The sequence below is a fragment of the Streptomyces sp. Edi2 genome (genome assembly GCF_040253635.1).
Taxonomy (GTDB): Bacteria; Actinomycetota; Actinomycetes; order Streptomycetales; family Streptomycetaceae; genus Streptomyces.
In genome coordinates, this window is the sequence record NZ_JBEJGX010000003.1 from 2,232,687 (window position 1) to 2,290,357 (window position 57,671).

General features: G+C 71.5%; 46 protein-coding genes and 1 pseudogene (2 of these 47 cut by a window edge). 18 read left to right on the plus strand and 29 right to left on the minus strand.

Annotated features, from left to right (window positions below; genetic code table 11):
• The 3 genes from ABR737_RS13275 to ybaK form a co-directional block, all read left to right on the plus strand.
• On the plus strand, nucleotides 1-1,325 hold the 3' portion of the coding sequence (locus tag ABR737_RS13275) for an oxidoreductase (protein WP_350250383.1). 277 nt of this gene lie to the left of the window's left edge; the window shows 1,325 of its 1,602 coding nt (coding positions 278-1,602); its start codon lies off the left edge, out of view; its stop codon occupies nucleotides 1,323-1,325.
• 821 nt (nucleotides 1,326-2,146) lie between these two features.
• Entirely contained in the window at nucleotides 2,147-2,896 is a 750-nt protein-coding gene (locus tag ABR737_RS13280; protein ID WP_350250384.1) for an LON peptidase substrate-binding domain-containing protein, read from the plus strand.
• 53 nt (nucleotides 2,897-2,949) lie between these two features.
• Nucleotides 2,950-3,444, plus strand: coding sequence for a Cys-tRNA(Pro) deacylase (gene ybaK / locus ABR737_RS13285; RefSeq protein ID WP_350250385.1), 495 nt, complete (start codon nucleotides 2,950-2,952; stop codon nucleotides 3,442-3,444).
• A gap of 102 nt (nucleotides 3,445-3,546) precedes the next feature.
• On the opposite strand, the gene ABR737_RS13290 is transcribed toward ybaK, so the two are convergent.
• From ABR737_RS13290 to ABR737_RS13305, 4 genes are all read right to left on the minus strand, one after another.
• Nucleotides 3,547-4,332 (minus strand): ABC transporter permease, encoded by a 786-nt coding sequence (locus ABR737_RS13290; RefSeq protein ID WP_350250386.1) that lies wholly within the window; start codon nucleotides 4,330-4,332, stop codon nucleotides 3,547-3,549.
• Between the two features lie 68 nt (nucleotides 4,333-4,400).
• The gene (locus ABR737_RS13295; RefSeq protein ID WP_502964313.1) at nucleotides 4,401-5,225 is read right to left on the minus strand and encodes an ABC transporter permease; all 825 of its coding nucleotides are present in this window, start codon (nucleotides 5,223-5,225) and stop codon (nucleotides 4,401-4,403) included.
• A 73-nt stretch (nucleotides 5,226-5,298) separates the two neighbouring features.
• On the minus strand, nucleotides 5,299-6,231 hold the full coding sequence (locus ABR737_RS13300) for an ABC transporter ATP-binding protein (protein ID WP_350256772.1): 933 nt from the start codon (nucleotides 6,229-6,231) through the stop codon (nucleotides 5,299-5,301).
• A gap of 160 nt (nucleotides 6,232-6,391) precedes the next feature.
• Nucleotides 6,392-7,693 carry an NYN domain-containing protein gene (locus tag ABR737_RS13305; protein WP_350250387.1) on the minus strand — a complete coding sequence of 434 codons (1,302 nt, stop codon included), beginning with the start codon at nucleotides 7,691-7,693 and terminating at the stop codon, nucleotides 6,392-6,394.
• A gap of 273 nt (nucleotides 7,694-7,966) precedes the next feature.
• Between ABR737_RS13305 and ABR737_RS13310 the strand changes: the two genes are divergently transcribed.
• Nucleotides 7,967-8,146 (plus strand): hypothetical protein, encoded by a 180-nt coding sequence (locus ABR737_RS13310; protein ID WP_350250388.1) that lies wholly within the window; start codon nucleotides 7,967-7,969, stop codon nucleotides 8,144-8,146.
• 136 nt (nucleotides 8,147-8,282) lie between these two features.
• On the opposite strand, the gene dnaE is transcribed toward ABR737_RS13310, so the two are convergent.
• The gene (gene dnaE, locus ABR737_RS13315; RefSeq protein ID WP_350250389.1) at nucleotides 8,283-11,840 is read right to left on the minus strand and encodes a DNA polymerase III subunit alpha; all 3,558 of its coding nucleotides are present in this window, start codon (nucleotides 11,838-11,840) and stop codon (nucleotides 8,283-8,285) included.
• 234 nt (nucleotides 11,841-12,074) lie between these two features.
• Here dnaE and ABR737_RS13320 point away from each other — a divergent pair, with 234 nt between their 5' ends.
• From ABR737_RS13320 to ABR737_RS13345, 6 genes are all read left to right on the plus strand, one after another.
• Nucleotides 12,075-13,433, plus strand: a complete 1,359-nt coding sequence (locus ABR737_RS13320) for a DUF2252 domain-containing protein (RefSeq protein WP_350250390.1) — start codon at nucleotides 12,075-12,077, stop codon at nucleotides 13,431-13,433.
• A gap of 120 nt (nucleotides 13,434-13,553) precedes the next feature.
• Entirely contained in the window at nucleotides 13,554-14,207 is a 654-nt protein-coding gene (locus tag ABR737_RS13325; RefSeq protein WP_350250391.1) for a hypothetical protein, read from the plus strand.
• A gap of 100 nt (nucleotides 14,208-14,307) precedes the next feature.
• Nucleotides 14,308-15,159 carry a thioredoxin domain-containing protein gene (locus tag ABR737_RS13330; protein ID WP_350250392.1) on the plus strand — a complete coding sequence of 284 codons (852 nt, stop codon included), beginning with the start codon at nucleotides 14,308-14,310 and terminating at the stop codon, nucleotides 15,157-15,159.
• 122 nt (nucleotides 15,160-15,281) lie between these two features.
• On the plus strand, nucleotides 15,282-15,995 hold the full coding sequence (locus tag ABR737_RS13335; protein ID WP_350250393.1) for a hypothetical protein: 714 nt from the start codon (nucleotides 15,282-15,284) through the stop codon (nucleotides 15,993-15,995).
• A gap of 46 nt (nucleotides 15,996-16,041) precedes the next feature.
• Nucleotides 16,042-16,980 carry a thioredoxin domain-containing protein gene (locus tag ABR737_RS13340; protein WP_350250394.1) on the plus strand — a complete coding sequence of 313 codons (939 nt, stop codon included), beginning with the start codon at nucleotides 16,042-16,044 and terminating at the stop codon, nucleotides 16,978-16,980.
• Nucleotides 16,981-17,069: 89 nt separating this feature from the next.
• The gene (locus ABR737_RS13345; RefSeq protein ID WP_350250395.1) at nucleotides 17,070-18,713 is read left to right on the plus strand and encodes an alkaline phosphatase D family protein; all 1,644 of its coding nucleotides are present in this window, start codon (nucleotides 17,070-17,072) and stop codon (nucleotides 18,711-18,713) included.
• Between the two features lie 55 nt (nucleotides 18,714-18,768).
• Here the strand turns inward: ABR737_RS13345 and ABR737_RS13350 are convergent, their stop codons facing one another.
• Nucleotides 18,769-19,380, minus strand: coding sequence for a dienelactone hydrolase family protein (locus tag ABR737_RS13350; protein ID WP_350250396.1), 612 nt, complete (start codon nucleotides 19,378-19,380; stop codon nucleotides 18,769-18,771).
• Between the two features lie 112 nt (nucleotides 19,381-19,492).
• On the opposite strand from ABR737_RS13350, the gene ABR737_RS13355 reads away from it, so the two are divergent.
• Nucleotides 19,493-20,539 (plus strand): mechanosensitive ion channel family protein, encoded by a 1,047-nt coding sequence (locus tag ABR737_RS13355; protein ID WP_350256773.1) that lies wholly within the window; start codon nucleotides 19,493-19,495, stop codon nucleotides 20,537-20,539.
• Nucleotides 20,540-20,552: 13 nt separating this feature from the next.
• On the opposite strand, the gene ABR737_RS13360 is transcribed toward ABR737_RS13355, so the two are convergent.
• The 4 genes and pseudogenes from ABR737_RS13360 to ABR737_RS13375 all read right to left on the minus strand — a co-directional run bounded on the left by ABR737_RS13360 (nucleotide 20,553) and on the right by ABR737_RS13375 (nucleotide 24,762).
• On the minus strand, nucleotides 20,553-22,130 hold the full coding sequence (locus ABR737_RS13360; RefSeq protein WP_502964478.1) for a Na+/H+ antiporter: 1,578 nt from the start codon (nucleotides 22,128-22,130) through the stop codon (nucleotides 20,553-20,555).
• 120 nt (nucleotides 22,131-22,250) lie between these two features.
• Complete coding sequence (locus ABR737_RS13365; protein WP_350250398.1) at nucleotides 22,251-23,192, minus strand: RluA family pseudouridine synthase; 942 nt, start codon at nucleotides 23,190-23,192, stop codon at nucleotides 22,251-22,253.
• Between the two features lie 118 nt (nucleotides 23,193-23,310).
• Nucleotides 23,311-23,912: pseudogene (gene lspA, locus ABR737_RS13370) on the minus strand (signal peptidase II).
• A 121-nt stretch (nucleotides 23,913-24,033) separates the two neighbouring features.
• The gene (locus ABR737_RS13375) at nucleotides 24,034-24,762 is read right to left on the minus strand and encodes a TraR/DksA family transcriptional regulator (protein ID WP_350250400.1); all 729 of its coding nucleotides are present in this window, start codon (nucleotides 24,760-24,762) and stop codon (nucleotides 24,034-24,036) included.
• A gap of 698 nt (nucleotides 24,763-25,460) precedes the next feature.
• On the opposite strand from ABR737_RS13375, the gene ileS reads away from it, so the two are divergent.
• The gene (gene ileS / locus ABR737_RS13380) at nucleotides 25,461-28,598 is read left to right on the plus strand and encodes an isoleucine--tRNA ligase (RefSeq protein ID WP_350250401.1); all 3,138 of its coding nucleotides are present in this window, start codon (nucleotides 25,461-25,463) and stop codon (nucleotides 28,596-28,598) included.
• A gap of 178 nt (nucleotides 28,599-28,776) precedes the next feature.
• Here the strand turns inward: ileS and ABR737_RS13385 are convergent, their stop codons facing one another.
• The 16 genes from ABR737_RS13385 to rsmH all read right to left on the minus strand — a co-directional run bounded on the left by ABR737_RS13385 (nucleotide 28,777) and on the right by rsmH (nucleotide 46,953).
• Nucleotides 28,777-29,898, minus strand: coding sequence for a DivIVA domain-containing protein (locus ABR737_RS13385; protein ID WP_350250402.1), 1,122 nt, complete (start codon nucleotides 29,896-29,898; stop codon nucleotides 28,777-28,779).
• Nucleotides 29,899-29,947: 49 nt separating this feature from the next.
• Complete coding sequence (locus tag ABR737_RS13390; protein ID WP_069568188.1) at nucleotides 29,948-30,241, minus strand: YggT family protein; 294 nt, start codon at nucleotides 30,239-30,241, stop codon at nucleotides 29,948-29,950.
• A gap of 71 nt (nucleotides 30,242-30,312) precedes the next feature.
• On the minus strand, nucleotides 30,313-30,933 hold the full coding sequence (locus tag ABR737_RS13395; protein WP_350250403.1) for a cell division protein SepF: 621 nt from the start codon (nucleotides 30,931-30,933) through the stop codon (nucleotides 30,313-30,315).
• 123 nt (nucleotides 30,934-31,056) lie between these two features.
• Nucleotides 31,057-31,779: a YggS family pyridoxal phosphate-dependent enzyme gene (locus ABR737_RS13400; RefSeq protein ID WP_350250404.1), complete on the minus strand. Its 723-nt coding sequence runs from the start codon at nucleotides 31,777-31,779 to the stop codon at nucleotides 31,057-31,059.
• Nucleotides 31,776-32,540 carry a peptidoglycan editing factor PgeF gene (pgeF, locus tag ABR737_RS13405; RefSeq protein WP_350250405.1) on the minus strand — a complete coding sequence of 255 codons (765 nt, stop codon included), beginning with the start codon at nucleotides 32,538-32,540 and terminating at the stop codon, nucleotides 31,776-31,778. Before pgeF ends, ABR737_RS13400 begins: the two co-directional genes overlap by 4 nt.
• 14 nt (nucleotides 32,541-32,554) lie before the next feature.
• Nucleotides 32,555-33,787 carry a cell division protein FtsZ gene (gene ftsZ, locus ABR737_RS13410; protein WP_350250406.1) on the minus strand — a complete coding sequence of 411 codons (1,233 nt, stop codon included), beginning with the start codon at nucleotides 33,785-33,787 and terminating at the stop codon, nucleotides 32,555-32,557.
• Nucleotides 33,788-34,068: 281 nt separating this feature from the next.
• The gene (locus tag ABR737_RS13415) at nucleotides 34,069-34,884 is read right to left on the minus strand and encodes a cell division protein FtsQ/DivIB (RefSeq protein ID WP_350250407.1); all 816 of its coding nucleotides are present in this window, start codon (nucleotides 34,882-34,884) and stop codon (nucleotides 34,069-34,071) included.
• A 22-nt stretch (nucleotides 34,885-34,906) separates the two neighbouring features.
• The gene (murG, locus tag ABR737_RS13420; protein ID WP_350250408.1) at nucleotides 34,907-35,998 is read right to left on the minus strand and encodes an undecaprenyldiphospho-muramoylpentapeptide beta-N-acetylglucosaminyltransferase; all 1,092 of its coding nucleotides are present in this window, start codon (nucleotides 35,996-35,998) and stop codon (nucleotides 34,907-34,909) included.
• Between the two features lie 6 nt (nucleotides 35,999-36,004).
• Nucleotides 36,005-37,351, minus strand: a complete 1,347-nt coding sequence (gene ftsW / locus ABR737_RS13425; protein ID WP_350250409.1) for a putative lipid II flippase FtsW — start codon at nucleotides 37,349-37,351, stop codon at nucleotides 36,005-36,007.
• 59 nt (nucleotides 37,352-37,410) lie between these two features.
• On the minus strand, nucleotides 37,411-38,847 hold the full coding sequence (gene murD / locus ABR737_RS13430) for a UDP-N-acetylmuramoyl-L-alanine--D-glutamate ligase (RefSeq protein WP_502964479.1): 1,437 nt from the start codon (nucleotides 38,845-38,847) through the stop codon (nucleotides 37,411-37,413).
• 2 nt (nucleotides 38,848-38,849) lie between these two features.
• Entirely contained in the window at nucleotides 38,850-39,914 is a 1,065-nt protein-coding gene (mraY, locus tag ABR737_RS13435; protein WP_030085860.1) for a phospho-N-acetylmuramoyl-pentapeptide-transferase, read from the minus strand.
• A gap of 5 nt (nucleotides 39,915-39,919) precedes the next feature.
• Nucleotides 39,920-41,371 (minus strand): UDP-N-acetylmuramoyl-tripeptide--D-alanyl-D-alanine ligase, encoded by a 1,452-nt coding sequence (locus ABR737_RS13440; protein ID WP_350250411.1) that lies wholly within the window; start codon nucleotides 41,369-41,371, stop codon nucleotides 39,920-39,922.
• 62 nt (nucleotides 41,372-41,433) lie between these two features.
• A complete protein-coding gene (locus ABR737_RS13445; RefSeq protein ID WP_502964314.1) occupies nucleotides 41,434-43,239 on the minus strand; it encodes a UDP-N-acetylmuramoyl-L-alanyl-D-glutamate--2,6-diaminopimelate ligase in 1,806 nt (601 codons plus the stop codon).
• Nucleotides 43,240-43,257: 18 nt separating this feature from the next.
• The gene (locus tag ABR737_RS13450; protein ID WP_350250412.1) at nucleotides 43,258-45,270 is read right to left on the minus strand and encodes a peptidoglycan D,D-transpeptidase FtsI family protein; all 2,013 of its coding nucleotides are present in this window, start codon (nucleotides 45,268-45,270) and stop codon (nucleotides 43,258-43,260) included.
• A gap of 7 nt (nucleotides 45,271-45,277) precedes the next feature.
• On the minus strand, nucleotides 45,278-45,988 hold the full coding sequence (gene ftsL / locus ABR737_RS13455; protein ID WP_350250413.1) for a cell division protein FtsL: 711 nt from the start codon (nucleotides 45,986-45,988) through the stop codon (nucleotides 45,278-45,280).
• Complete coding sequence (gene rsmH / locus ABR737_RS13460; protein ID WP_350250414.1) at nucleotides 45,985-46,953, minus strand: 16S rRNA (cytosine(1402)-N(4))-methyltransferase RsmH; 969 nt, start codon at nucleotides 46,951-46,953, stop codon at nucleotides 45,985-45,987. The genes ftsL and rsmH overlap by 4 nt, the downstream gene beginning before the upstream one ends.
• Nucleotides 46,954-47,459: 506 nt before the next feature.
• Here rsmH and ABR737_RS13465 point away from each other — a divergent pair.
• The 4 genes from ABR737_RS13465 to ABR737_RS13480 all read left to right on the plus strand — a co-directional run bounded on the left by ABR737_RS13465 (nucleotide 47,460) and on the right by ABR737_RS13480 (nucleotide 53,328).
• Entirely contained in the window at nucleotides 47,460-48,020 is a 561-nt protein-coding gene (locus tag ABR737_RS13465; protein ID WP_350250415.1) for a beta-class carbonic anhydrase, read from the plus strand.
• A 310-nt stretch (nucleotides 48,021-48,330) separates the two neighbouring features.
• Nucleotides 48,331-49,344 (plus strand): AAA family ATPase, encoded by a 1,014-nt coding sequence (locus tag ABR737_RS13470; RefSeq protein ID WP_350250416.1) that lies wholly within the window; start codon nucleotides 48,331-48,333, stop codon nucleotides 49,342-49,344.
• Nucleotides 49,344-50,726, plus strand: coding sequence for a DUF58 domain-containing protein (locus tag ABR737_RS13475; protein ID WP_350250417.1), 1,383 nt, complete (start codon nucleotides 49,344-49,346; stop codon nucleotides 50,724-50,726). Before ABR737_RS13470 ends, ABR737_RS13475 begins: the two co-directional genes overlap by 1 nt.
• A 136-nt stretch (nucleotides 50,727-50,862) precedes the next feature.
• Nucleotides 50,863-53,328, plus strand: coding sequence for a transglutaminase TgpA family protein (locus tag ABR737_RS13480; protein WP_350250418.1), 2,466 nt, complete (start codon nucleotides 50,863-50,865; stop codon nucleotides 53,326-53,328).
• 390 nt (nucleotides 53,329-53,718) lie between these two features.
• On the opposite strand, the gene ABR737_RS13485 is transcribed toward ABR737_RS13480, so the two are convergent.
• The 3 genes from ABR737_RS13485 to ABR737_RS13495 all read right to left on the minus strand — a co-directional run bounded on the left by ABR737_RS13485 (nucleotide 53,719) and on the right by ABR737_RS13495 (nucleotide 55,953).
• Complete coding sequence (locus ABR737_RS13485) at nucleotides 53,719-54,126, minus strand: SCO2097 family morphological protein (protein ID WP_350250419.1); 408 nt, start codon at nucleotides 54,124-54,126, stop codon at nucleotides 53,719-53,721.
• A gap of 258 nt (nucleotides 54,127-54,384) precedes the next feature.
• Nucleotides 54,385-55,140 carry a methyltransferase gene (locus ABR737_RS13490; RefSeq protein ID WP_350250420.1) on the minus strand — a complete coding sequence of 252 codons (756 nt, stop codon included), beginning with the start codon at nucleotides 55,138-55,140 and terminating at the stop codon, nucleotides 54,385-54,387.
• 327 nt (nucleotides 55,141-55,467) lie between these two features.
• On the minus strand, nucleotides 55,468-55,953 hold the full coding sequence (locus ABR737_RS13495; RefSeq protein WP_350250421.1) for an SAV_6107 family HEPN domain-containing protein: 486 nt from the start codon (nucleotides 55,951-55,953) through the stop codon (nucleotides 55,468-55,470).
• Between the two features lie 252 nt (nucleotides 55,954-56,205).
• On the opposite strand from ABR737_RS13495, the gene ABR737_RS13500 reads away from it, so the two are divergent.
• A complete protein-coding gene (locus tag ABR737_RS13500; protein WP_350250422.1) occupies nucleotides 56,206-57,156 on the plus strand; it encodes an ATP-binding cassette domain-containing protein in 951 nt (316 codons plus the stop codon).
• A protein-coding gene (locus tag ABR737_RS13505; RefSeq protein ID WP_350250423.1) for a YhgE/Pip family protein crosses the window boundary here: on the plus strand, nucleotides 57,128-57,671 show its 5' portion. It continues 1,664 nt past the right edge of the window; the window shows 544 of its 2,208 coding nt (coding positions 1-544); the start codon lies at nucleotides 57,128-57,130; its stop codon lies off the right edge, out of view. Before ABR737_RS13500 ends, ABR737_RS13505 begins: the two co-directional genes overlap by 29 nt.

A 57,671-nucleotide genomic window follows, 5' to 3' on the forward strand; every position in this document is an offset into this window, starting at 1 on the left:
CGGGCGGCACGATCAAGCCATTCGTGGAGCTGCGGGACTGCCGCTTCGAGGCCGAGGTGGTGCTGCCGGAGAGCCGGTTCACCACACTGCGGCTGGTGAACTGTGCGATACCCCGGCTGGAGGCGGCCCGGCTGCACACCGAGGGCGATCTCCATCTGCCGCGCTGTGTGGTGCACTCCGGCGTCCGGCTCACCGACGCGCACATCGGCACGGACCTGATGCTCAACCAGACCGTGGTGCACAAGGACCGGCAGGGCCGGTCCATCACGGCGGACGGGATGACCGTCGCCCAGGACCTGCAGGCCGAGATGATGGAGTCCTACGGAGAGCTGTCGCTGCGCGGCGCCACCATCGGCGTGTCGCTGAGCCTGCGCGGCAGCCGGCTGAGCAACCCCTTCGGCAGGCGGGCGCTGAACGCCCCCCAGCTGACCGTCGAGCGCACCCTCTACCTCACCGCCGCGGGCCTGGCCAACTCCCCGTTCTCCAGCAGCGCCACTCCCCCGTACGGCACCGCCCACACCCCCTCGCGCGGCACCCGGATGCAGCGCTTCGAGTGCGAGGGCGGGATGCGGCTGGACGACGGGCGGTTCGGCGACGCGGTCGACTTTGAACACGCCCGCTTCATCATGGAGTCCGACCAGGAGCTGTCGCTGCGCCGCATCCAGACGCCCGAGCTGCGCTTCCTGTGCGACCGGCCGCAGCGCGGCCGGGTGATCCTCTCCGGTGCCCGGGTCGTCAACCTCATCGACAAGTCGGCGAGCTGGCCGGGGCTCGGCGGGCTGTGGATGGCCGGCTTCGCCTACGAGACGCTGATCCCGCGCGGCCCCTTCCCGCTGGCGCTGCGGCTGCAATGGGTGGCCGCGGCGACCCCGGAGTACGCGCCCGAGCCGTACGAGATGCTCGCCGCCTCGCTGCGCACCACCGGCGAGGACTCCGAAGCCCGCGAGGTCCTGCTGGCCAAGCAGCGGCGGCGCCGCGAGACGCTGCCGCTGGCGGCCAAGGCCTGGGGGTTCCTGCAGGACTGGACGGTGGCCTACGGCTACCGCCCGGGGCGGGCCGCGGTGTGGATGGCCATCCTGTGGGCCATCGGCACGCTCTACTTCTCGACGTACCCGCCGCCGCCCCTCAAGGCGGGCGAGGCGCCGCCGTGGAATCCGTACCTCTACTCCCTGGACCTGCTGCTGCCGGTGATCGACCTCAATCAGGGCGCCGCCTGGAAGCCGGGCGGCGGCGCGCAGTGGGCGGCCGCCCTGCTGATCCTGGCGGGCTGGGTGCTCGCCACGACGGTCGCGGCGGGTGCGTCGCGGCTCCTGAGGCGGCAATAGCCGTTCCGCTGCGCTTTGCCTTTGGCCCACGTTTTCGGCTTTCTCACCGTGGGGGTTACGCGCCGTTTTCCGCCCGCTTCGCGGTGCGCCCGCCGTTTCGCCTGGCGGCGGGCCCGTCCGCTGCGCTTTGCCTCGGCACGTTTTCGGCTTTCCCGCCGTGGGGGTTTCTCTTGTTGCGCCTAGCGGCGGGCCGGGTCCGCTGCGCGGGGCTGTGGGTGCGGTGACGGACCTCCGGGGCCTGGTGTGTGGACTGCTTCGCTTTACGTCCACACACCAGGCCCCTCCGGCCCGTCCCCTCCCGTGAGTGAGTAAGTGAAGGTGAGTGGGGGCGGCGTCGATCACAGCCGATTCCCCGTGCCACAAGCCCATTCCCCGTGCCACGGCCATTTGCCTGTGCCCACGGCCCTTCCCCTACGTCCACGACGAGCACCGGACCAGCTACGTGCACCCCCACCGGCCTTCTCCCACCCACCCAACGGGAGGGGACGGGCCGGAGCGGGTGGGTGTCCGGACGTAAAGCGAAGCAGTCCGGACACCCACCCGCGCAGGCCCGTCACCGCACCCCAACAGCCCCGCGCAGCGGACCCCGCCCCGCGCAGCGGCACCGCCCGCCGCAAGCGCAACGGCGAGCGCATCGCGCAGCGGGCGACAAACGGCGCGCAACCCCCACGGCGGGAAAGCCAAAAACGTGGGCCAAAGGCAAAGCGCAGCGGACCGCGCGGCCGCAACCTCGGTGCCCACGCCGGTGGGGGAGCCCGGTCGGCACAGAATCCCCGCCCACATGGGAGCACAGCCAAGCGCAGCGTCTAGGCTTACGGGCTGTGACCTCCCTGCGCCTACCGCTCTTCCCGCTGAACTCGGTGCTGTTCCCGGGACTCGTGCTCCCGCTGAACGTCTTCGAGGCGCGGTACCGGGCGATGATGCGTGATCTGAGCGCGGTGTCCGAGGACGACCGCCGCTTCGCCGTGATCGCGATCCGGGACGGCCGCGAGGTCGCCCCCACCGCGCAGGGCATGCCGGACGATGTCACCCTGCCGTCCGCGGACGGCCCCGCGGCGGGCTTCGGCGACGACCCGGTGCAGGCGTTCCACGCCGTGGGGTGTATCGCCGACGCGGCGACCATCCGGGAGAAGTCCTCCGACGACGACACCGGCTACGAGGTCCTTGCCACCGGCACCACCCGCTTCCGGCTGCTGTCGGTGGACGCCTCGGGGCCGTATCTGACCGGCGAGCTGGAGGAGCTGGAGGACGGCGAGGGAGAGGGCGCCGGCGCGCTCGCCTCGGGCGTCGTACGGGCCTTCCGTACCTACCAGAAGCGGCTGGCCTGGGCGAACGAGCGGACCCTGTCGAGCGGGCAGGACCTACCCGCCGATCCCTCGGTGCTGTCGTATCTCGTCGCCGCGGCGGCCGTACTGGACGTCCCCGCCAAGCAGCGGCTGCTGGAGGCGCCGGACACCGCGTCCCGGCTGGGGCAGGAGCTGAAACTCCTTCGCCAGGAGTCGGCGCTGCTCGGTAAGCTCCCGTCGCTGCCGGCCGTGGATCTGACCCGGCAGCCGACCAGCCCCAACTGAACGACCCACCGGCACGGGTTCGGCCGGTCCGACCGACGCGAGGCACGAAGACGGTGGCGAAGAAGTCCAGGAAATCCGTCGGCACCCCGGCCACGGTCGCCCTCACGACGGCGGGCGTCCCGTTCACCACGCATTCCTACGAGCACGATCCGGCCGCGCCGTCGTACGGCGAGGAGGCCGCCCAGGCTCTCGGGGTCGCGCCCGACCAGGTGTTCAAGACGCTGCTGGCGGATGTCGACGGCGCGTTGACGGTGGCCGTGGTCCCGGTGTCGGGGTCGTTGGACCTCAAGGCGCTGGCGGCCGCGGTGGGCGGCAAGCGGGCCACGATGGCCGACCCGGCGGCGGCCGAACGCAGCACCGGCTACGTCCGGGGCGGGATCTCCCCGCTGGGGCAGCGCAAGCGGCTGCCCACGGTCGTGGACGCCTCGGCAGAGGGCCGGCCGACGGTCTGTGTGTCGGCGGGGCGGCGGGGGCTGGAGGTCGAGCTGTCGCCGGAGGACCTGGTGGCGCTCACGGGGGCGCGCCTCGCGCCGATCGCCCGCGACTGACGGCACCGCGGCTGACGACACCGCCACTGAAGGCACGAGCGGGCGGCGGGGCGGCCGGGCGGAGTGGCCGCCCCGGGGATCCGCCCCGGAGATCCGCACAGGTCAGCCCGCGGCGGGCGGCTGCTGTCCGGGGTGCTTCCCGTGAGCATCGCGGTGGTCGCCGCCGTGCCGGTCGCCGCCGTGTTGATCGTCCCCGTGCAGATGATCGTCGCCGTGCCGGTCGTCGTGGTGCCGGTCGCCGCCATGCTGATCGTCGTGGTGGTCCCCGTGCTGCTCCCCGGGCCAGTGCGGTGCCTCCGGCTCCGGGTCGCGCGGTCCGAACAGGCCGGTCAGCGCGAGCTGGGTGAGCATCGCGGCGATCGGCCAGGCCAGCAGCGCGCCCTTGGCCTGCAGCCGCAGCGGGCCGCTGAAGGACACCCCGGGGCCGACCTGCCTGGCGTGTGCGGCCACGTCCGGGGTGGGGCCCAGCCACATGCCGGTCATCCAGCCCAGCACCGCGCCGAGCAGTCCGCCCACGACCAGCGCCACGACCAGCGGAATCCCGCCACGCCGGCGGAAGAGGAAGACCGCGGCGGTGGTGAGCACCCCGAAGCCGAGGGACAGCAGGACGAAGGTGCCGTCCGCGCCGATCGCCTCTTCGCCCTCGGTGTTCTTGAGGTAGACGTTGCGGGTGTCCGCGATCAGCGGGATGTGCGGTGCGAGCCAGTTCCACAGCAGGCCGAGCAGCACACCGGTCACCGCGACCACGAGCGCGATCAGCGCGCCCTCGCGCAGCTCACGGGCCAGCTCGGGGCCGACCGGGCCGCCGTGGTCGGCGACGGGCGCGGCCTCGGGGTGCTGCGGCTCGTCGGGCGGTTGGTTGTCGGGGGGCGTCAGCGGTGCGGTCACCCCGTCATCGTGCCAGGTGGGGCCGGTGGGACCGGAAGCAGGACGGCCGTTCGGTGTGGTGGCCCCCGTCATCGGGCGGCCGCCCGGCGGTACGCCCAGGTGGCGACGGCCAGCGAGAGCACCCCGACGGCCGCGCAGACGCCCAGGTCGGCGCCGACCGCGACCCAGTCGGGATGCGGGTCGAAGCTGCGTGCCAGCGCCTCCACCCCGTAGGTCGAGGGCAGCAGATCACGGGCCCAGCCGATCATCTCGGGCATCCGCTCGGCCGGCAGCACACCCAGCAGCAGCGCCGCCGACATCCCCAACTGGCCGCAGAGCGTGGCGAGTTCGGGGCGGGGCGCGAGCAGGCCGAGGGCCGCGCCGAGACCGGCCAGCGCCGCCCCGGCGAGCGGGAGCACGGCGGCCAGCACCCACAGGTGGGCCATCGGCAGCTGGAAGAGCACACAGCCGGTGACCGCGGTGACCACCGTCCCGGGCACGGTGAACGAGGCGTACGCGCCGGCCGCGCCGAGCACCACGGCGGCCGGCGGCACCGGCAGCGTCGCGTAGTGGTCGAGCCCGCCGCCGGCCCGCAGCTGGCCGAAGTACTGGGCGAGGAGATTGAGCGCCACGAAGGCGACGACCAGCACGCTGGAGCCGGACACCACGGACCGGGCCGGATCGCCGCCGTCGACCACCCCGCGCAGCAGGACCATGATCCCGATGGACTGGAAGGTGGCGACGAACAGCAGCGGGATCCGTGCGACCCGGGCCCGGGAGAGCTGGGCGCGGTAGACGGCCGCCAGCGCGGGCACCAGGCGGGCGCGCGGCGCCAGCGGCGCGGCGGCCTCCTCGGGCCGTGCCCCGGCTTCCGGGGCCGCCCCGGCCGCCGCCTGCACGGGAACCACACTCACGCTGTCACCACGCCTTCCTCGCTGCCCCCGTGGTACTCCATACGTCCGCCGCACCGCTCCCCGTTCACGCCCGTCACGCCTTGACCAGTCCCTCCGCCCGGCCCCCCAGGGCGAGGTACACATCCTCCAGGCTGGGCGTGGCCAGCGTGAAATCGTCCAGGGCCGCGAAGGCGGGGCCCGCGGTGACCGCGGCGACGGCGGAACGGGCCCGGTCGGCGGGCAGGCGCAGGGTCCAGCGACGTCCCGAGGTGTGCGCGGCGGCTTCGAGGGCGGCGACCTCGGGCACCTCCAGCGGCGGGCGGTCGCGCCACACCAGCTCCAGCCGGACCTCGTCGCTCACCATTTCCTTCAGCCCGCCGGGCGTGTCGCAGGCGATGACCCGGCCCCGGTCGATCACCGCGACCCGGTCGAGCACGCTCTCGGCCTCCAGGACGTTGTGGGTCACCAGCACCACCGTGGCGCCGCGCTCGGCCCGGCGCCGGTCCACCGCGGCCCACACGGCGCGCCGGGCGACCGGGTCCATCCCGGTGGTCGGCTCGTCCAGCACCAGCAGCGGCCGCTCGCCGATCAGCGCGGTGGCCAGGCAGGCCAGCCGCCGCTGCCCGCCGGACAGCTTCTTCAGCGCCCGTCCGGTGAGGTCCGCGAGCCCCAGCTCGCCGATCACGTCGTCCCGCTCGGCGCGCGCCTCACGGGCACCGAGGCCGCGCAGCCGGCCGGTGGTCTCCACCGCCAGCGCGACGGTCATCTCGTCCAGGGCGGTGGACTCCTGGCCCAGGTAGCCCAGCAGCCGGGAGGCCCGCTCCGGGTGGCGCACCAGGTCGTGGCCCAGTACGGAGATGCTGCCGGAGTCCGGGCGCAGCAGTCCGGTCAGCTGGCGGACCAGGGTGGACTTGCCGGCTCCGTTGGGGCCGAGCAGCCCGAAGATCTCGCCGCGGTGCACGTCCAGGGTGATGCCGTCGTTGGCGCGTACGGCGGACGGCCGTGCCGCCCCGCGGCGCCCGCGCATCGCGGGGTACGTCTTGACCAGGTCCCGCACGGCGCACACCGGCACCCCGCGCTCCACCTGTTTTGCGCCCGTCCTCACGAGCTATGAGGGTACGCGTCCCCGGCCCGCCTCCGGGCCGCGGGGCTCCGGCGGGCGGGCCGGGCAGGGTCTTTCGGGCCGGTCAGTCCCCGGCCGGGGCGTGCTCGGCGGCCGTCCGCAGGTCGACCTCGCGCCAGAATCCGGCCCGGATCGCATAGCGGTCGTGCTCGTCGATCTGGTCGTCCTTGTGGGCCAGCAGTCCGAACCGGGCGGCGTAGCGCAGCAGTTCACCGTCGATGCGGTGCGGGATGCGCGGGTACTCCGTCGACAGCTGCTGAAGGTGGGTGGTGTCGGAGAGCCGGTCGGTCCAGCGGCGGGCGAAGACCTGGCCGACCTCGAAGGGGTCGCCGCTGACGGCGGTGATGTCCTCCTCGCGGTCGGCCCAGCGCTGCTCGGCGCTGGTGAGCTGGGCGAGGGTGGGCAGGGCCGCGGTCTCGGAGGGTTCGCCGACCGGGCCGCCGCGCTCGACCCAGCCCTTGTCGGACGACCAGCGCAGGGTGGCGCCGGCCGCGGGCGCCTGCGGGGCGGAGCCGCCGGGGCCCGCGGGTCCCTGGCCCCCGGCGTGGGCGCGACCCAGCCCGGCCAGATCCTTGGGGGTGGGGACGCCCCGGGAGCCCGCGGCCCCGGGATCCTCTGCGGCGGCCGGGGCGCCGGCGGCACCGGCCGGCGGCCGGGAGACGCCGTTGGCGCCGCTGTGCTCGTGGGCGTGCTCGGCGGCTTCCGGGCCGGAGGCGGCGGCTGCCGCGGCGGCGACCGCGGACTCGGGCAGCGGGGCGGAGAGGATCGCGGCGATCTCGGGGCGCGGCACCGGCGGCGGGGCGCAGGGGCCGCCGAACTCCTTGGCGCGGACCGCGCGGGTGATCCAGGTCCGGTCCAGCACCCGCCGCTCGTCGGCCTCGGCGACCAGGTCCTCGGACTGGTTGTAGTCGCCGTCCGCGGCCTGGACGGCCCACAGGTGGACCGCGACGCCGTGCTCCTTGGCGGACATCAGGCCGGGCAGGAGGTCGCCGTCGCCGGTGACCAGGACGATGTCGGAGCAGGCGCGGTTACGGGCGAGTTCGGTCAGCTCGGCGTGCATCGCGGCGTCCACGCCCTTCTGCGCCCAGCGGCCGTCACTGCGGGTCAGGGCGCCGAGCCGGACGGTGACCCGGGGCATCACCCGCAGCCTGCGGTGCTCGGGTTGCGGGACGCGGTCGGGGGCGCCGTCGAACCAGTAGATCCGCAGCAGCGGGCGTTCGGTGTCCGCCTCGGCGCGCTGGCGCAGTCCCTGGATGAGGGCGGCGTGATCCACCGTGATCCGGGAACGGGCGGGCTCTCCGGCGAGCAGGCTCGCCGCGGCGCCGAGCAAATACCCGGCGTCCACCAGGACGACACAGCGATCCACGATCCACCCTCTTCCCTGAGGTGCTGATGTCCGGTCGCCCCCCGGCTCGGCCCGTGGCACGAGTTTTCTTCGGTTGTCCTTCGAGTCTGCCCGACCCCGCGGGCGTTAACTGCCCGAACTCGATCTTCGGCGTGGCGGATTCGGCAAGAATCTTGAGTACAGCGTGTGATCAACCCTTTAACGCAGGGTAATTGCCCGAAATGCAGCGCTCTGTCCGGCGTGTAAGTCTGGTTCCGGCCCCGATCCCAGATTCCCCCCTCAGGAGGCACGATCATGGCCAAGGACAAGAAGCAGGACCACAGTCAGCAGCAGAAGACGGCGTCCGCGGCCGAGCGCGGCCAGCAGGAAGCCCAGAAGTCGAGCCTGGAGGCACAGTCCCAGTCGCGGTCGCAGGCGCAGGGCAGCCCGGCAGATGTTGCACGTAAGCACCAGCGGCGCTTCGGTCACAACTGATCTCAACTGATCCACGCCGCACAGAGGTTGAGGGGCGCGTCCACTTCGGGCGCGCCCCTCGGGGTAGGGCCTGTCGTCAAGGTCCCGGCTGCCCCGGGGCTCTGCCTCGCGGCGCCTGACGGTCGGCGGCCGGTGGTCAGCCCGCCAGGCAGGACGGGCCGAGCAGCACCTTGAGATCGCCGAACAGCGACGGGTCGGGCGTGACCCGGTGCCGGTCCAGCCGGAGCACGGTCGTCTTGCGCGCTCCCAGCAGTTTGATCCGCACCTCCGTGGAGCCGCGGTGGCTGGTCAGCACCTCGCCCAGCTTCTCGACCATCGGCGGGGTGACCTTGACCGTCGGAATGGTGATGGTCACGGGGGCGTTGGCGCCGGCCTCCGAGAGGTCGGGGACCATCATCTCCATGGCCACCAGCCGCGGGATGTCCTCCCGCTTGTCGAGGCGGCCCTTGACGAAGACCACGGTGTCCTCGACGAGTTGGGTGGACACCAGCTGGTAGGTCGCCGGGAAGAACATGCAGTCGATGGAGCCTGCCAGGTCCTCGACGGTGGCGATCGCCCAGGCATTGCCCTGCTTGGTCATCTTGCGCTGCAGGCCGGAGATGATGCCGCCGATGGTGACGATCGAACCGTCGGAGTAGTCGCCGCCGGTCAGCTGGGCGATGGCGGCGTCCGCCTTGTCGGACAGCACGTGTTCCAGGCCGAAGAGCGGGTGGTCGGAGACGTAGAGACCGAGCATCTCGCGCTCCTGGGCGAGGAGATAGGTCTTGTCCCACTCGATGTCCGAGAACTCGACGTCCAGGCCGAAGCCGGGGCCCTCGGAAGTGCCGTCGCCGGAGTCGCCCAAGCCGCCGAAGAGGTCGAACTGCCCCTCGGCCTCCTTGCGCTTGACCTGGACGACGTTGTCGATCATCGGTTCGTAGTGCGCCGTCAGGCCCTTGCGGGTGTGGCCCATCTCGTCGAAGGCGCCGGCCTTGATCAGTGATTCGGTGGTGCGCTTGTTGCAGACGACCGCGTCGACCTTGTCGAGGTAGTCGGGGAAGGAGAGGTACTTCCCCTTCGCCTTGCGGCTGCGGATGATCGAGTCGACGACGTTCTGGCCGACGTTGCGGACCGCGGTGAGGCCGAAGAGGATCACATCGTCACCCTGGGCGGCGAAGTTGGCCTCGGACTCGTTGACGTTCGGCGGCAGCACCTTGATGCCCATGCGCCGGCACTCGTTCAGATAGACCGCCGACTTGTCCTTGTCGTCGCGCACCGAGGTCAGCAGCGCGGACATGTACTCGGCCGGGTAGTTGGCCTTGAGGTAGGCGGTCCAGTAGGTGACCAGGCCGTACGCGGAGGAGTGCGCCTTGTTGAAGGCGTAGCCGGCGAAGGGGACCAGGACGTCCCACAGGGCCTGGATGGCCTGGTCGGAGAAGCCGTTCTTCCGCGCGCCCTCCTGGAAGAGGACGAAGTTCTTCGCCAGTTCCTCAGGCTTCTTCTTGCCCATGACGCGGCGGAGGATGTCGGCCTCGCCGAGGGAGTACCCGGCGATGATCTGGGCGGCCTTCTGCACCTGCTCCTGGTAGACGATCAGGCCGTGGGTGAGGCCGAGGACCTCCTTGAGGGGCTCCTCCAGCTCCGGGTGGATCGGGGTGATCTCCTGGAGGCCGTTCTTGCGCAGCGCGTAGTTGGTGTGCGAGTCCATGCCCATCGGGCCCGGGCGGTACAGGGCCGAGACGGCGGAAATGTCCTCGAAGTTGTCGGGCTTCATCAGCCGCAGCAGCGAACGCATCGGGCCGCCGTCGAACTGGAAGACGCCGAGGGTGTCACCGCGGCAGAGCATTTCGTACGTCTTGGGGTCGTCCAGCGGGACGGTGAGCATCTCCAGCTCGACGCCCTTGTTCTTCCGCACCATCTTGACGGCGTCGTCCATGATGGTGAGGTTGCGCAGGCCCAGGAAGTCCATCTTGAGCAGGCCCAGCGACTCGCACTGGGGGTAGTCCCACTGCGTGATGGTGACGTTGTCGGTGTGCCGGACCCAGACCGGGGCGTGGTCGACGATGGGCTCGCTGGACATGATCACGCCGGCCGCGTGCACACCCATCTGCCGGACCAGGCCCTCGACGCCCTTGGCGGTGTCGATGACCTTCTTCACGTCCGGTTCGTTCTCGTACATCCCCCGGATCTCACCCGCCTCGCTGTAGCGCGGGTGCTGGGGGTCGGTGATGCCGCTGAGGTCGATGCCCTTGCCGAGGACGTCGGCGGGCATGGCCTTGGTGAGGCGGTCGCCCATGGCGTACGGATAGCCCAGGACGCGCGCGGAGTCCTTGATGGCGTTCTTGGCCTTGATCTTGCCGTAGGTGCCGATCATGGCGACCTTGTCGGCGCCGTACTTTTCCGTGACATACCGGATGACTTCGACGCGCCTGCGCTCGTCGAAGTCGATGTCGACATCGGGCATGGAGACACGCTCGGGGTTGAGGAACCGCTCGAAGATCAGCCCGTGGGTGATCGGGTCGAGGTCGGTGATGCCCATGGCGTACGCCACGATCGAACCGGCCGCGGAGCCACGTCCCGGGCCGACGGCGATGCCGTTGTTCTTGGCCCACATGATGAAGTCGGCGACCACGAGGAAGTAGCCGGGGAACCCCATCTGGATGATGATGTCCATCTCGTACTCGGCCTGCTTCTGCCGGTCCTCGGGGACACCGCCCGGGAAGCGGCGCTGCATGCCGACCCGGACCTCCTCCTGGAACCAGGTGACCTCCGTGAAGCCCTCCGGGATGTCGAACTTCGGCATCAGGTCGCGCTTCTCGAACATCCCGGAGACGTCGATCTGGTCGGCGATCAGGCGGGTGTTGGCGCAGCCCTCCTGCCAGGCGTCCGAGGAGTCGATGGCGTACATCTCGTCGGTGGACTTGAGGTAGTAGCCGGTGCCGTCGAAGCGGAAGCGGTCCGGGTCGGAGAGGTTCTTGCCGGTCTGGATGCACAGCAGCGCGTCGTGCGCGGTGGACTCGTGGGCGTAGGTGTAGTGCGAGTCGTTGGTGACCAGCGGCGGGATGCCGAGCTCTTTGCCGATCTTCAGCAGGTCGTCGCGGACCCGGCGCTCGATCTCGATGCCGTGGTCCATCAGCTCCAGGAAATACCGGTCCTTGCCGAAGATGTCCTGATACTCGCCCGCGGCCTTGCGCGCCTCGTCGTACTGGCCCAGGCGCAGCCGGGTCTGCAGCTCACCGGAGGGGCAGCCGGTGGAGGCGATCAGGCCCTCGGACCACTGGGCGATGGTCTCCTTGTCCATCCGCGGCCACTTCTGCAGCCAGCCCTCGGCGTACGCGTCCGAGGACAGCCGGAAGAGGTTGTGCAGACCGGTCTTGTTCGCCGCCCAGATCGTCTTGTGGGTGTAACCACCGGAACCGGAGACGTCGTCGCGCTTCTGGTGCGGCTGGCCCCACTGGACCTTGCGCTTGAGCCGCCGCGACTCCGGTGCCACATACGCCTCGATGCCGATGATCGGCGTCACCCCGGCCTTCTGCGCCGAGTGGAAGAAGTCGTACGCGCCGTGGAGGTTGCCGTGGTCGGACATGGCGATATGCGTCATGTCCATCTCGTTGCACGCCTTGAACATGTCCGACAGCCGCGCCGCACCGTCCAGCAGTGAGTACTGGGTGTGGACATGCAGGTGCGTGAAGGGGGGCCTGGACGAGGCTGCCACGGCGGGGGACCTCCAAAAGTACGGAACGGCGCGAAGCGCCTCGGCGGGGGGACGGTGGCCGGACGACCGGTGCACGGTCGGCGGCGGATGGGTGAGACGGTCTCGAAGTCTACGACTCCCCACTGACAATCGGCGGGCACCGACGAGTAGCCTCGCGCGTTGTCAGTGGCAGATCCGCGACGGACTCCGCCACGGCTCTCCGTACCCCTTCCGCACCTCAGGAGGCACCCAGCGATGCCGTCCCAGCACGCCCCGGCGCAGGACGCCGAGCAGCGCGGCGAGGAAATCCTCGCCGTCTTCGACACCGCCTTCGGGGAACTGCTCGCCGCCGACCCCGCAGCCTTCCGTGTGAAATTCCGGAAGATGGCCGCCTCCGCCTTCGCCTTCTACCGGGGCACGGCCTGTCTGTTCTACCGCGACCTGGAGGCCGCGCAGGACGACGGCGGCAAGGACGGCGGCCCGTATCTGGACGAGCAGACCGGCCGGGTGTGGATCCACGGCGATCTGCACGCCGAGAACTTCGGCACGTACATGGACTCCACGGGCCGGCTGATCTTCAACGTCAACGACTTCGACGAGGCGTATGTCGGGCCGTTCACCTGGGACCTCAAGCGGTTCGCCGCCTCGGTCGCGCTGATCGGTTACGCCAAGGCGCTCAGCGACAAGCAGATCACCGACCTGGTGCGCACCTACGCCGCCGCCTACCGGGAGCGCATCCACGCGCTGGCCTCGGGGACGAAGAGCTCCGACCGGGACGAGCTGCCGCCCTTCACCCTGGACACCGCCGAGGGACCGCTGCTGGGCGCGCTGCGCATGGCCCGCTCGCTGACCCGGTTCGGACTGCTGGACTCGATGACGGAGATCCGCGACTTCGAGCGCCGCTTCGCCGCGGGCGGCGGCAGCGTCGAACTGGACGCGGCGACCCGTTACAAGGTCCTCGCCGCCTTCGACGGCTATCTGGAGACGCTGCCGGAGTCGAGCCTGGACCGCCCGGACTCCTACCGCGTCAAGGACGTGGTGGGCCGCCGCGGCATCGGCATCGGCTCGGCCGGCCTGCCGTCGTACAACATCCTGCTCGAGGGCAACAGCGACGCCCTGGAGAACGATGTGGTGATCTACATGAAGCAGGCGCAGACCCCGGCCGTCTCCCGGCACATCACCGACCCCGCGGTCCGCGGCTACTTCCAGCACGAGGGCCACCGCACGGTGATCTCGCAGCGCGCCCTGCAGGATCACGCCGACCCGTGGCTGGGCTGGACCGAACTGGACGGCGCGGGCCAGCTGGTCGCCGAGATCTCGCCGTACGCGGTCGACCTGGACTGGTCGGACATCGACGACCCGGAGGAGATCGCAGCGGTGGTGGCCGACCTGGGCCGGGCCACCGCCACCATGCACGCCGCCGCGGACGACGAGAGCGGGCACTCCCTGGTGCCGTTCTCGACGGAGCGGGCCATCGACGCGGCCATCGCCGCCGATGAGGACGGCTTCGCGTCGCTGCTGGTCGACTTCGCGCACTCCTACGGCGCCCGCGCCCGCCGCGACCACCAGATCTTCGTGGACCTCTTCCGCAACGGGCGGATCCCGGGCCTGTAAGGGGGAGCGTGCCGGGAGGCCGGGGGCCGGCGCATGCCGTACGCACCGTATGCACCGGTGCGTACGGGACCGGTCCCCCTTAGCCGCCGCTTAGCCCGGCCCATGGCACACTCGGCTGCAATGGACATCTCGGTGGCACACCTGCGGGCACTGCGCGCAGCGCTCTTCACGGCGCTGTGCGTGACGCTGTCCGCGGGGTCACACGTCCTGCTGTCCCGTATGCCGCTGCCGCTGAGCCTCGTCGCCGCGCTCAGTGCCGCCGTGTTCGCCCTCGCCTATGCGCTGGCCGGCCGGGAGCGCGGCTTCGGGCGGATCGCTTCGCTGCTGGTCCCCCTGGAGCTGGCCGCCGATCTGGCCTTCAGCCTGGGGCAGCACACCTGTTACGGAGAGGCCGGCGGCCCCGTCACCGGCCCGCTGCACTCGCTGGATCTGCTGTGCGGTGGCGACCCCCTCGGCGCACCGCTGGCGCGGCTGTCCCCTGAAGGCTCCGCGCCCGTGGTCACCTGGCTCGTCCTGCTCGCGGCGCATGTGTGCACCGGGCTGCTGGCGGCGGGTTGGCTGCGCCGCGGCGAGCGAGCGCTGCACCAGCTGCTGGGCGCGGTGGCGGGCTTCGCCTTCCGCCCGCTGCTGATCGCCGTCGCGGTCATCGTCTCCGGTGCCGCACCGCGCCGCCCGGTGCCCGCCCCCGTACGGCCCGGGCACCCCGCCCGCGCCGTTCCCCTGCTCGTGCACTGCGTCGTGCGCCGTGGACCGCCCTGCGCACTGGCCGCGTAGGCCTTCGGCCGCGCGGGCCGACGTGCGCCCGCGCCGGGTGCGTACGCCTTCGACCGCACGTATCTCCCGTCTCACGGATCTTCACAGAGCAGGAACAGTCATGAGCAACCGCAACAACCAGACCAACAAGCAGGCAGCCCGCGAACGGCTGCGCGCCGAGCGTGAGCGGCAGGCGAAGAAGGACAAGATCCGCCGGCAGCTGATCGTCGGCGGTGCGATCGTCGGCGTCCTGGCGATCGCCGGCGGTATCGGGGTGGCGGTCTCCTCCATGGACGGCGGCAGCAGCTCCGCCGCCGCCGGGGACAGCACCGACTGGGCGAAGGCCGCGAAGGCCCCGCTGGTCAAGCCCCAGAACGCCGGCGGCAAGGACGGCACCACGGTCGTCGTCGGCAAGAAGGACGCCAAGAACACCCTGGACCTCTTCGAGGACCCGCGCTGCCCCGGCTGCGCGGGCTTCGAGCAGGCCGCCGGGTCCACCGTCGAGAAGGACATCAAGGACGGCAAGTACAAGGCGTCCTACCACCTGGGCACGTTCCTCGACGCCAACCTCAAGGGCACCGGCTCCAAGAACGCGCTGAGCGCCCTGGGCGCCGCCCTCGACGTCAGCCCGGACGCCTTCCTGAAGTACAAGTACGCGCTGTACTCGAAGGAGTTCCACCCGGACGAGACCGGCCCGGACAAGTTCGCCGACGACAGCTACCTGATCAAGGTTGCCGACACCATCCCGGCGCTCAAGGGCAACGAGGCCTTCCGGAAGGCCGTCAAGTCGGGCACCTACGACCGGTGGGCACTGAAGATGTCCGACGCCTTCAGCGCGGTCAAGGACGTCACCAGCACCCCGACGATCAAGCTCAATGACACCGTGCTGGGCACGGACAGCCCGCAGGGCAAGGTGGCACCGTCCAGCGTGGCCGCCTTCAACTCCATGGTGGACAAGGCACTGAAGAAGTGACGCGGGCGGCCCGGCCGGTGACCGGGCCGCGTGCCGTACCCCGCGGCCGGCGTGCTCCGTGCACGCCGGCCGATGCCAAATCTTGACCCGGGCCCGTGCCGTGCACATGGCAGACTCCCGTCATGCAGGCGACGGGAATACGCCCCGGGGCCCGGCCGGCGGCCGCGCCGGGAGTTCAGCTCAGGGCGCTGCGGGCGGCACTGTTCACCGCGCTGTGCACCGCCCTCTCCACGGCCTCCCATGTGCTGCTCTCGCACCACCCGTTACCGCCCGCTCCAGTCGTCGCGATCTGCGCCGGGATCTTCGCCGCCGCCTATGCGCTGACCGGCCGGGAGCGCGGATTCGGCGCCGTCGCCGCGCTCCTGGTGCCGCTGGAACTGGCCGCCGACACCGTCTTCACCGCCGGGCAGCACACCTGTTACGGACCGGCCGGCGGCCCGGTCACCGGCCCGCTGCACTCGGTCGGCGTCGAACTGCTGTGCCGGGGCGGCACATGGGGCACACCGCTGGCCCGGGCGGCCGCCCATCCGGGCGCGCCGCTGCCGCCGGCCGTCCCCGCGGCGGCCCCCTGGCTGCTGCTCGCCGCCCATGTCGCGGTCGGCCTGCTCGCCGCGGCCTGGCTGCACCGCGGAGATGCCGCCCTGGACGCCCTGCTGCGCGCCGCCGCGGCCGGTGCCTTCCGCCCCCTGCGCACCGCGGTCGCGGTGCGCACCACGGCCCCCGCCCCGCCCCGCCGGCTGATCCGGCCGCTGCATCCACTGCCGCCGGCCCGCCCGCTCCCCCTCCTCGTGCACTGCGTACGGCGCCGCGGCCCGCCCCGCCCGGCCGGCGCCTGACCAGCACACGGAAACCGGCACGACCCTCGAGGGGACCACACCACCCATGAGCAACCGCAACAACCTGGCCAACAAGACCGCGGCCCGCGAACGCATCCGGGCCGAGCGGGAACGCCAGAAGAAGAAGGAGAAGCTGCGCCGCCAACTGACCGCGGTGGGCGCGGTGATCGGTGTCCTGGCGGTGGCCGGCGGCATCGGCTACGCCGTGATGAAGGCCAACGAGCCCACGGGCTGGGAGGCCGCCAAGGAGGCGCAGCTCGTCACGCCCGCGCACACCCAGGGCAAGAACGGCACCGAGATCCTGATAGGCGACAAGAACGCCAAGCAGACCCTGGAGGTCTTCGAGGACGTCCGCTGCCCGGCGTGTGCGGCCTTCGAGCAGACCAGCGGCAAGGCCCTGGCCAAGGATATCGAGGACGGCCGCTACCGGGTCCGCTTCACCATGTACAGCTTCATCGACAATGTCGGCGGGGGCGAGGGCTCGAAGAACGCGCTCAGCGCGCTCGGCGCGGCGCTGAACGTCAGCCCGGAGGCCTTCTTGAAGTACAAGTCGGCGCTGTACTCGGCCAAGTACCACCCCGACGAGCGCGAGGACCTCTACGCCAAGGACGCCGAACTGCTCAAGGCCGCCGGCGAGGTGCCGGAGCTGAAGAACGACAAGGCATTCGCCACGGCGGTCAAGAAGGGCACCTACGACCGCTGGGCGATGGAGATGACCGCGCTGTTCGGCCGCAAGGGCATCAAGGGCACGCCCAATTTCATGCACGGCGACAAGAAGCTGGTGCTTCCGCAGGTCCCGCAGCAGCAGATGACGCAGGCGCAGTACAACCAGCTGGCGCAGGCCAACTTCAAGAAGATGATCGACAAGGAGTTCGGCCCGGCGAAGGGAAAGGCAGGAGGGGAACCGGGCAAGGGCGGCAGCACGGGCGAAGGCGGCACGAACGGCATCCGCGAGGGCGAAAAGGACCCCTCGGGCGCGCACTGAGCGCCTTTCGGACAACGGGCGGGCGAATTCTCGGGGTTATCGGAATTCGCCCTCCCGGCGCCGTTTACCGGCCAGTAAGGTGATCGGCCGTGACCGATCATGACCAGATCTCGCGCCGCACTGCCGTCACGGCCGTAGCCGCCACCGCCGCCCTTCTGCCGTTCGCCGGCGCCGCCACCGCGCACGCCCAAGGAGCCGCGGGCCAGGACTCGTTCTTCCAGCACGGGGTCGCCTCCGGTGACCCGCTCCCCGACGGCGTCCTGCTGTGGACCCGGGTCACACCGGCCGCGGCCGCGACTCCCGGCTCCGGCCGCGGACCGGCCACCAAGGTGAGCTGGCAGGTGGCGAGCGACAAGAACTTCACGTCCGTTGTCGCCCGGGGGAACCTGACCACCTCCGCCGCCAGTGACCACACCGTCAAGGCGGACGTCCGCGGCCTGCACCCGGCCACCCACTACTACTACCGCTTCACCGTCGACGGACAGCACTCCCCCGTCGGCCGGACCCGCACCGCCCCCGCCCACGACACCGCGGCGGGCAACATCCGCTTCGGCGTGGTCTCCTGCGCCAACTGGGAGTCCGGCTACTTCTCCCCCTACCGGCACCTGGCCGCCCGCACCGAGCTGGACGCGGTGCTCCATGTCGGCGACTACCTCTACGAGTACAAGTCCGGCGAGTACCCGGAGTTCAAGTACGTCGTCCGCCCGCACTCCCCGGCCCACGAGCTGCTGACGCTCGCCGACTACCGCATCCGGCACGGCGTCCACAAGACCGACCCGGACGCGATGGCCATGCACGCCACGCACCCGGTCATCGCCATGTGGGACGACCACGAGTTCGCCGACAACGCCTGGAAGGGCGGCGCGGTGAACCACACCCCGGAGACCGAGGGCCCCTGGTCCGCGCGAATGGCCGCGGCGAAGCAGGCCTACTTCGAGTGGATGCCGGTGCGCCCCTCGATCGCCGGCACCACCTACCGCAGGCTGCGCTTCGGCACCCTCGCGGATCTGCACCTGCTGGACCTGCGGTCGTTCCGCGACGCACAGGCCAAGACGGGCAGCGGTGCGGTCGACGACCCGAGCCGTACGATCACCGGGCGGGCCCAACTGGACTGGCTCAAGTCCGGACTCGAACGCTCGGACACCGCCTGGCGGCTGGTCGGCACCTCGGTGATGATCTCGCAGGTCGCCTTCGGCGCCGTCCCCGCGAAGCTGCTGGGCCCGCTCGCCGAGATCCTCGGGATACCCAAGGAGGGCCTGGCGATCAACACCGACCAGTGGGACGGCTACACCGACGACCGCCGCGAACTGCTCAGCCACCTCAGCGACCGCGGCATCGGCAACACCGTGTTCCTGACCGGCGACATCCACATGGCCTGGGCCAACGAGGTGCCGCTCCAGGCGGCGACCTACCCCGCCGACCGCGCGGTGGCGACGGAGTTCGTGGTCACCTCCGTCACCTCCGACAACGTGGACGACTTCCTGCACGTCGCCCCGCACACCATCTCCCTGGCCGGGGTCGCCGCCATCAAGGCCGCCAACCGCCATGTGAAGTGGCTGGACATGGACTCGCACGGCTACGGGGTCATGGACATCAACGCCGAGCGGACGCAGATGGATTACTTCGGCATCTCCGACAAAACCGACCCGAACGCCACCAGCACCCTGCTGCGCTCGTACCGGACCCGGTCCGGCACCCAGCAGGTGGAGCGCACGGAGCAGCCGCTCGTCTGACGGGCCGGCCGCTCGTCCAGGGGGAAGCCCGCCCTGGTCCGCCCGGCCCGCCGGCTCACAGCTCGGCGAGGAAGCCCAGTGCCACCTTCCAGGCGCTCTCGGCGGCTTCCTCGTCGTAGTCGGGCAGATCGGGATCGGTGAAGAGGTGGCCGGCGCCGGCGTAGCGGAAGACCTCTACGTCCGCGCCGGCCCGGCGCATCTGCAGATACCAGGCGTTCAGCCAGTCGTGCGGCTCGTACGGGTCCGGGTCGGCGACATGCAACTGCACCGGCAGGTCGTCGGCGACGGTGTCCTCCGCGATGTCCGAGGTCCCGTGCAGCAGAAGCAGCCCGCGGGCCCGCTCGTCGCCGAGCGCGAGGTTCTGGGCGACCGAGCCGCCGAAGGAGAAGCCGGCGTAGACCAGTCCGCGGTCGGAGTAGGGCGCCACGGCCGTGATGGCCCGCTTGAGCAGTTCCTCCTTGCCGATCTCGTCCTTGATGAGAATGCCGTCCGGGACGGATTCCGCGGTCCGGCCGTCGAACAGGTCGGGGACGATCACCTCGTGCCCCGCGGCGCGCAGCCGGTCCGCCGCCGCATGCACCGCGGGACGCAGCCCGCACACCGAATGGAACAGCACAATCGTCGAAAGCCCGCTGGTCGGGGACTCGGAGGCGGCCGGCACTGACATCACTTCCCTGAAGTTGGATCGATCTCGCCCCATCCTGCCAGTTACGGTCACGGGGACCGGGTACCAGCACACCACAGCCCCTCGCACCCCATGGAGGAGGAGTCTCGTGTCCTTGGAGGACGTCCTGCGTCCGGTCGTCGTCATCGGCGGCGCGGTCCTGCTCGCGCTCATCCTGGTCTGGCTCGCCGACCGGACACTGCGCCGGATCGACGCCGGCCACCCGGAGACCCCCCTGTGGGGACTGCTGCGGCGCTGCCGGATACCGCTGCAAGTGGTGCTCTGCGCGGCCCTGTTGCGCGGCTCCTTCGACCATGCGGGGCTGGAGTCCGTCAAAAAGCATGCCTCGGGCATCGGCCAGGCGCTGACCCTGGTCCTGATCGCGGCCACCGCCTGGCTGGTCGTCCGGGCTGCGGCGGCCATCGTCGAGTCCTCGTACTCGCGCTATGCGGCGGGCGCCCGGGACGCGGCGCGGGTGCGCCGGGTACGCACCCAGGTGACGCTGATCCAGCGGGTGGTAACGGCCGTAGTGATCGTCGTCGCGGCCGCCTCGATGCTGCTGACGTTCCCGGCGATGCGGGCGGTCGGCACGTCCATGCTGGCGTCGGCCGGGCTGCTGGGCATCGTCGCCGGTATCGCCGCCCAGTCCACGCTCGGCAATCTCTTCGCGGGGCTGCAGATCGCGTTCGGCGACATGGTGCGCATCGGGGACACCGTCGTCGTGGACGGCGAGTGGGGCACCGTCGAGGAGATCACGCTGACCTTCCTGACCGTGCGGACCTGGGACGAGCGCCGGATCACCATGCCGGTGTCGTACTTCACCGGCAAGCCGTTCGAGAACTGGTCGCGCGGCGGTGCGCAGATGACCGGCACGGTCCTCCTCCACCTCGACCACAGCGCACCGGTGGAGAAGATGCGCCAGCGGCTGCTGGAAATCCTCCAGGAGTGCCCGGAGTGGGACGGCAGGTCCTGGAGCCTGGTGGTCACCGACACCACACCGTCCACGATCGTGGTGCGTGCGCTGGTGACCGCCCGGGACTCGGACACCCTGTGGACGGTGCGCTGCGTGGTCCGCGAGCGGCTGCTGGAGTGGCTGCAGGCCGAACACGCCTACGCGCTGCCGCGGATCACCACGGCGACGGCGCCGCCGGACGCCCGCTAGGGGGAGGCGTCCTCTAGGGCGCACCCCGCAGGCTGCGCATGTCCAGGTGGCGCAGCACCCGGTCGACGATCTCCGGGTCCGCGCCCGGTTCGCTGCGCGCCGCCAGTACCTCGTGCCGGGCGGCCGACAGCATCTCACCCTGGATGCGGTGCACCTTCTTCAGCCGGGTGATGCGCTTGTCGAAGAGCTCGCGCCGCTCGTCGTCGACGATGTCCGGCGCGATCCGGGCACCGATGTCGTGCGCGCGGCGGGCCAGTTGCTCGCTGACCTCGTCGGGCAGCTCCTCGACCTCCAGGATCTCCTTCAGCCGCCGCTTGGACGCTTTGATCACCCGGATCGCCAGCTCCCGCTCCAGCGCGTCGACGGCATCGGTGTCGGCCCGGACCCGCAGCCGGCGCACCAGCCAGGGCAGGGTGAGGCCCTGGATGACGAGGGTGCTGAGCACCACCGCGAAGGCGATGAAGAGGATGTCGTCACGGACCGGGAAGTCACCGCCGCCGTCGACGCTGTACGGGATGGCCAGCGCCAGCGCCACCGAGGCCACCCCGCGCATCCCCGCCCACCACATGATGAGGGTTTCCCGCGAACTCATCGGGATCTCCTCGTCGTAGTCGCGGTGCTTGTGCATCCGCCTGGCCAGCCAGGCGGCGGGCAGCAGCCACAGCAGGCGGACGCCGACGACCACCCCGACGACGGCGGCGCCGGCCCCGAGCAGCTGGCCCCAGCGGTGGGAGGCGGCCCCGAAGATGTTGTGCAGCTCCAGGCCGATCAGCCCGAAGGCGACACCGGTGACGAGGGTGTCGACGACCTCCCAGAAGGTGTAGCCGGCGAGCCGGCCCATCACGTCGTCCGGGTCGACCGCGTACTCGGCCAGGAACAGCGCGCAGGTCAGCACCGCGAGCACCCCGGACCCGCGGAAATTCTCGGCCAGGACGTACGCGACGAACGGCACCAGCAGCGTCAGGCCGATCTGCAGCGTCGGGTCACCGAGCAGCCCCATCAGCTTGTTGGTGAGCCAGCCGAGCCCCAGGCCAACCGCTATGGCGACCACCGCGGAGAGCACCAGCGAGCCGACCGCGCCGGGCACCGAGAAGGTTCCGCTGACCGCCGCGGTGAGCGCGACGTGGTACAGCACGATGGCGGTGACGTCGTTGAACAGCCCCTCGCCCTCCAGGATCGAGACCAGCCGGCGGGGCAGCCCGAGCTTGCCCGCGACGGCGGTCGCGGCCACCGGGTCGGGCGGCGCGACCAGCGCACCGAGCACCACCGCGGCGGCCACCGGCATCCCGGGCACCACCGCCTGGGCGACGGCGGCGACCGCGGCGGTGGTGGCGAAAACCAGTGCCACGGCGAGCAGGAAGATCGGCCGGAGGTTGGCGGTGAACTGCCGCCAGGAGGTGCGCTGCACGGCCGCGTAGAGCAGCGGCGGCAGCACCACCGGCAGGATGAACTCCGGCGGCACCTCGACGTTGGGCACGAACGGCAGCAGTGCCAGCACGGCGCCGACGAGGGTCATCAGCACCGGCGACGGAAGTCCCAGCCGGTCGCCGACCGGAACCATGACCACGGCTCCGAGCAGCAGGACGAACATCAGAGCCAGCTGGTCCACGGTGGCTACGCTCCGGGGTCGGATTCGGTCATTTTCCGACCCCAGCGTGCCATGACACGGGCTCTTGCCCGCCGTGTCGGCTCCCGCCCGATGCGCTCCGCGTCAGCTGCTCTCGTCCCGGACGGTGTCCAGGGCGCGCTGCAGGTCATCGGGGTAGCCGCTCTCGAACTCGACCCAGCGGCCGTCGGAGGGGTGCTCGAAGCCCAGCCGCATGGCGTGCAGCCACTGCCGGGTGATGCCCAGGCGCTTGGCGAGGGTGGGGTCGGCGCCGTAGGTCAGGTCGCCGACGCAGGGGTGGCGGTGCGCGGACATGTGCACCCGGATCTGGTGGGTGCGGCCGGTCTCCAGCTTGATGTCGAGCAGGCTGGCCGCGCGGAACGCCTCGATCAGGTCGTAGTGCGTGACGGAGGCCTTGCCCTCGGCCGTCACCGCCCACTTGTAGTCGTGCTGCGGGTGCCGGCCGATGGGGGCGTCGATGGTGCCGCTCATCGGGTCCGGGTGGCCCTGGACCAGGGCGTGGTAGCGCTTGTCGACCGTGCGCTCACGGAACTGCTGCTTGAGGAGGGTGTAGGCGCGCTCGGATTTGGCGACCACCATCAGGCCGGAGGTGCCGACGTCGAGACGGTGCACGATGCCCTGGCGCTCGGCGGCACCGGAGGTGGAGATGCGGTAGCCGGCCGCGGCCAGACCGCCGATGACGGTCGTACCCGTCCAGCCGGGGCTGGGGTGCGCGGCCACGCCGACGGGCTTGACGATCACCACGATGTCGTCGTCGTCGTGCACGATCTCCATGCCCTCGACGGGCTCGGCGATGATCTCCACGGGCGCCGCGGCCTGCGGCATCTCCACTTCCAGCCAGGCGCCGCCGCTCACCCGCTCGGACTTCATCACCTCGGAGCCGTCGACCCGGACCTTGCCGGCGGCGGCGAGTTCGGCCGCCTTCGTACGGGAGAAGCCGAACATCCGGGCCAGCGCGGCGTCGACGCGCTCGCCCTCCAGGCCGTCCGGTACGGGCAGGGTGCGGATCTCGGGAATGGTGCTCACCCCACGAGTATGGCAGTCCCGCCGTGGTGCCCTGCCCGGCGGCCCGGGCCGGGCCCGGGGGCCCGTCAACCGGCGCCCGGCGGCGGCTCCTGCCCCCGGTCGGCCCGCCGCGGGGCAGTCAGTCCTTGTGGAGGGTCCCGTCGGGGTCCAGTCCGCGGAAGGACAGGATCACGATCAGGATGCCGCCGCAGACGATCCCGGAGTCGGCGAGGTTGAAGACCGCGAAGTGCGCCGGGGCGATGAAGTCGACCACCGCGCCCTCGAAGACCCCCGGCGAGCGGAACAGCCGGTCGGTGAGGTTGCCGAAGGCGCCGCCGAGCAGCAGCCCGAGCGCGATCGCCCAGGGCAGGCTGTAGAGCTTGCGGGCGATCCGGGCGATCACCACGATCACGGCCACTGCGATGAGGGTAAGGAAGATCGTCAGCGCCTCGCCCATGCTGAACGCGGCACCGCGGTTACGGATCACGGTGAACTGCAGCAGCGTCCCGACGACCTGGATCGGCTCATGGTGCTCCAGTTTCGCGACCACCAGGAGCTTGCTGCCCAGGTCGAGCAGGTAGACGAAGAGCGCGACCAGCAGCAGCGCGGTGATCCGCCGCTTGCGGTGGCCGGTGCCCTGCTCCGGCTTCACCGTCTCTCCCCCTCGGATTCCGTGATGGAATCCGCTCCGGCACCCGGCTCGGGTTCCGGCGTACCGGTGATGCGTTCGGCCTTAGCCACGTGTGAGTCCCTCAGCCCGTCGTGTCCACGGCCGGGCCATGCCCGGCTGAACCACGAGAGTACGGCACACACGTACGGGCGCGGGCGGACCGGGTGCCCTCGGCGACGCCCGTCCGCCGGCTCAACGGCGCTCCTGCTTCTGCTTGCACTCCACGCAGAGCGTCGCGCGGGGGAAAGCCTGCATCCGCGCCTTGCCGATGGGGTTGCCGCAGTTCTCGCAGAGGCCGTAGGTGCCCGCGTCCAGCCGGCCCAGGGCCCGCTCGGTCTGGTGGAGCATCTCGCGGGCGTTCGAGGCGAGCGCCAGCTCGTGTTCGCGGGTGATGTTCTTGGTGCCGGTGTCGGCCTCGTCGTCGCCCGCTCCGTCACCGGAGTCGCGCATCAGCCCGGCGATGGCGTCCTCGGCCGAGACGATCTCCAGCCGCAGCCGCGCCGTCTCCTCCATCAGCTCGGTCCGTGCCTCGGCGACCTCTTCGGGCGTCCAGGGTTCCTCGCCAGGCCGTACGGCGAGCTCCCCCGGTGGCGCGGCCACCCGGGCCATGGGCACCGCGGAGTCGTCGCCGTGGGCCTTGGCCGTTGCGGCCGCAGTCTTCTTCGCCACCACCGTCTTGGCTCCCGTCTTCTTAGCGGGCACCGCGGCCGTCTTGGCCGGAGCCTTCTTCGCGGTCTTCTTCGCCGCGGTCTTTTTGGCCGCCGGCTTCTTCGCGGCCGCCTTCTTCGGCGCCGCCTTCGTCGGAGTTGCCTTCTTCGCGGCTGCCTTCTTCGGGGCCGTCTTCTCCGGGGCAGGCTGCTTCGCGACGGCCTCGTCGGCAGGCGTCGTGCTCTTCTCCGCGGCGGTCTTTTTCGCCACCATGGCCGCGACCCCTTCACATATGTAACTTTGTTCGCGAATCGTGACGGGAACGATAAATCGCTGCACGCCACGCGGCAACGGGACGCACCGCCCTTCGGGACCCGCCACCCGGCCCGGACGTCCGGTCTGTCTCGTTTGTGCCCCGCTCCCCGGCCGGTAATCCGCCTCCCGCCGCGGTGTCCGGCCGCTCGCCATTCGGGTCACGGCGTGCGCCCGGCGCCCGTCGCGGCGAGCGGCCCCGGACCCGTCGCACCGAGCAGCCCCGGCCCCGTCGCGCCGAGCGCCCCGGGCACCCTCCCGTACGGGCCCGGCCCCCTCCCGCACGCAGCCGGCGCCGGCCCGCCTCCCCCGGCTGCCGTAAATCCGGTCGGCCACTGTCGGTGCGGCCCCGTACACTGGGCCGAGCGAGAGGCATTGACGGGACGAGTAGCGCCGTACGCAGCCAGCAGCGACCCGGGGACGGTGGAAGCCCGGGGGCGTGCACGATGTGAAGATCACCCCGGAGCCGCCGGAAGAAAGCGCTGGACAGTGGGCCCCGCCCACGGGCCTCGGGCCGCCCAGGGCGAGTAGAACCGGCAGCGCGACCCCAATGAGGGGGCGGTGCAGCGGCACCGCCAAGGAGGGTGGTACCGCGGGAGCGCAGGCTCTCGTCCCTCCGGACGGAGAACGCAGCAGGTGTCCGCCGGAGGAAGCCCCCGATGAGTCCGCAGCCCCAGTACCGCCAGGTACCCGCCCAGGTAGACCTCCCCGCCCTCGAGCACGCCGTGCTCGAGTTCTGGCAGGAACAGAAGATCTTCGCCCGTACCCTCCAGCAGTCCGAGGGACGGCCCGAGTGGGTCTTCTACGAGGGCCCCCCGACCGCCAACGGCATGCCCGGCGCGCACCACATCGAGGCGCGCGTCTTCAAGGACGTCTTCCCCCGGTTCCGCACGATGCAGGGCTACCACGTCGACCGCAAGGCCGGCTGGGACTGCCACGGCCTCCCGGTCGAGCTGGCCGTGGAGAAGGAGCTGGGCTTCAACGGCAAGAAGGACATCGAGGCGTACGGCATCGCCGAGTTCAACGCCAGGTGCCGCGAGTCGGTGACCCGCCACACCGACGCCTTCGCCGAGCTCACGACCCGGATGGGCTACTGGACCGATCTGGACGCCCCGTACCGCACGATGGACCCCGACTACATCGAGTCGGTGTGGTGGTCGCTGAAGGAGATCTTCAACAAGGGCCTGCTGGTCCAGGACCACCGCGTCGCCCCCTGGTGCCCGCGCTGCGGCACCGGCCTGTCGGACCACGAGCTGGCCCAGGGCTACGAGAACGTCGTCGACCCCTCGGTCTTCGTCCGCCTCCCGCTGACGTCCGGCCCGCTCGCCGGCCGGGCCGCGCTGCTGATCTGGACGACCACCCCCTGGACTCTGGTCTCCAACACCGCGGTCGCCGCGCACCCCGACGTCACCTATGTCATCGCCACCGACGGCAACGAGCAGCTGGTCGTCGCCGAGCCGCTGCTGGAGAAGGCGCTCGGCGAGGGCTGGACCACCACCGGCGAGTCGTTCACCGGCCGCGAGATGGAGCGCTGGGCCTATGAGCGCCCCTTCGGCCTCGTCGAGCTGGAGGGCGCCAATATCGTCGTCACCGCCGAGTACGTCACCACCGATGACGGCACCGGCCTCGTCCACCAGGCCCCGGCCTTCGGTGAGGACGACCTCAGGACCTGCAAGGCGTACGGCCTGCCGGTGATCAACCCGGTCCGCCCGGACGGCACCTTCGAGGAGGAACTGCCCCTGGTTGGCGGCCAGTTCTTCAAGAAGGCCGACGAGGCGCTGGTCGCCGACCTCGACGCCCGCGGCCTGCTCTTCCGGCACCTCGCCTACGAGCACAGCTACCCGCACTGCTGGCGCTGCCACACCGCGCTGCTCTACTACGCCCAGCCGTCGTGGTACATCCGCACCACCGCGGTCAAGGACGCCCTGCTGCGGGAGAACGAGAACACCAACTGGTTCCCCGACTCCGTCAAGCACGGCCGCTTCGGCGACTGGCTCCAGAACAACATCGACTGGGCGCTGTCCCGCAACCGCTACTGGGGCACCCCGCTGCCCGTCTGGCGCTGCGAGGAGAACCACCTCACCTGCGTCGGCTCGCTCACCGAGCTGACCGAGCTGACCGGCACCGACCAGTCGGACCTCGACCCGCACCGCCCGTACATCGACGCGGTCACCTTCGCCTGCCCGACGTGCCAGGGCACCGCGACCCGCGTCCCGGAGGTCATCGACGCCTGGTACGACTCGGGCTCGATGCCGTTCGCGCAGTGGGGCTACCCGTACCGCAACAAGGAGCTGTTCGAGAAGCGCTACCCGGCGCAGTTCATCTCGGAGGCCATCGACCAGACCCGCGGCTGGTTCTACACCCTGATGGCCGTCGGCACGCTCGTCTTCGACAAGTCCTCGTACGAAAACGTGGTCTGCCTCGGTCACATCCTCGCCGAGGACGGCCGGAAGATGTCCAAGCACCTGGGCAACATCCTCCAGCCGATCCCGCTCATGGACCAGCACGGCGCCGACGCGGTCCGCTGGTTCATGGCGGCCGGCGGCTCCCCCTGGGCCGCCCGCCGGGTGGGCCACGGCACCATCCAGGAGGTCGTGCGCAAGACGCTGCTGACGTACTGGAACACCGTCGCCTTCCAGGCGCTGTACGCCCGTACGTCGAACTGGGCGCCCTCCGCCGCCGACCCGGCCCCAGCCGACCGGCCGCTGCTGGACCGCTGGCTGCTCGGTGAGCTGAACACCCTGGTCGAGCAGGTCACCGAATCCCTGGAATCCTTCGACACCCAGCGCGCCGGCAAGCTCCTCTCCTCCTTCGTCGACGACCTCTCCAACTGGTACGTCCGCCGCTCGCGCCGCCGCTTCTGGCAGGGCGACGCGGCCGCGCTGCGCACGCTCCACGAGGTCATCGAGACGGTCACCCGGCTTATGGCCCCGCTCACCCCGTTCATCACCGAGCGGGTCTGGCAGGACCTGGTCGTCCCGGTCGCCCCCGAGGCCCCGGAGTCCGTCCACCTCGCCGGCTGGCCGGTCGCCGACCGGACGCTCATCGACCCGGCGCTGTCCGGCCAGATGCAGCTGGTGCGCCGGCTGGTCGAGCTGGGCCGGGCGACCCGTGCCGAGTCGGGGGTGAAGACCCGCCAGCCGCTGTCCCGCGCGCTGGTGGCGGCCCACGGCTTCGCGGGCCTGCCCGAGGACCTGCGCACTCAGATCACCGAGGAGCTGAACGTCAGTTCGCTGGCGGCGCTGTCGGAGGTGGGCGGCTCCCTGGTCGACACCACCGCCAAGGCGAACTTCCGTGCCCTGGGCAAGCGTTTCGGCAAGGGCGTGCAGGCGGTCGCCAAGGCCGTCGCCGCCACGGACGCCGCCGCCCTCTCGCTCGCCCTGCGCGACGGCACGGCGAGTGTCGAGGTCGACGGGGAGACCGTCGCGCTCGCCCCCGACGAGGTCATCATCACCGAGACCCCGCGCGAGGGCTGGTCGGTGGCCTCCGACGCCGGTGCCACGGTCGCCCTCGACCTGGAGATCACCCCGGAGCTGCGCCGGGCGGGCCTGGCCCGCGACGCGATCCGGCTGATCCAGGAGGCCCGTAAGAACAGCGGCCTGGACGTCGCCGACCGGATCGCGCTGCGCTGGCGGTCCACCGACGAGGAGGTGCAGACGGCGCTGACCGACCACGCCGGCCTGATCTCCGACGAGGTGCTCGCCGACGACTTCACCCCCGGCGAGGCGGACGGTTCCTACGGCCCCGCGTTCACCGACGAGAGCCTGGCCCTCACGTTCCAGCTGCGCAAGGCCTGACCGCCCCCGCGGTCACCACGACCGGCGAAGCCCCCCGGTGCAGCCCGCACCGGGGGGCTTCGCCGTCCCCGCGGGCGCCCCGGCCCCCGCGCGCAAGTACACACAAAAGGGCCGGGCCCCGAAGGAGTGTTCCCTCGGGGCCCGGCCCTGATTGCCGACTCTGCGCGCTACGCGGACGTCAGTTGTCGTCCTCGTCGATGAGGAAGCCGCGCATCGGCGACGGCGTCTGCTGCATCGGCTGCGGGCTCTGCGGCCGCACCGGAGCCATCGGCTGGGTCATCGCCGGCGACATCTGCTGCTGGCCGCCGTAGGACGGACCACCGTTGGACTGGCCGGCCATGGAGTGGTTGCCACCCATCTGCTGGCCGCCACCCATCGTGTGGTTGCCGCCGCCCATGCTGCCGGCACCGGCCGACGCCATCGACGGGGACGGCGGCAGCGAAGCGGCAGCCGGGGTCCGCGGCGGGGCCAGCGAGTCGTCCGCCTGGTTCTCCAGCTGACGCAGCTGGCTCTCCAGGTAGGACTTCAGCCGGGTGCGGTACTCGCGCTCGAAGCCGCGCAGGTCCTCGACCTTGCGCTCCAGCGTCGCGCGGGCCGACTCCAGCGAGCCCATCGCCACGCGGTGCTTCTCCTGCGCGTCCCGCTCCAGCGCGTCGGCCTTGGCGCGGGCGTCCCGCTCCAGGCCCTCGGCACGGCTGCGTGCCTCGCCGACGATCTTGTTGGCCTCGGAACGGGCCTCCGCGATCGCCTGGTCGGCGGTCTGCTGTGCCAGCGACAGCACGCGTGCCGCGCTGTCACCGCCCGGGCCGCCCTGCTGGCCGCCGGGGCCGGGCAGCTGCGGTCCGCCGGGACCGCCCATCGGGCCGCCCATGGGACCGCCGGGACCCATCGGACCGGGGCCGTGCGGGCCCTGCGGGCCGGGGCCGTGGCCACCGGGACCAGGAGGCAGCTGCGGTGCACCACCAGGCAGTTGGGGAGGGCCACCCATCCCCTGCTGCTGCTGCGGCGGGACCGGCTGCGGACCGGATATGGCGGCGGGCACAGGGGCCCCGGGCCTCTGCTGCTGCTCCTGCTGCTGCTGGTCCGGTCCCTTGCGCAGCCCCTGCTGCTGCTGGTTCTGCGCGGCGGCGCGGGTGGCAGCGGCCAGCTTGGCGCGAAGGTCCTCGTTCTCCCGCAGGAGCCGGGTCAGTTCGGCTTCGACCTCATCGAGGAAGGCATCGACCTCGTCCTCGTCATAGCCTTCTCGGAGGCGGACGGTCGTGAACTGCTTGTTCCGCACGTCCTCGGGGGTCAACGGCATCTCTACTTCACCTCAACGTAGTCGTCGGCAATCGGCAAGACCGTATCGTTCACACCAACAACACCGTCCTCACGACGGTGATCAGGATGTACACGATGATCATCAATACGAAGAAGGACAGATCGAGCGCCACGCCCCCGAGACGCAGCGGCGGGATTACCCGCCGCAGAAGCTTGAGTGGCGGATCAGTGACAGTGTAGGCGGCCTCAAGAACGACCACCATCGCCTTGCCGGGTTGCCATGAACGGGCGAACTGGAAGACATAGTCCATCACCAGCCGGAAGATCAACACGATCAGGAAGCAGTACAGCGCGATGTAGATCACCTGACCAAAGACACTCATCTCGCGCAGTCCCTCTCCCCTTGCCTTGCTTCTGTGTTGGCCTCACGGCCCGGTGTGCCCGGTGTTGCGTCTCAGCTCTGGTTGAAGAACCCGCCCTCTGCGATACGGGCCTTGTCCTCCGCCGTGACATCGACGTTAGCAGGCGACAACAGGAACACCTTCTGCGTCACCCGCTCGATGCTGCCGTGAAGACCAAACACCAAACCGGCCGCAAAGTCGACAAGTCGCTTCGCGTCGGTGTCGTCCATCTCCGTCAGATTCATGATCACCGGAGTGCCCTCACGGAAGTGTTCCCCGATGGTACGGGCTTCGTTGTAGGTCCGTGGGTGGAGTGTAGTGATGCGGTAGGGCTCCCGCTCGGACACAACCTTGGGCATGATCACCGGTGCGTTCTTCTCCAGATTTGTACGTTCGGGTGTGATGGATGCCACGGGGGCGATTCGCGCGGGTCGTCCGTTTTCCGCGGCGAGCGGGGCCGGTTCACGTTGCGCCGGAGGTGTCACGGCACGGACGGGTTCCTCCCTTTCGGGGGGAATTTCGGCCTGCACTGGGTGCTGTTGACGCCGCCCCCGGTCGGGCTCCGGGTCAAGCTCGGGCTCGAACTCGTCATCGGGGTCGAACCCCCGGCCGTCGTACCCATCGTCCTCCACGAGGCCGAGGTAGACCGCCATCTTGCGCATCGCGCCGGCCATTCTCTGCGTCCTCCGCTCTGTGGTGGATCGGCTCCGTCACCAGGGGCCTTGGATCCACGCGGCCTGCCCGCTTTTTGCGGGAATGACCATATTTTGTGCTGTGGTCCGACTTGCTTGGCGACGTTACCGGAGCCGTGGTCGGACTCCGAGTACCGCAGTGCCGACGCGCACATGTGTCGCCCCGGCCGCCACGGCTTCTTCGAGGTCCGCGCTCATGCCTGCGGACACCATGGTGGCAGCAGGATGACCGGCGCGCAGGTCGGATGAAATTTCCATGAGCCGCTCGAAAGCGGCGAGTTCACGTCCGGCGTAGGGCCCGGCCAGCGGGGCGACGGTCATCACACCGTCCAGCCGCAAGCCCTCGGCCCCGGCGATCGCCTCGGCCAGCGCCCCTACTCCGTCGGGCGCCACCCCGCCGCGCTCGCCCCGCTCCCCCGACTCCGCGTCGAGCGCCACCTGGATCAGACAGCCCAGTTCACACCCGGCACGTACCGCCTCCTTGGAGAGGGCGGTGGCGAGCCGGACCCGGTCGACCGATTGCACAATTCCGGCATAACCGGCCACGGAGCGCACCTTGTTGGTCTGCAGCTGTCCAACAAAATGCCAAGTAAGCGGCAAATCAGCGCATTCAGCGGCCTTGGGTGCCGCCTCCTGATCGCGGTTCTCCGCGACCTGGCGTACCCCCAGCTCCGCGAGCAACCGGACATCGCTCGCGGGGTAGGTCTTGGTGACGACGATCAGGGTCACCTCGTCACGCGGCCGGCCTGCCCTGGCACAGGCGGCGGAGATACGTTCCTCCACCCGCGCCAGGTTCTCGGCCAGTTGCGTCTTGCGGTCATCCGTCACAGCTCGGCCTCCCCCAGCCGCGGTCCGGGGGTGTCCCCGAGCCATACATAGCTCGCGAGCCGTCCCGTCGTACGGTCGCGCCGGTAAGAGAAGTGGTCGGCGGATTCGCGAGTGCAGATGTGGGAATCCTCACGCACCCGTACGCCCGCCGCGGCGAGTTGGGCCCGTACCCCTGCGGTGACGTCCACCGCCGGAGTGCCCCAGCCGGTCACCGCACGGGCCTCGGGTACCACCGCGGCGACATCGGAGCGCATCGCCTCGGGCACCTCGTAACACCGCCCGCAGATCGCCGGTCCGGTGTACGCGATGATCCGCGGCGGCTCCGCCCCCTGCTTGACCATGGCCTCGACGACCGCCGGGACCACCCCGGCGACCAGGCCGGGCCGTCCGGCGTGCGCGGCCCCCGCGATCCCGGCGACCGGATCGGCCAGCAGGACCGGGGTGCAGTCGGCAGTCAGCACGGCGAGCGCGAGGCCCCGGCGGCCGGTCACCACCGCATCGACACCGGGAACGTCGTCGCCGCACCACGGCCCGTCGACCACCGCGACGTCCCGGCCGTGCACCTGGTGCATCCAGACCACCGCGGCCGGGTCGAGGCCGAGTTCCGCGGCGGCCCGCGCGCGGTTGGCGTGTACGGCCTGGCGGTCGTCGCCGACCGCGCCGCCCAGGTTGAGCTGATCGTACGGAGCGGCGCTCACCCCACCCCACCTGTCGGTGAAGGCGAAGTGCGCGCCGCTCTCGTGGTGCTGTTGTCCTATCACTTCGGTGCTTTACGTCACTTCAGGAAGTCGGGGACGTCCAGTTCCTCGGCCGCGGAGTCCGAGTACGGACGGGCCGGGGGAACCTGCGGAGCGCTCGCCGGGGTCGGGACCTCGCCCAGCGAGGAGGAAGAGGAGGATTCGGCCGGGGCCGGCTCCTCGTCGCGCACCGGAACCGAACCCAGTCCGCCGAAGGACGACGAACGCGGCTCCGGCGGGGTGGCCGGACGGCTCGGGGCCGGGGCGGGCTCTTCGCGCTTCTGGGACGACAGCGCCGACTGGGCATCGCGGCGGGCCGGCGGCTGACCGCCGTCGAAGCCCGCGGCGATGACCGTCACCCGGACCTCGTCGCCCAGCGCATCGTCGATGACCGCACCGAAGATGATGTTGGCTTCCGGGTGCGCGGCCTCGCTGACCAGCTGCGCGGCCTCGTTGATCTCGAAGAGACCGAGGTCGGAACCGCCGGAGATGGAGAGCAGCACCCCGCGGGCGCCGTCGATGGAGGCCTCCAGGAGCGGCGAGGAGATCGCCATCTCCGCGGCGGCCACCGCGCGGTCGTCGCCCCGTGCCGAGCCGATGCCCATGAGTGCGGAACCGGCTTCCGACATCACGGACTTGACGTCGGCGAAGTCGAGGTTGATCAGACCCGGGGTGGTGATCAGATCGGTGATGCCCTGGACACCCGACAGCAGCACCTGGTCCGCGGACTTGAACGCGTCGAGCACGCTCACCTGGCGGTCCGAGATGGACAGCAGCCGGTCGTTGGGGATCACGATGAGGGTGTCGACCTCTTCGCGCAGCTGCGCGATGCCGTCCTCAGCCTGGTTGGCGCGACGGCGGCCCTCGAAGGTGAACGGCCGGGTGACCACACCGATCGTCAGGGCGCCCAGTGAACGGGCGATGTTGGCGACGACGGGTGCGCCGCCGGTGCCGGTGCCGCCGCCCTCACCCGCGGTCACGAAGACCATGTCGGCCCCCTTGAGGACCTCCTCGATCTCCTCGCGGTGGTCCTCGGACGCCTTGCGGCCCACATCCGGGTTGGCGCCGGCGCCGAGTCCGCGCGTCATTTCGCGGCCGACGTCGAGCTTGACGTCGGCATCGCTCATCAGCAACGCCTGCGCATCGGTGTTGATCGCGATGAACTCGACGCCCTTGAGCCCGACCTCGATCATCCGGTTGATGGCGTTCACGCCACCGCCGCCGATGCCGACGACCTTGATGACTGCGAGGTAGTTCTGCGGTGCTGCCACGTCGAAGGCCTCTCGCCTCGAGTTACGTGTCGTCGCCGCACTGCGTGTGGACGCCGACTGATGCCGATGGGACGGTTCGTATCGCCGACCCGAACCCTAACGTTGAAGTTTAGGGTTACCTGTGCCTGTGTTCCTTGGTTCCAAAGTCCCTTTGGAACGAGACACTAAGTCGACAAGGCGCGCGCGTTCAACGAACACGCCGAACCTCCCGTTTTTCTTTTCACCCTATGTGATCACCCATAGTCGTAGCCATCCAGGGTGCTGGCCTGCGGCTGTGGGCGTCAACTCCCGGACACCGCAGGGGCACTGGGGACCGAAACATCGAAGTGACGTCCGCCGGGTGAAGCTTTCAGCAGCGCGGTCAGCACCTTTGCCTTTTCGGCGCCCTCTTCGCGGCTGCCCCACGCGACCGTGCGGCCGCCGGACAGTTCGAGGGTGACGGCGTCGTAGGACCGTACACGGACCTTGCGTACGTCCTTGCGCACAGTCGTGGGCAGATCCCGGGTGACCTCGACTGCGGCCCGCCGCAACCGGTCGATTCCGAACCGGTGCAGACTCGGAGAGTCGGAAGCGGTCATTTCCAGAAGCGGAACGCCCTGGGGAGCCGTACGGACGGTGGCGAACCGGACGCCCTCGGCGTCCACTTCGACAAACTCTCCGCCCGCCTGCATCAACAGTTCCGGCGTTCTTTCGGTCACCTTCAGACCGATTGTGTGCGGCCAGGACCGCTCGACGCCCACGGTCTTGATGCGCGGCAGCCGCGCACGCAGCCGCCGGGCGAGCGCGTCCGTGTCCACGGAGACCAGCGGCTCGTTCATCGGGGCGCGTGCCGCGGCGACGACCTCATGCGGTGTCAGCACGCGGGTGCCGGTGGCCTCGACGCGTTCCAGCCGGAGCCAGTTCGAGGCGTAGAGCGCCCAGACGCCGAACGCGCCGAGCAGCACCGCGACGATCGTGATGATGATCAGACTGCGGCGGCCCGGCGCGCGAAGAGGAATGCGCACCCGCCGCAATCCCGTCGCGCGGGGTGGCGCGGCGGAGGGCGGGCCGGACGGTGACTTCTTCTCGCCGCGTCGGGCGGTTGCCGGTCCGGCCACGCTCCCTGCCTTCTCTCGTGCGCTACTTGTTGCGCTGCGCGATCGCCTCGTACACCATGCCGACCAGCAGCTCGTCGGCGTCCCGGCGGCCGAACTCGGAGGCCGCGCGGGACATCTCGTACAGCCGGTGCGGATCGGCCAGGACCGGGAGCACGCTGCTCTGCACCCACTCCGGGGTCAACTGGGCGTCATCGACCAGCAGGCCCCCGCCGGCGTTGACCAGCGGCTGGGCGTTGAGCCGCTGCTCGCCGTTGCCGATGGGCAACGGGACGAAAGCGGCCGGCAGCCCGACAGCGGACAACTCGGCGACGGTCATCGCGCCCGCGCGGCAGAGCATCATGTCGGCCGCGGCGTACGCGAGATCCATCCGGTCCACGTACGGTACCGGGACATAGGGGGGCATCCCGGGCATGTTGTCCGCGTGCGGCAGTTCGTTCTTCGGGCCGACCGCGTGCAGCACCTGGATCCCGGCGCGCTGGAGGGCCGGGACGGCGGCCTGGGTGACCTCGTTCAGCCGGCGGGCACCCTGCGAACCGCCGGACACCAGCAGGGTCGGGAGGTTGGGGTCGAGCCCGAAGGCGGCCCGCGCCTCGGGGCGGACCGCGGCACGGTCCAGGGTGGCGATGGTGCGGCGCAGCGGAATGCCGACATAGCGGGCGCCGCGCAGCTTGCTGTCGGGGGTGCTGACGGCGACGAACTTGGCGTACCGCGAGCCGATCTTGTTGGCCAGGCCGGGGCGGGCATTGGCCTCGTGGACGATGATCGGCACCCCGAGGCGCTTGGCGGCGAGGTAGCCGGGCAGCGCCACATAGCCGCCGAAGCCGACGACGCAGTCGGCCTTGGTGCGCTCCAGGATCTGCTCGGCGGCCTTGATCGTGCCGCGCAGCCGCCCGGGGACAGTGATCAGCTCGGGGGTGGGCTTGCGCGGCAGCGGCACGGCCGGGATCAGGCCCAGCTCATAGCCGCGTTCCGGGACGAGGCGGGTCTCCAGGCCCTTCTCCGTACCGAGTGCCGTGATCCCCACGGTGGGGTCCTGCCTCCGCAGTGCGTCCGCGAGGGCGAGCGCGGGCTCGATGTGGCCGGCGGTCCCCCCACCGGCGAGTACGACATGCACCGAAATTCACCGCTCTCCGGACGGCCGCTTCTTGACGCGCCGTCTCATCGTCTTCCATCTCACCCCAGCCGGTTTCCTTCCGGAACCCGGCTTCCGCGCCGACCGTGCCGACAACGCCGCCCGTGCAGCGGGCTCGTCACGCGCGAAGGCGATCAGCAGCCCGATGGCGAACATCGTCGGCAGCAGGGCGGAGCCTCCGTAGGAGAACAGCGGGAGCGGGACACCGGCGATCGGCAACAGGCCGAGCACCGCACCGATGTTGATCACGGCCTGGGCCGTGATCCAGGTGGTCACGCCTCCCGCGGCGTACCGTACGAAGGGGTCCTCCGTGCGTCCGGCCACGCGGATACCCGCATAGCCTAGAGCCGCGAAGAGGGCGAGCACCGACAGCGTCCCCGCCAGACCCAGTTCCTCCCCGGTGATGGCGAAGATGAAGTCGGTGTGCGGTTCGGGGAGTTCTCCCCATTTTTCCATACTGGCGCCGAGGCCCGAACCGAAGAATCCGCCGGAGGCCAGTGCGTAGATGCCGTGCACGGCCTGCCAGCACTGATCGCCGGGGCCCGGATCGGTCGCGCCGATGCAGGCCAGCCGGGACATCCGGTTGGCGCTGGTCTTGATCAGCAGCGCCCCGATCAGCGCGGCACTGCCCAGCACCCCCACGAACAGCCGGGTCGGCGCACCGGCCAGCCACAGCAGCCCGAAGAGGATCGCCGTGAGAATGATCGCGGTGCCCATGTCGCCGCCGAGCATGATCAGACCGAGCAGCAGGAACGCCACCGGGATCAGCGGCACCAGCAGATGCTTCCACTGCACCAGCAGCCGCTTGTCCTGTTTGCGGGCCAGCAGGTCGGCGCCCCACAGGACCAGCGCGAGCTTGCCGAACTCGCTCGGTTGCATCTGGAAAGGGCCGCCGAGGTTGATCCAGTTCTGGTTGCCGTTGACCGCGACCCCTATGCCGGGGATCTGCACCAGGCACATCAGGAACACGGAGACGGCGAGCAGCGGATAGGCCAGCGTGCGGTGCAGCCGTACCGTCATCCGGGAGGCGGCCAGCAGCAGCCCGCCGCCGAGGACGGCGGCCAGCAGCTGCTTGCGGAAGAAGTACGTCGGGGCCAGGCCGGACTGCAGCGCCTTGATCTGGGACGCCGAGTAGACCATCACCAGCCCCAGGACGGTGATCAGCAGGCTGCCGCCGAGGATCAGGTAGTAGGCGGTCAGCGGGCGGTCCCAGGCCCGTTGGAGGCGGGTGCGGAGCCCCCGGGGGCCGCCCGGTGTGCGGCCGGGGCGCGGCGTGCGCACCGCGGAGGGCCGGCGCGGACGCGACGGGGCCGGCTTCGCCGATCGGGCCGTCATCCTCGTCCCCTCCACAGGTGCGCTCGCCGCCGGCTGACGACGACAGCGGGGAGAAACGGTTAGTGATCCCGTGCGGTCAGCTCGCCGACCGCGTCGGCGAAGGCCTCGCCCCGCTTGTTGTAATTGACGAACATGTCCATCGAGGCACAGGCCGGGGCCAGCAGGACGGTGTCGCCGGGCTCGGCCAGGCGGCTCGCTTCCCTGACCGCCTCGGACATCGCCCCAGTGTCGGTCCGGTCGAGGTCGACCACCGGGACATCGGGGGCGTGTCGCGCCAGGGCTTCGCGGATCAGCGCCCGATCGGCACCGATCAGCACCGCACCGCGCAGCCGGGCCGCCGACTTCCGCACCAGCTCGTCGAAGGTCGCGCCCTTGGCGAGGCCGCCGGCGATCCACACGATGTGCTCGTACGCCGCCAACGACGCCTCGGCGGCGTGGGTGTTGGTGGCCTTGGAGTCGTCCACGTAGCCGACGCCGTCGAAGTCCGCGACGTGCTGGATGCGGTGGGCGTCCGGGTGGAAGGCACGCAGCCCGTCGCGTACGGCGGCGGGGGCCACCCCGAAGGCACGGGCCAGCGCCGCGGCCGCGAGGGCGTTGGCGATGTTGTGCGGGGCCGCGGGCGTGACGTCCGAGACCTCCGCGAGCTCCTGGGCCTGCTGCTGCCGGTTCTCCACGAAGGCACGGTCGACGAGGATGCCCTCGACGACGCCCAGTTGGGAGGGGCCGGGGGTGCCGAGGGTGAAGCCGATGGCGCGGCAGTCCTCCTCGACGTCGGCCGCCCGGACCAGTTCCTCGGTCGCCGGGTCGGCGGCGTTGTAGACACAGGCGACGGTGTTGCCTTCGTAGATACGGCCCTTGTCGGCGGCGTAGGCCGCCATGGAACCGTGCCAGTCCAGGTGGTCGGGGGCGAGGTTGAGGACGGCCGCGGAGTGTGCCCGTACGGAGGGCGCCCAGTGCAGCTGGTAGCTGGAGAGCTCGACGGCGAGGACGTCGTACGACGCGCCGTCCGGCTGCCCCTCGCCGAGCACCACGTCGACGAGCGGGACGCCGATGTTGCCGACGGCGGCGGTGCGCAGCCCCGCCGCCTCCAGGATCGAGGCCAGCATCCGGACGGTGGTGGTCTTGCCGTTGGTGCCGGTGACCGCCAGCCAGGGGGCGGAGTCGGGTCCGCGCAGCCGCCAGGCCAGTTCGACATCGCCCCACACCTCGACGCCCGCCTTCTCGGCCGCGGCGAAGAGCGGACTGGCCGGCTTCCACCCGGGGGTGGTGACGACCAGTTCCGTGCCCTCGGGGAGGGTGTCGCCGTCGCCCAGGCGGACGGTGGCCCCCAGCTTCTCCAGCTCGGCGGCCTGCGCACGCTCGCGCTCACCGTCGCTGCTGTTGACGACGGTGACGCGGGCGCCGAGGCCGGCCAGGGCGCGGGCGGCGGGAACGCCGCTCACGCCCAGGCCGGCAACGGTGATGCGCCGGCCCGCGAAGTCCGCCGGGCTCTGCATGGTCACTTTGCCGCCTGCCAGCCGCCGTAGAAGATGCCGAGTCCCACGATGACGCACATGCCCTGGATGATCCAGAACCGCACCACCACAAGGACTTCGGACCACCCCTTGAGTTCGAAGTGGTGCTGGAGTGGCGCCATCCGGAAGACCCGCTTACCGGTGAGCCGGAACGAGCCGACCTGGATCACCACGGACATCGTGATCAGGACGAAGAGACCACCGAGGATGGCCAGCAGCAGCTCCGTACGGGAGCAGATGGCCAGACCGGCCAGCGCGCCGCCCAGGGCCAGCGAACCGGTGTCCCCCATGAAGATCTTGGCAGGCGAGGTGTTCCACCACAGGAAGCCGAAGCAGGCGCCCATCAGGGCGGAGGCGACGACCGCGAGGTCGAGTGGATCGCGGACCTCGTAACAGCCCGGTCCCGCGGTGATCTGGTTGGCGCACGACTCCTGGTGCTGCCAGATGCCGATGAACGTGTACGCGCCGAAGACCATCACCGAGGCGCCGGTGGCGAGGCCGTCGAGGCCGTCGGTGAGGTTCACGCCGTTGGACATCGCCAGGATCATGAACAGGGCCCAGATCACGAAGATCACCGGGCCGATCTGCCAGCCGAAGTCCTGGGTGAAGGAGAGCCGGTCGGAGGCCGGGGTCTGTCCGCGCAGGTCGGCGAACTGGAGCGACAGCACCGCGAAGGCGATACCGACGATCAGCTGGCCGGCCATCTTGGCCTTGGCCCGCAGGCCCAGCGAACGCTGCTTGACGATCTTGATGTAGTCGTCGAGGAAGCCGACCAGGCCCATGCCCGCCATCAGGAACAGCACCAGCACACCGGAGAAGGTGGGGTCGCTGCTCGTGATGACCTTGGTCAGCACATAGGCGATGATCGTGGCCAGGATGAAGGCGATACCACCCATGGTGGGCGTACCGCGCTTGCTGTGGTGATCACGCGGGCCGTCATCGCGGATGAACTGCCCGTATCCCTTTTTGGCCAGCAGCTTGATCAGCACCGGAGTGCCGATCAGGGTCAGGAAGAGCCCGATCATTCCGGAGAAGAGGATCTGCTTCATCGAGTTCATCGGGACGCGGCTCCGCCCTCGGCGCCCGCAGCGCCCTCGAGGCCTGCGTCGTCCAGCAATGCTGCGGCCACCCGCTCCAGCCCCACCGACCTGGACGCCTTCACCAGCACGACGTCTCCCGGTCGCAGCTCGCTGCGCAACAGGTCGACCGCCGCCCGCGCGTCGGACACGTGCACCGACTCCTCACCCCACGAACCCTCGTTCTTGGCGCCCATGTCGAGCCAGGCCGCTTCCCTGCCGCCGACTGCCACGAGCTTGCTGACGTTGAGCCGGACGACCAGCCGTCCGACCGCGTCGTGTTCGGCGAGCGACTCCTCGCCGAGCTCGGCCATCTCACCGAGCACCGCCCACGTACGCCCGCCCTTCGCCTTGGCGGCTGTGCCCATCGCGACCAGCGCTCGCAGCGCCGCTCGCATGGACTCGGGGTTCGCGTTGTAGGCGTCGTTGACGACCGTCACGCCGTCCGCGCGCTCGGTGACCTCCATACGCCAGCGGGAGAGCGTGCCGGCTTCGGAGAGCGCGGTGGCGATCTCGTCCACGGACATGCCCAACTCATGGGCGACGGCGGCCGCGGCGAGCGCGTTCGACACGTGGTGCTCACCGTACAGCCGCATGGTCACATCACTGCACCCGGAGGGTGTGTGAAGCGTGAAGGAGGGCTGACCGGCATCCGTGATCCGGACATTCTCGGCACGTACGGCGGCGTCCGCGGCCTCACCGAACAGGATGGTGCGGGCCTTTGTGCGGGGGACCATGGCGCGCACATACGGGTCGTCGGCGTTGAGCACCGCGACCCCGCCGTCCTCGGCCGCCGGCAGCTGCTCGACGAGTTCGCCCTTGGCCAGGGCGATCTGCTCCCGGCCGCCGAACTCGCCGATGTGCGCGCTGCCGACGTTGAGCACCACACCGATCCTCGGCGGGGTCAGCCCGGCGAGGTAGCGGATGTGGCCGACGCCGCGGGCGCCCATCTCCAGGACGAGGTGGCGGGTGGTCTCATCGGCGCGCAGCGCGGTCAGCGGCAGCCCGATCTCGTTGTTGAGGTTGCCCTCCGGCCAGACCGTCGGGCCGGTGCGCTGCAGCAGCTGGGCGATCAGGTCCTTGGTGCTGGTCTTGCCGGCCGAGCCGGTCAGCCCGACGACGGTGGTGCCCAGCCGCTCGACGACGGCGCGGGCGAGCGCGCCGAGGGCGGCGACGACGTCGTCGACGACGATCGCGGGGACGCCGACGGGGCGGGCGGCCAGGACGGCCACCGCGCCGGCCTCGACGGCACCCGCCGCGAAGTCGTGGCCGTCGGCACGGTCACCGGCGAAGGCCACGAAGAGGGCGCCGGGGCCTACCGCACGGGAGTCCGCCACGACCGGCCCGGTCACCCGGCGGCCGTCGTCCGGTATGTCGTGCTGCCGGCCGCCGACGATGCTCGCGATCTCGGCGAGCGACAGGGAGATCACAGGTCACCCCCGGCGAGGGGCGGGCGGTGACGGTAAAGGGGTTGTGCGCGCATGGCGGTGTGTCATCCCTGGTGGTTCGGGGGCGGTGACTGCTGCGACTGCTGTGACTTCAGCGAATCCTCGATGGCATCGCGCAGCACCCGGCGGTCGTCGAAGGGGCGTACCACTCCGGCGATGTCCTGGCCCTGCTCGTGGCCCTTGCCCGCGACGATCACGGTGTCGCCGGACTCGGCGCGGGCGACGGCGGCGGCGATGGCGGTGGCCCGCTCTTCCTCGACCAGCACCGTGCCGCGTTCGTGGATGGGGACCTCCGCGGCGCCCGCGAGCATGGTGGCGAGGATCGAGAGCGGGTCCTCGCCGCGCGGGTTGTCGGAGGTCAGGATGGCCGTGTCGGCGAGCCGGGCCACCGCGGCACCCATCGGGCCGCGCTTGTGCGGGTCACGGTCGCCGCCGCAGCCGAGGACGGCGTGCAGCTTGCCGTCGGTGACCTTGCGCAGCGCGCGCAGAACCGATTCGACGGCGTCGGTCTTGTGGGCGTAGTCGACGACCGCCAGGTACGGCTGGCCGGCGTCGATGCGCTCCAGGCGGCCGGGGACGCCGGGCACCGCGGCGACACCGTCGGCCGCGGTCTGCGGGTCGATGCCGGCGACGACCAGCGAGACGATCGCGGCGAGCGCGTTGGCGACGTTGAACGGGCCGGCGATCGGGGACGCGGCACGCAGGGTCCGGCCGCCCGGGCCGTGCACGGTGAAGGTCGAGCCGAGCGCGCCGACCTCGACGTCCGAGGCCCGCCAGTCGGCGTCCGGGTGGCCCTCGGCGGAGAAGGTGGTGACCGGTACCTCGGACTCGCCCTCGGCCAGCCGCTTGCCGTACTCGTCGTCGAGGTTGACGACGCCGGCCCGGCTGCGGGCCTTGGTGAAGAGCTGGGCCTTGGCCTGGAAGTAGTCCTCCATCCCGGAGTGGAACTCCATGTGCTCCGGGCTGAGGTTGTTGAAGATCGCGACGTCGAAGACGCAGCCGTCGACCCGGCCGAGGACCAGGGCGTGGCTGGAGACCTCCATGGCGACCGCGCGGACGCCGCGCTCGCGCATCACGGCGAACAGCGCCTGCAGGTCGGTGGCCTCGGGGGTGGTGCGCTCGGACTTGATCCGCTCGTCGCCGATACGGGTCTCGACGGTGCCGATCAGGCCGGTGAGTCCCCCGTCGGCGTGCTTCGCGGCAGCCGCCCGCAGCCCGCCCTCGATGAGGTAGGCGGTGGTGGTCTTGCCGGAGGTGCCGGTGATGCCGATCTGGAGGAGGTCCTCGCCCGGCGCTCCGTAGATCGAGACGGCCAGGGAGCCCATCCGGGCGCGCGGGTTCTCGACGACGAGGGCCGGCAGGCCGGTCGCCGCGGCGCGCTCGGCGCCCGTCGGGTCGGTCAGGATCGCCGCGGCGCCGAGGTCGGCGGCCTGGGCGACGAAGTCGGCGCCGTGCAGACGGGCGCCGGGCAGCGCGGCATAGACGTCGCCGGGGCGGACCGCCCGGGAGTCATGGGTGATGCCGGTGACCATCACTGGCTGCGCGGCGTCAGCCGCTCCGGTGGAGCCGGTGCCTGCACCGGGATGGCCGGGATCCGGGGCGGGGCATCCCAGCTGCTCGGCCAGGTCCGCCAGGGGGGTGGGGCGGACCGTTTCAGGGCGCGGCGCGCCCGGATACGTACCGGACCCGCCCTTCTCGGCGTGCTGGGCTTTCGGGGACTGATCAGCGTGTGACACGGCGGTGAGCGTACCGGGCACCACCGGCCCGGGGCGAAGTGAGGGCCGTGGGGAGGAGCAGTTTCCCGCGACGGGGGTGCCGTCGGGGGTGCCGTCGGGAGTGATGGTCGTCACGGCGGAATTGCCTCGATTTCATTGGCCTGGCGTGAAGGTGACCGGCAGCCGCGGGGGCCCCGCGCCGGTCGGCGGGACCTGGAGGGTTTTCAGCGCGAAGGCCATGACCTGCTGGTAGATCGGGCCACAGACCTGGCCGCCGAAATAGCTGCCCGAGGTGGGGTTCTGCACGGCGCAGTAGACCGTGATGCGGGGCTTGTCGGCGGGTGCGAAGCCGGCGAAGGAGGCGGTGTAGCCGTGGTAGCGGCCGGTTTTGGGGTCCACCCGGTTGGACGTTCCGGTTTTGCCGCCGACGCGGTAGCCGTCGATCTTCGCCTTGGCTCCGGTGCCCTCCTCGTCGTCGACCACCGATTCGAGCATGGTGGCGAGGGTGCGCGCGGTCTTCGGGCTGACCACGCGGTTCCTGCCGGGCTTGGGCGCCGGTGCGTAGTGGCCGTCGGGTCCGGTGCTGCCGCGGACCAGGGTGGGGGCGATGCGCTCGCCGCCGTTGGCGATCGTGGAGTAGACGGAGGCGGCCTGTACGGCGTTGAGGGACAGTCCCTGGCCGAACGGGATGGTGAACTGCTGCGAGGTGTTCCAGTCCTGCGGCTTGGCCAGGATGCCGTCGGTCTCCCCGGGGAAGCCGAGCCCGGTCGGCTTCCCGATACCGAACTTCCGCAGGTACGAGTAGAGGACCTGGTTGGCCTGGGGCTGGGTCCGGCCGAGCTGGCCTGCGGCGAGGATCGTGCCGATGTTGCTGGACTTGGCGAGCACGCCGTTGAGCGTCAGATGCCAGGTGGCGTGGTCGACGTCGTCCGCGAACAGCCGGTCGCCGCGGTGCAGCCGGTTGGGCACGGTGACGCGGGTGGCGGACGTGGCGACGCCCTCCTCCAGGACGGCGGCCATCGACATCAGCTTGCTGGTGGACCCCGGCTCGAAGGCGTCGGAGAGCGCGGCATTGCCCAGCGCCTCCGGATCGGCCTTCGAGACCTCGTTGGGGTCGAACCCGGGGGCGTTGGCGAGCGCCAGGATCTCTCCGGTGCGGGTGTCCTGAACGACGACGTAGCCGCGGTCGGCGTTCGACTTGGCGACCTGCTCGGTGATGGCCTGCTGGGCGGCCCACTGGATGTCGCGGTCGAGGGTGAGCTCGACGTCGCTGCCGGGGACGGCGGGGTGTTCCTGGGTGTCGGCGGTGGGCACCCGGCGGCCGCCGGACTGGGCGTAGACGAGCTTGCCGTCCTTGCCCGCCAGCTGCTTGTTCAGCAGCGCCTCCAGGCCGCCACCGCCCTTGCCTGCCCCGTTGACGAAGCCGAGGACGCCGGAGGCGAGGTCCTTGTTCGGGTAGAGGCGCTTGCTGTGCTTGTCGGCGAAGATCCCGACCAGGACGTCGGGGCGGGGTGCGCTCTTGGGGGCGGCGGCCGCCTTGGCGTCGAGGCCGGCGCGCAGGTCCCTGATCCGCTTCCAGACCTGCGGGGAGCGCTGCCGGGCGAGCAGGACGTAGCGCGCCTTGGGCTGGTCGAGCTTGGCGGCCAGGGCGGCCTTGTCCTCGCCGAGGATCGGCGCGAGCAGCGCGGCGGCCCGCTGCGGAGCGTCGTGGATCTTGGTCTTGGCGGGCGCCAGCAGGCTCGGGTCGGCGGTGATGTCGTACGCGTCGACGGTGGTGGCGAGGTCCACGCCGTTGCGGTCGGTGATCGCACCGCGCTCGGCGGCCAGCTTGACCGGTACGTAGCGGTTCTCGTTGGCCTTGGCGGCGAACGCCCCGGCGTCCACGGCCTGCACCTGGAAGAGGCGTACGACGAAGACCAGCATGACCAGGGTCAGTGCGAGGGAGACCAGCCGCAGCCGGGGGCGCGGGCTGCCCAGGCGGAGCACCGGGGACCCGGAGCGGGGGCGTGCGGGGCGGCGGGCAGGGGGCCTCGGGCCCGGCCGGGGCGCGGGGCGTCCGGCGGGCGGGCGGCCGCCGCGGCCACCGGCCTGGCCGCCGCGACCGCCCGCCTGGCCGCCGCGCTGGGCGGGGCGGGGCACCCGGCGGGGGTCCCTGGGCTCGGTCATGCCGCGATCACCTGCCGGAGGTCGTCGGGGGGAGGGCGGCCGGGGCGCCGGGCGCGGGTGAAGGTGCGGATGCGGGCGCGGGCGCGAACGCGGTGGAGGCGGTATCGGTGAACGGGGCGCGCAGGTCGGAGGAGACCAGAGCGGCCGGGACGGCTCGGGCGGCCGGGGCGGCGGGGTCGCCGGAATCGCCGGAGGGCCGCACGAGGCTGTCCGGGACCGGCCTGCCGGCGAGGGCCGGCACCGGCGGGACGGGCGGGGCTGCCGGGAGCCGCTGGGCGGACGGGGCACGGTGGCCGGACGCGCTCGATGCCGACGGCTCGGCGGAGGTGCTCAGCGGCGCGCCGTCCGACGTGGCCGGGCCCGTCCTGCCGCGGATGGTGCCGTCCGGGAGCAGGAACGCGGGGCTGCCACCCGGCACCATGCCCAGCCGGCGGGCCCGCCGCTCCAGCGGGCCCGGGGCGGAGTACGCGTCCACGTCCTGCTGCAGCGCCTGCTGCTCGTCCGTCAGCTCGTCGGTCTTCTTCTCCAGCTTGCTGAGCTCGAACGACCCCTGGTTGAGGGCGGAGTTGAGCAGCAGCAGGGTGATCAGGCCGGAGCCGAGCAGGACGACGATGAGGACCACGAAGGGCGTGCGCGCCGCGGTGGCGGCGGATCCGCCGGAGGGGAACAGCGAGGCAAGACGTTTCTGTCTGCCGCGCGGCCTCCCCTGGCCTTTCATGCGGTGTCCTCGACGTTCTCGCGGATACGCTCCGCGCCGCGCAGCCGGGCGGGGGCGGCGCGGCGGTTCTCGGCGACCTCCTCCTCCGTGGGGAGTTCGGCGCCGCGGGTCAGCAGCTTGAGCCGGGGCTGGTAGCGCTCGGGCACGACCGGCAGCCCGGCGGGCGCCGTATTGGCCGCTCCGGCCGCGAAGACTTGCTTGACCAGCCGGTCCTCCAGCGAGTGGTAGGCGAGCACGGCGATCCGGCCGCCCACGGCGAGCGCCTTCACGGCGGCCGGGACGGCGCGCTCGACACTCGCCAGCTCGCCGTTGACCTCGATGCGCAGCGCCTGGAAGGTGCGCTTGGCGGGGTTGCCGCCGGTGCGCTTGGCGGCCTGCGGCAGCGCGTCCCGGATCAGCTCGACCAGCCGTGCACTGGTGGTGAACGGCTCCTTGGCACGCTCCTTGACGACGGCCTCGACGATCCGCTTGGCCTGCTTCTCCTCCCCGTAGGAGCGCAGGATCCGGACCAGCTCACCGGGCGCATAGGTGTTGAGGACGTCCGCGGCGCTGATGCCGGTCGTCTGGTCCATCCGCATGTCCAGCGGGGCGTCCTGCGCATACGCGAAGCCGCGGTCGGCCTCGTCGAGCTGCATGGAGGACACGCCGAGGTCGAACAGGACGCCCTGGACGCGCGGGGTGCCGAGACGGTCGAGGACCTCGGGGAGCTCGTCGTAGACGGCGTGCACCAGGGTGGCGCGCTCTCCGTAGGGGGCGAGCCGTTCGCCCGCCAGCTTCAGGGCCGAGGTGTCCCGGTCGAGGGCGATGAGCCGGGCCGCCGGGAAGGTGGCGAGCAGCGCCTCGCTGTGCCCTCCGAGGCCGAGCGTGCAGTCGACGACGACCGCGCCGGGCTCGGCGAGGGCGGGGGCGAGCATGTCCAGGCACCGCTGGAGCATGACGGGGACGTGGCGAGTGCTGTTGGTCATGCGAGGGCCCCGCTGCCCTCGGCCCGCCTGCGGGCGCCGGGTGCGCACTGCTTCCTGAATCGCTCGCTACGCTCGCTCATGTGCCTTCCGATGGGCTGGGCGGCAGGTGGGGCCCCGGCCGCTGGCTGGGGGATGCCGCACGTACCGCTTGGTCCCCGCCCGCTCTGAAGGGGAAGTGGCCCTCCGGCGACGGGGAAGTGACGTCGGAAGACCATGGGAGCGGGAGGAGGCCGAGCCGTACGTACGACGCGCGCACGCGAGGAATCCGGTATCCAAGGAGAGCGTCACGCCTCCCACTTCGCGCCACTTTAGTCCACCGGTCGCCCCGGTCAATCAACCGGTTGCGCGCGTCCTGCGACGGCTTTCGCACCGCCTTCGCCGCGGGCTTCTCACCCGGACGGCGGCGACACGGACGGCCCTGTGGATTACCTCACATGGAGTGACGTTGCCCCGTATGCCCGGCCCCTCATGCGGCCGGAACGACAGGCGGCGATTACCGTGAATCCATGCCCATACCTGCATCGCAGCCGCTGCCCTCGTCCGACGGAGTCACCGGCACCCGTGCCGGTGACTCCGTCACGGACGGTCTCGTCGAGGCGAACCGGCGCTACGCCGAGGCCTTCACCGACCCCGGGATGGACGCCCGGCCCGTCCAAAAAGTCGCCGTCGTGGCCTGTATGGACGCCCGGCTCGACCTGCACAAGGCGCTCGGCCTCGAACTCGGCGACTGCCACACCATCCGCAATGCCGGCGGGGTGGTCACCGACGACATCATCCGGTCCCTGACCATCAGCCAGCGTGCCCTGGGCACCCGCTCGGTCGTCCTCATCCACCACACCGGTTGCGGTCTGCTCAGCCTGACCGAGGACTTCCGCCACGACCTGGCGGCCGAGGTCGGACAGCGTCCCACCTGGGCGGTCGAGGCGTTCAAGGACCTCGACGAGGACGTACGGCAGTCCATGGAGCGGGTGCGCACCTCGCCCTTCCTCCCGCACACCGACGATGTCCGCGGCTTTGTCTTCGACGTGACCACGGGACTGCTGCGGGAGATCGATCCGCAGCGCTGACGCACCCCGGCCCCGGCCTCTCTGACGTGCGAACGGGAACGAAAAGTCGCATTCGTCGCGAAGGCCGGGGCCTATCCTTGTGAGTTATCCACAGGTCATGACGCGAAGCCGCGCGGGCGGCAAGAATGCGGGGGTGACGTCGTCCCGGCGGTGGCCGGGTGCGACGCCACGTTCGGGGTGGGCCGGTCCGCAAGGGGGCATCGGCCCGTAGTACGGGGCCGAGGAGGGCCGAGTGACGGCGTATGACGAACGAGCGACCCTTGGGGGTCCCCCCGCGCATGGGCGTCCCCCCGCCCGAGCGGAGCCGGGAGTGGGGGCACAGCCGACCGCAGGGGGAGATCTGATCACCACCGCGGAGCGTGTCCACCGGTCGGTGGAGGGCGTGATCGAGGGCAAGCCGGAGGTCGTACGGCTCGCGCTGACGGTGCTGCTGGCCGAGGGGCATCTGCTGATCGAGGATGTGCCCGGCGTCGGCAAGACCATGCTCGCCAAGGCACTCGCCCGCTCCATCGACTGCTCGGTGCGGCGCATCCAGTTCACGCCCGACCTGCTGCCCTCCGACATCACGGGCGTCAGCATCTTCGACCAGCAGCAGCGGGACTTCGAGTTCAAGCCCGGTGCGATCTTCTCCCAGATCGTGATCGGCGACGAGATCAACCGCGCCTCGCCCAAGACCCAGTCGGCGCTCCTGGAGTCCATGGAGGAGCGCCAGGTGACCATGGACGGGCAGACCTACGAGCTGCCCACCCCGTTCATGGTGGTCGCCACCCAGAACCCGGTCGAGATGGAGGGCACCTACCCCCTCCCCGAGGCACAGCGGGACCGCTTCATGGCGCGGGTGTCCATCGGCTACCCCAGCCCGTCGGCCGAGCTGCAGATGCTGGACGTGCACGGCGGTGCCTCACCGCTCGACGACCTCCAGCCGGTGGCACACGCCCACGAGATCGTGAAGCTGATCGAGGCGGTGCGTACGGTCCATGTCGCCGAAACGGTGCGCAGATACACCGTGGACCTGGTGGCGGCCACCCGCAGCCATCCCGAGCTGCGGCTCGGCGCCTCACCGCGGGCGACCCTCCACCTGATGCGCGCCGCCAAGGCCTCGGCCGCGCTCATGGGGCGGGAGTACGCCCTCCCGGACGACGTCCAGTCGCTGGCGGTGGCGGTGCTCGCGCACCGGCTGCTGCCCACCGCCCAGGCCCAGTTGAACCGCCGGACGGCCGAGCAGATCGTGCTGGAGATCCTGCGGCGCGTCCCGGTCCCCGACCCGTCCGCTCAGGCATGGCGGACACCCGGTCAGCAGCCGCCCGGCGTACGGGGGTTGTGATGTCCGAGGGGGGCGGCGAGGGGACGGCGGAGCACAGCGGACTGCGGGCGGCCCTCGGGGGGCTGACGACACGGGGCAGATCGTTCCTGGCAGCCGGGCTGGCTGCCGTGGCGTGCTCCTACCTCCTGGGGCAGCCGGATCTGCTGCGGGTCGGGCTGCTGCTCGCCGCCCTCCCGCTGGTGTGCGTCCTGGTGCTGCACCGCACCCGCTACCGGGTCGCGGGCAACCGTACGCTCTCCCCCGCCCGGGTGCCCGCGACCGCCGAGTCCCGGGTCCGGCTGCGGATGGAGAACGTCTCCCGGCTGCCGACGGGCGTGCTGATGCTCCAGGACCGGGTGCCCTACGTCCTCGGCCCCCGGCCGCGCTTCGTCCTGGACCGGGTCGAGCCCGGCGGCCGCCGCGAGGTCTCCTACCGCGTACGCGCCGACCTGCGCGGACGCTACCCGCTGGGGCCGCTGCAGCTGCGGCTCTCCGATCCGTTCGGGATGTGCGAGCTGACCCGCTCGTTCAGCACCGTCGACACCCTGACGGTGGTGCCGCGGGTCGAACCGCTGCCGCCGGTGCGGCTGGCCGGCGAGGCCGCCGGGTACGGCGACGGGCGCCAGCGCTCCCTGGCGCTGGCCGGTGAGGACGACCTCATTCCGCGCGGCTACCGGCACGGCGACGATCTGCGCCGGGTCCACTGGCGCTCCACCGCGCGCCACGGCGAGCTGATGGTCCGCAGGGAGGAGCAGCCGCAGAAGGCGCGCTGCACGGTCCTGCTCGACACCCGCGCCGTCGCCCACCCCGGGGCGGGTCCCGACTCGGCTTTCGAGTGGGCGGTGGCGGGCGCCGCTTCGGCCGCGGCACACCTCCTGGAGCGCGGCTTCGCGGTGCGGCTGCTGACCGACACCGGCACCTCGGTGCCCGGTCCCGACAGCGCCGGCGGCTTCGCGGGCGGGGACGGATCCGCCGACGCCGTGGGCCTGCTGCTGGACACCCTCGCGGTCGTGGACCACTCGGAGGCAGAGGGGCTGTCGGCGGCCTACGACGCCGTGCGCGCCGGAGACGAAGGCGTGCTGATCGCCTTCTTCGGCGATCTGGACGAGGAGCAGGCGGCGGTCGCCGGACGGATACGGCAGCGCTGCGGCGCGGCCGTCGCCTTCGTCCTGGACGGCGACGCCTGGACGCGGGGCCCCGGTGGGATCAGATTCGCCGCCGGCCAGGTGCCTGTGGCCGAACGGGTGCGGCTGCTGCGCCGGGCGGGCTGGACGGCACTGCCGGTGACTCCCGGCGACGCGCTCGCCGACCTGTGGCGCGCGGCCGCGGACCGTGCCGGGGCGGAGCCTCAGCGCCCGGCCGACGCAAGCGCGCCGGAGACGGTGGCCGGGGGCCGGTCATGAACGGGGGCGTGGAGATCGGCCGGGTGACGGACAAGCGGCTGCGCGGGGACGGGTGGCCGGGTGCCCCCACCCCCCGCGGCCGGGTCGGCGGACCGTACGGGCGGTGCCCCGGTCCCGAGGGAAACGAGGCACGGGCATGAGCGGCCGGGCGCGGCTGGCGGTGTGCGCGGCGGTGGCCACCCTGTGTGCCGCCGGTGCGCTGCTGCCGCTGGTGGATCCGATCACCTGGGTGTTCGAGGCAGCGATCCTGCTTGCCCTCATGAGCGGCGTGGGCGCGGCGGCCCGCCGGGTGCCCCTCGCCGGGCCGCTGACCATCGGCGTCCAGGCCCTGGCCGCCGTGCTGCTGATGACCCTGCTGTTCGTCAGGGACGAGGCGGTCCTCGGGCTGCTGCCCGGCCCGGACGCCCTCGCGGAATTCGGCCGGCTGCTGCAGGACGGCGTGAGCGACGTCGGCCGGTACGCCATTCCCGCCCCCGTCACCCCCGGCATCCGGTTGCTGCTCGTCCTGGGCGTGCTGGTGATCGGCCTGGCGGTGGACGCGCTGGCGGTCACCTACCGCAGCGCCGCGCCCGCCGGGCTGCCGCTGCTCGCGCTGTACTCCGTGGCGGCGGGACTGTCCCAGGGCGGCGCGGGCTGGCTGCTGTTCCTGATCGCGGCGGCCGGCTATCTGCTGCTTCTGCTGGCCGAGGGCCGCGACCGGCTCTCCCAGTGGGGCCGGGTGTTCGGCGGTCCGGGCGCCGGAGCGGGCCGGCCGGGCGGCGGACGGGGGTTCGCGGCCGGCACCGACGCGCCGGCGTCCGCCCCGGTCCGTACGGGCCGCAGGATCGGCGCGATGGCGCTCGGGCTCGCCGTGGTGGTGCCCGCCGTGCTGCCCTCCCTCGGCGGCGGGTTGCTGGGCACCTCCGGCAACGGCACGGGCCCCGGCGGCGGTGGCACGATCTCCGCGGTGAACCCACTGGTGTCGCTGCAGGACAGCCTCAACCAGCCCGAGGACAAAGAAGTCCTCAACTACCGCACGACCGCCTCCGACACCCGCGATCTGTATCTGCGGATCGTCGCCCTCGACCAGTTCGACGGCACGACCTGGAAGCCGTCCGAGCGCACGGTCACGGACGTCCCCGAGCAGCTTCCGCGACCGCCCGGCCTGAGCTCCGCGGTCGACCTCAACCGGATCAACACCTCCATCTCGACCGCCGGATGGTACGCCCAGAACTGGCTGCCGCTCCCCTATCCGGCGTCCAGGGTGGACATCTCCGGGCGCTGGCGCTTCGAGCCCCAGGGCCGCACCCTCGTCGGGGACCGCGGGCAGAACACCCACGGGCTGCAGTACCAGGTCGAGAGCCTGCAGGTGCGGCCCACCTCCGGGCAGCTGGCCGCCGCGCCGGCGCCGCCCGCCGACCTGCTGCGCGAGTACACCAAGGTCCCGGACTCGCTGCCGCCCGTCGTCCGCGACACCGCCCGCCGGGTCACCCGCGGCGCACCGACCACCTACGCCAAGGCCGTCAAGCTGCAGGACTGGTTCGCGCTCAACGGCGGCTTCAGCTACAACACGGACGTCCGGGCGGGCAGCGGTTCCGAGGCCATTGCGCGGTTCCTGCGGCAGAAGGAGGGCTTCTGCGTCCACTTCTCCTTCTCGATGGCGGCGATGGCGCGGACGCTGGGCATCCCGGCCCGGGTCGCGGTCGGTTTCACCCCGGGCACCAAGCAGCCCGACGGCACGACCTCGGTCGGCCTCAAGGACGCACACGCCTGGCCCGAGCTGTACTTCCAGGGCATCGGCTGGACCCGCTTCGAGCCGACCCCGAGCCGCGGCAGCATCCCTGACTACGCGTCCCCCGACACCCCGGGCGCGGCCGATCCCGGCAGCCCTGACCCGGTGCCCTCCCGGTCCGCGGCCCCCTCGGAGGAGCCGTCCGCCGACCCGTCGTGCGGCCCCGGCCAACAGCGGTCCGGCCCGGGCTCCGGTTCCGGCCCGGGATCCGGTTCAGGGTGCCTCACGCTGCCCGCTGAGAGCGGGAGCACCCGCCCGCCGGAGGACGGCTCGTCCCTCTGGGCGGCCACCGGTATCGCGCTGGCAGCCCTGCTGGTCCTGCTGCTGCCCGTGGTCCCGCTGCTGTGGCGGCTGCGGACGCGGTCCGGACGGCTGGCGGACGCCGGCCCGGACGGGGACGTCGGGGCGGGCACCCTCGCCGCCTGGCGGGAGCTGCAGGACACCGCCTGGGACTTCGGCATCCTGCCGGACGAGTCGCTGACTCCGCGCAGGGCGGCCGCGCGGATCATCCGTCTCGGAGAGCTGCCACCGGAGCCCGCCGCGGCCGCCCAGCGCGTTGCGGCGGCGGTGGAGCAGGTCCTGTACGCACCGCAACCGCAGCCGGTGTCCGGACTCGCCGCGGAGGTGCAACAGGTGCGGGCCGGGTTGCGGGACGGCGCGACCCGTGGTGTGCGGCTGCGCGCCCAGCTCGCCCCGCGTTCGGCGGCGCGGCTCCGTTGGGCCTGGTCAGCGCGCTGGACGGGGTGGCTGGTCCGGTGTCGCAGCAGTCGGCCGGTGGCCTCGGTACGGCGTGCGGCGGCCGCCGTCCGGCCGGGCCGGCAGCGGGCATGACCACGAGGCCCGCCGCAGGTGCCTCCCGAAGCGCCGGAACGCCGGGCTCAGCGCGAAAGCAATGAGCCCGGCTCGGCCTTTGGCGAGTGGAGAAGGCCCGGCGGAAAGAGCGGCGCGGAGAGCAAGGAGAAAACAGCGGGAAGAAATGCCGGAAAAGCAGCAGGAGAAATGGATTCGGAAAAGAAAGGCGGGAGTAACTGCTGAAGCTCGATCGGGCTCACCGGAGCGGGGCCCTTTGAACCCCGTCCGGGCAGTCCAGCGGTTGCGCTCCCCGCCCCGTCGGCTCAAAGGGCCTGCTGTTCCTCAGCGACCCTGGTTACTCAGCGACCCTGCTGTTACTCAGTAGCTGGAGGTTGCTAGCTGGAGGTTGCTCAATGGCCCTGCGGTTGCTCAGTGGCCCTGCTGTTCGTCCCTGCGCCGCTGCCAGCGGTCCTCGATGCGGTTCATCATCGAGCGCCGCTGCCTGGCCTGTCGGCGCGCCGGTGCACCACCTCCGGAACCCGCGCCGGACTGCTGCGCACCTGGCTTGGGGGCCTTGCGCCAGCCCGTGACCGCCAGCACTGCGCAGCCGAGCATGACGAGGAATCCCACCACGCTGATCCAGATCTGCTGCGCGACCATGCCGGCCATGAGCAGGGCGATACCCACCAGGAAGCCCGCGACCGCTTGGTAGACCCGTCGCCGGGTATACGTACGCAGCCCGCTTCCCTCAAGCGCTGTCGCGAACTTGGGATCTTCGGCGTACAGCGCTCGCTCCATTTGCTCGAGCATGCGCTGCTCGTGCTCCGAGAGCGGCACGGAGTCCTCCTACTCGTCGGTCGCGGGGGCGACCGGGGTGCGACCCTTTCAGGATAGGCAGGGAATCGTCCCCGTGAAACCCGCCCCTCGACGCCAATTCACTGTCCGGGCCGCCGCGGCGACCGGTGGTGATGCTGCCTGCATTCCCCACTCGCCTGTCCGCCATGCCGGAACGTCGTACCCCGATCATACGGGGCGAAGGGGCTGATCGGGTGGTCTGTGGCCGACTGCACGCGGTAGCCGGGTGTGCCGGGTGGGTCAGTCGCGCTCGGCGAGGACGTGCAACTGCGTGGCCACGGAGTGGAAGGCGGGCTGTTCGGCCGCGGCCGCTTCGAGCTTCAGCAGGGCGTCCATGGCGCCCGGCTCGGTGTCGACGAGCACCCCGGGGACGAGGTCGGCGAAGACCCGCACGCCGTGCACCGCTCCGACCTGCAGACCCGTGGCGGACACCAGGTCGGTGAGCTGGTCGGCGGTGAACCGGCGCGGCATCGGGTCGCCCTCGCCCCAGCGTCCGGACGGGTCGGTGAGGGCCTGGTGGGCCTCGGTGAAGTGGCCCGCGAGGGCGCGTGCGAGGACCGCGCCGCCCAGACCGGCCGCGAGCAGGCTGAGGGTGCCGGCCGGGCGCAGCGCGTCGACGGCGTTGCGGACGCCCTCGGCCGGATCGTCGACGTACTCCAGCACGCCGTGGCAGAGCACGACGTCATGGCCGCCGCGCTCGACGACGTCGAACAGGCCGTGGGCGTCGCCCTGCACCGCGCGTACCCGGTCGGCGACGCCCGCCTCCGCGGCGCGGCGCTCCAGGGCGAAGAGGGCGTTGGGGCTGGGGTCGACGACCGTGACGCGGTGGCCGAGGCGGGCGACCGGCACGGCGAAGTTGCCGGTGCCGCCGCCGGTGTCGAGGACGTCCAGGGCGTCGCGCCCGGCGGCCTTGACCCGGCGCTCCAGGGCGCCCTTGAGGACGTCCCAGACCACGGCGGTACGAAGGGAGGCGCGGGGGCGCAGCGGGTCAGACACGGCGGGTGGCTCCTCGGCGGGGGCATGAACGTCTAGGCGTCCACCACCCTATTCCGTCCCACGCCGTCGAGCGTCCGCCGTCCGCGGAGCCGGTCGGGGGCGGGGGGCGGGCAGGGCGCCGGGGAGGCAGGGGCGCCGGGGGTGGGTGGCCTTGGAGGGCATGACCCGGCGGTGGGGGGCGTTGCCGGCGGGCGCCGCCTTTTCGCCTTTCCCCTCCCCTCCCCGGGCCCCGCCCCTCCCCACCCCACTCCCCCATCGCCGACTCCCCGGCCCCCCGCCTCGCCGCCCCGGCTCGGCCCCCGGCCCGCCGCCGTGATTGCGCCGTTCCTATCCCGCCCGCTGTGGGGGCAGCGACGGCTGGAGGAACAGCATCCGCTCCACCAGGCGCAGGAACATGGCGGCGTCGCGCAGCAGATCGTCGGCGTCCCGGCGGCAGGCCGCGCCGGTTATACCGGCCTCGGCTTTCGCCCGGCGGGCGGCACCGGCGGCGAAGAGGGCGCTCCACTCGGCGAGTTCGGGCGCGACCTCGGGAAGAACCTCCCAGGCACTGCGGATACGCTGCCTGCGGCGCACGGTGCTCTCCGGCCGGCCGCGGACGGCGAGGACGGCGGCAGCGGTGCGCAGTGCGGCCAGATGGGCCGTGGCGAACTGCTCGTTGGGGGTTTCCAGGGTCTGTGCTTCGTCGAGGCCCTGCTGGGCCTGGGTGAGCAAGGTGAGGGCGGCGGGTGGCGCGGCCGCCCGCCGCAGGACGGGGTGGACATCGCTCGGGGGGCCGTACGCAGCGGAGCTGCCCCCGCTGGGACGAGCTGCCATGACGAACCTCCTGTCGTCGCATACCGGTTCGGGACCGAATGCGGTCGGGACCGTATGAAGCCATCGTGACGTACGCCACTGACAATCGGCACTGACCTGCACTTTCGTTGGAAAGGGGACATGCGCCGGGGTGGATGCCGGTGACGGATGCCCAGGGCGGAATTCCGGGCCGGATTCCCCGCACCCCTTGCGGAACAGGGGGTGGCATGACGCATACTTTTTGAACTGACCAGTCAGTTCAAGGAGGGGATCGTGGACAGCACCCCGCACGGGGCGGCGGTCACGGCCACGGGATTCGGGGTCAAGGGCCCCCGTGGATGGGCGTTCCGGAACATCGACATCACTGCCGGCCCAGGCTCACTGATCGCCGTACAGGGCCCTTCGGGCTCGGGCCGTACGTGTCTGCTGCTCGCGCTCACCGGCCGGATGAAGTCCGCCGCCGGCACCGCCGAGGTCGGCGGGCTGCCGCTGCCGAAGAAGAGGGCCGCTGTCCGGTCCGTCACCGCACTCGCCCATGTGCCGGGGGTCGCCGAGCTCGATCCCGCCCTCACGGTGGGCGAGCACCTGCGGGAACGCGCCCTGCTGCAGGGCCGGTTCGGCGGTTCGCTTCGGGCGCTGCTGCGGCCGCGGCACGAGCGCCGGGCCGGAGCCCGCGCCCTGGTGGATACCGCCCTCGCGGCCGCCGGACTCGACCCGGAGGCGCTGCCCAAGGGGATCCGTACGTCCGTCCGCGACCTGGAGCGGCTGGAGGCGCTGCGCCTGTCCGTGGCGCTCGCGCTGATCGGCGGACCGCGGCTGCTGGCCGTCGACGACACCGATCTGAAGCTGTCCGGCGACGAACGCGCCGCGGCCTGGGCGTTGCTGCGCGGCCTGGCGGCGGCCGGTACGACCGTGCTGGCGGTGTGCAGCGAGCCGCCGGAGGACGGCGAGGGCGTGGTGCAGGTCCACACGGGCGGCCGCCCGGAGCGGACCACCCCGAAGGACACGTCCGGCGATTCCCCCGCCACCACGGACGCCACGGACGCGACGGCCACCACGGACACCACGAACCCGACAGCCACCGCGGGCGCCGCAGACGAGCAGGACGGCGACGAGGCCGCCAAGGCCACCAAGGCCGGCAAAGACAGCAAGCGCGGCAAGCAGGACGGGCCCGACGACGAGGAGGGGGCGGCCGATGCGCTCGCCGAAGCTGGCCGCGCTTGAGCTGAAGCGGTTCGGGAGGGGGAAGCTGCCGCGCGCCGCGCTGGCCGCACTTCTGCTGCTGCCGCTCCTGTACGGCGCGCTGTACCTGTGGTCCTTCTGGGACCCTTACGGGCGGCTGGACAAGATTCCGGTGGCGCTGGTCAACGAGGACAAGGGTGCGGCCGTCGACGGGAAGCACCTCTCGGCCGGTGACAGCATCGTCGACGGGCTGGCCGGCAGCCACACCTTCGACTGGCGCCCCGTGGACACCAAGGAGGCCGCCCGGGGCGTCGAGGACGGCTCGTACTACCTCTCGCTGACGATCCCGGCCGACTTCAGCCGGCGGATCGCCTCCAGTTCCGGAGGGCACCCGGAGACCGGCGCCCTGAAGGTGCGGACGAACGACGCGAACAACTACATCGTCGGGCAGATCTCCCGGACGGTGTTCTCCGAGGTGCGCTCCGCGGCCTCCACGAAGTCGGCGCGTACCTTCCTCGACAAGATCTTTGTCTCGTTCTCGACGCTGCACGGCAAGA

Bases quoted from the DNA above. Each gene is read 5' to 3' on its own strand.
- ABR737_RS13300 (WP_350256772.1), bottom strand. From the start codon at position 6,231: ATGCGCGGGCGCCGCGGGGCGGCACGGCCGTCCGCCGTACGCGCCAAC.
- ABR737_RS13310 (WP_350250388.1), top strand. From the start codon at position 7,967: ATGGCCAAGGACAAGAAGCAGGACCACAGTCAGCAGCAGAAGACGGCG.
- ABR737_RS13320 (WP_350250390.1), top strand. From the start codon at position 12,075: ATGCCGTCCCAGCACGCCCCGGCGCAGGACGCCGAGCAGCGCGGCGAG.
- ABR737_RS13325 (WP_350250391.1), top strand. From the start codon at position 13,554: ATGGACATCTCGGTGGCACACCTGCGGGCACTGCGCGCAGCGCTCTTC.
- ABR737_RS13330 (WP_350250392.1), top strand. From the start codon at position 14,308: ATGAGCAACCGCAACAACCAGACCAACAAGCAGGCAGCCCGCGAACGG.
- ABR737_RS13335 (WP_350250393.1), top strand. From the start codon at position 15,282: ATGCAGGCGACGGGAATACGCCCCGGGGCCCGGCCGGCGGCCGCGCCG.
- ABR737_RS13340 (WP_350250394.1), top strand. From the start codon at position 16,042: ATGAGCAACCGCAACAACCTGGCCAACAAGACCGCGGCCCGCGAACGC.
- ABR737_RS13350 (WP_350250396.1), bottom strand. From the start codon at position 19,380: ATGTCAGTGCCGGCCGCCTCCGAGTCCCCGACCAGCGGGCTTTCGACG.
- ABR737_RS13360 (WP_502964478.1), bottom strand. From the start codon at position 22,130: ATGTTCGTCCTGCTGCTCGGAGCCGTGGTCATGGTTCCGGTCGGCGAC.
- ABR737_RS13375 (WP_350250400.1), bottom strand. From the start codon at position 24,762: ATGGTGGCGAAAAAGACCGCCGCGGAGAAGAGCACGACGCCTGCCGAC.
- ileS (WP_350250401.1), top strand. From the start codon at position 25,461: ATGAGTCCGCAGCCCCAGTACCGCCAGGTACCCGCCCAGGTAGACCTC.
- ABR737_RS13385 (WP_350250402.1), bottom strand. From the start codon at position 29,898: ATGCCGTTGACCCCCGAGGACGTGCGGAACAAGCAGTTCACGACCGTC.
- ABR737_RS13390 (WP_069568188.1), bottom strand. From the start codon at position 30,241: ATGAGTGTCTTTGGTCAGGTGATCTACATCGCGCTGTACTGCTTCCTG.
- ABR737_RS13395 (WP_350250403.1), bottom strand. From the start codon at position 30,933: ATGGCCGGCGCGATGCGCAAGATGGCGGTCTACCTCGGCCTCGTGGAG.
- ftsW (WP_350250409.1), bottom strand. From the start codon at position 37,351: ATGACGGCCCGATCGGCGAAGCCGGCCCCGTCGCGTCCGCGCCGGCCC.
- murD (WP_502964479.1), bottom strand. From the start codon at position 38,847: ATGCAGAGCCCGGCGGACTTCGCGGGCCGGCGCATCACCGTTGCCGGC.
- mraY (WP_030085860.1), bottom strand. From the start codon at position 39,914: ATGAAGCAGATCCTCTTCTCCGGAATGATCGGGCTCTTCCTGACCCTG.
- ABR737_RS13450 (WP_350250412.1), bottom strand. From the start codon at position 45,270: ATGACCGAGCCCAGGGACCCCCGCCGGGTGCCCCGCCCCGCCCAGCGC.
- ftsL (WP_350250413.1), bottom strand. From the start codon at position 45,988: ATGAAAGGCCAGGGGAGGCCGCGCGGCAGACAGAAACGTCTTGCCTCG.
- rsmH (WP_350250414.1), bottom strand. From the start codon at position 46,953: ATGACCAACAGCACTCGCCACGTCCCCGTCATGCTCCAGCGGTGCCTG.
- ABR737_RS13465 (WP_350250415.1), top strand. From the start codon at position 47,460: ATGCCCATACCTGCATCGCAGCCGCTGCCCTCGTCCGACGGAGTCACC.
- ABR737_RS13475 (WP_350250417.1), top strand. From the start codon at position 49,344: ATGTCCGAGGGGGGCGGCGAGGGGACGGCGGAGCACAGCGGACTGCGG.
- ABR737_RS13480 (WP_350250418.1), top strand. From the start codon at position 50,863: ATGAGCGGCCGGGCGCGGCTGGCGGTGTGCGCGGCGGTGGCCACCCTG.
- ABR737_RS13495 (WP_350250421.1), bottom strand. From the start codon at position 55,953: ATGGCAGCTCGTCCCAGCGGGGGCAGCTCCGCTGCGTACGGCCCCCCG.